Source organism: Halobacillus sp. ABA4_118, assembly GCF_056160205.1.
Genome location: NZ_JBSWWS010000001.1, coordinates 975,542 through 1,033,212 on the forward strand (window position 1 = coordinate 975,542; position 57,671 = coordinate 1,033,212).

The 57,671-nt window shown below is 48.3% G+C and carries 60 protein-coding genes (1 of these 60 cut by a window edge); 2 read left to right on the top strand and 58 right to left on the bottom strand.

All coding sequences use genetic code 11. The features are described from left to right. Positions 1–278, bottom strand: partial view of an efflux RND transporter periplasmic adaptor subunit gene (locus tag ACXAGL_RS04805; RefSeq protein ID WP_474990175.1) — the 5' portion only. It extends 1,069 nt beyond the left edge of the window; only the first 278 of its 1,347 coding nucleotides appear in the window; it begins with the start codon at positions 276–278; its stop codon lies beyond the left edge, outside the window. Positions 279–754: 476 nt separating this feature from the next. Continuing rightward, positions 755–1,375 carry a hypothetical protein gene (locus tag ACXAGL_RS04810; RefSeq protein ID WP_474969738.1) on the bottom strand — a complete coding sequence of 207 codons (621 nt, stop codon included), beginning with the start codon at positions 1,373–1,375 and terminating at the stop codon, positions 755–757. Between the two features lie 203 nt (positions 1,376–1,578). Between ACXAGL_RS04810 and ACXAGL_RS04815 the strand changes: the two genes are divergently transcribed. Continuing rightward, positions 1,579–1,758, top strand: coding sequence for a YjfB family protein (locus ACXAGL_RS04815; protein WP_474969739.1), 180 nt, complete (start codon positions 1,579–1,581; stop codon positions 1,756–1,758). A 35-nt stretch (positions 1,759–1,793) separates the two neighbouring features. Here the strand turns inward: ACXAGL_RS04815 and ACXAGL_RS04820 are convergent, their stop codons facing one another. The 48 genes from ACXAGL_RS04820 to rpoE all read right to left on the bottom strand — a co-directional run bounded on the left by ACXAGL_RS04820 (position 1,794) and on the right by rpoE (position 45,328). Continuing rightward, positions 1,794–2,045, bottom strand: a complete 252-nt coding sequence (locus tag ACXAGL_RS04820) for a hypothetical protein (RefSeq protein WP_474969740.1) — start codon at positions 2,043–2,045, stop codon at positions 1,794–1,796. 368 nt (positions 2,046–2,413) lie between these two features. After that, the gene (fabZ, locus tag ACXAGL_RS04825) at positions 2,414–2,836 is read right to left on the bottom strand and encodes a 3-hydroxyacyl-ACP dehydratase FabZ (protein WP_027954748.1); all 423 of its coding nucleotides are present in this window, start codon (positions 2,834–2,836) and stop codon (positions 2,414–2,416) included. A 102-nt stretch (positions 2,837–2,938) separates the two neighbouring features. Then, positions 2,939–4,027 (bottom strand): class I SAM-dependent methyltransferase, encoded by a 1,089-nt coding sequence (locus ACXAGL_RS04830; protein WP_474969741.1) that lies wholly within the window; start codon positions 4,025–4,027, stop codon positions 2,939–2,941. A 2-nt stretch (positions 4,028–4,029) separates the two neighbouring features. Beyond that, on the bottom strand, positions 4,030–5,355 hold the full coding sequence (locus ACXAGL_RS04835) for an FAD-dependent oxidoreductase (protein ID WP_474970857.1): 1,326 nt from the start codon (positions 5,353–5,355) through the stop codon (positions 4,030–4,032). Positions 5,356–5,605: 250 nt separating this feature from the next. Next, complete coding sequence (locus ACXAGL_RS04840) at positions 5,606–5,908, bottom strand: DNA-directed RNA polymerase subunit beta (RefSeq protein ID WP_474969744.1); 303 nt, start codon at positions 5,906–5,908, stop codon at positions 5,606–5,608. A gap of 20 nt (positions 5,909–5,928) precedes the next feature. Continuing rightward, positions 5,929–6,756 carry a flagellar hook-basal body protein gene (locus ACXAGL_RS04845; RefSeq protein WP_474990176.1) on the bottom strand — a complete coding sequence of 276 codons (828 nt, stop codon included), beginning with the start codon at positions 6,754–6,756 and terminating at the stop codon, positions 5,929–5,931. A gap of 14 nt (positions 6,757–6,770) precedes the next feature. Beyond that, on the bottom strand, positions 6,771–7,595 hold the full coding sequence (locus tag ACXAGL_RS04850; protein WP_474990177.1) for a flagellar hook-basal body protein: 825 nt from the start codon (positions 7,593–7,595) through the stop codon (positions 6,771–6,773). A gap of 33 nt (positions 7,596–7,628) precedes the next feature. Further along, the gene (gene mreB, locus ACXAGL_RS04855) at positions 7,629–8,627 is read right to left on the bottom strand and encodes a rod shape-determining protein (RefSeq protein WP_027954743.1); all 999 of its coding nucleotides are present in this window, start codon (positions 8,625–8,627) and stop codon (positions 7,629–7,631) included. Positions 8,628–8,885: 258 nt separating this feature from the next. Then, a complete protein-coding gene (gene spoIIID, locus ACXAGL_RS04860; RefSeq protein WP_027954742.1) occupies positions 8,886–9,167 on the bottom strand; it encodes a sporulation transcriptional regulator SpoIIID in 282 nt (93 codons plus the stop codon). A 261-nt stretch (positions 9,168–9,428) separates the two neighbouring features. Beyond that, positions 9,429–10,316 (bottom strand): peptidoglycan DD-metalloendopeptidase family protein, encoded by an 888-nt coding sequence (locus ACXAGL_RS04865; protein ID WP_474969747.1) that lies wholly within the window; start codon positions 10,314–10,316, stop codon positions 9,429–9,431. 370 nt (positions 10,317–10,686) lie between these two features. Next, on the bottom strand, positions 10,687–11,697 hold the full coding sequence (gene spoIID / locus ACXAGL_RS04870) for a stage II sporulation protein D (protein WP_474969748.1): 1,011 nt from the start codon (positions 11,695–11,697) through the stop codon (positions 10,687–10,689). 129 nt (positions 11,698–11,826) lie between these two features. Beyond that, complete coding sequence (gene murA / locus ACXAGL_RS04875) at positions 11,827–13,137, bottom strand: UDP-N-acetylglucosamine 1-carboxyvinyltransferase (protein ID WP_027954739.1); 1,311 nt, start codon at positions 13,135–13,137, stop codon at positions 11,827–11,829. 34 nt (positions 13,138–13,171) lie between these two features. Next, complete coding sequence (locus ACXAGL_RS04880) at positions 13,172–13,882, bottom strand: YwmB family TATA-box binding protein (protein ID WP_474990179.1); 711 nt, start codon at positions 13,880–13,882, stop codon at positions 13,172–13,174. A gap of 87 nt (positions 13,883–13,969) precedes the next feature. Then, a complete protein-coding gene (locus ACXAGL_RS04885; RefSeq protein ID WP_474990181.1) occupies positions 13,970–14,203 on the bottom strand; it encodes a DUF1146 family protein in 234 nt (77 codons plus the stop codon). A gap of 189 nt (positions 14,204–14,392) precedes the next feature. Beyond that, a complete protein-coding gene (locus tag ACXAGL_RS04890) occupies positions 14,393–14,797 on the bottom strand; it encodes a F0F1 ATP synthase subunit epsilon (protein WP_027954736.1) in 405 nt (134 codons plus the stop codon). 74 nt (positions 14,798–14,871) lie between these two features. Beyond that, positions 14,872–16,284 carry a F0F1 ATP synthase subunit beta gene (gene atpD, locus ACXAGL_RS04895; protein WP_474969750.1) on the bottom strand — a complete coding sequence of 471 codons (1,413 nt, stop codon included), beginning with the start codon at positions 16,282–16,284 and terminating at the stop codon, positions 14,872–14,874. A gap of 40 nt (positions 16,285–16,324) precedes the next feature. Next, positions 16,325–17,188, bottom strand: a complete 864-nt coding sequence (locus ACXAGL_RS04900; RefSeq protein WP_027954734.1) for a F0F1 ATP synthase subunit gamma — start codon at positions 17,186–17,188, stop codon at positions 16,325–16,327. A gap of 33 nt (positions 17,189–17,221) precedes the next feature. Next, positions 17,222–18,730 (bottom strand): F0F1 ATP synthase subunit alpha, encoded by a 1,509-nt coding sequence (atpA, locus tag ACXAGL_RS04905; protein WP_474969751.1) that lies wholly within the window; start codon positions 18,728–18,730, stop codon positions 17,222–17,224. Between the two features lie 15 nt (positions 18,731–18,745). After that, complete coding sequence (locus tag ACXAGL_RS04910) at positions 18,746–19,294, bottom strand: F0F1 ATP synthase subunit delta (RefSeq protein ID WP_027954732.1); 549 nt, start codon at positions 19,292–19,294, stop codon at positions 18,746–18,748. Further along, the gene (gene atpF / locus ACXAGL_RS04915; RefSeq protein WP_474969752.1) at positions 19,291–19,815 is read right to left on the bottom strand and encodes a F0F1 ATP synthase subunit B; all 525 of its coding nucleotides are present in this window, start codon (positions 19,813–19,815) and stop codon (positions 19,291–19,293) included. Before atpF ends, ACXAGL_RS04910 begins: the two co-directional genes overlap by 4 nt. A gap of 220 nt (positions 19,816–20,035) precedes the next feature. After that, positions 20,036–20,248 carry a F0F1 ATP synthase subunit C gene (gene atpE, locus ACXAGL_RS04920; RefSeq protein WP_014644824.1) on the bottom strand — a complete coding sequence of 71 codons (213 nt, stop codon included), beginning with the start codon at positions 20,246–20,248 and terminating at the stop codon, positions 20,036–20,038. Between the two features lie 51 nt (positions 20,249–20,299). Then, positions 20,300–21,022, bottom strand: coding sequence for a F0F1 ATP synthase subunit A (atpB, locus tag ACXAGL_RS04925; RefSeq protein ID WP_474970443.1), 723 nt, complete (start codon positions 21,020–21,022; stop codon positions 20,300–20,302). Positions 21,023–21,046: 24 nt separating this feature from the next. Next, entirely contained in the window at positions 21,047–21,415 is a 369-nt protein-coding gene (locus tag ACXAGL_RS04930; protein ID WP_027954729.1) for an ATP synthase subunit I, read from the bottom strand. A gap of 1 nt (position 21,416) precedes the next feature. Continuing rightward, positions 21,417–21,635, bottom strand: coding sequence for an AtpZ/AtpI family protein (locus ACXAGL_RS04935; protein ID WP_027954728.1), 219 nt, complete (start codon positions 21,633–21,635; stop codon positions 21,417–21,419). A gap of 247 nt (positions 21,636–21,882) precedes the next feature. Then, on the bottom strand, positions 21,883–24,039 hold the full coding sequence (locus ACXAGL_RS04940; RefSeq protein WP_474990183.1) for a S8 family serine peptidase: 2,157 nt from the start codon (positions 24,037–24,039) through the stop codon (positions 21,883–21,885). 479 nt (positions 24,040–24,518) lie between these two features. Next, complete coding sequence (wecB, locus tag ACXAGL_RS04945; RefSeq protein WP_474990185.1) at positions 24,519–25,670, bottom strand: non-hydrolyzing UDP-N-acetylglucosamine 2-epimerase; 1,152 nt, start codon at positions 25,668–25,670, stop codon at positions 24,519–24,521. Positions 25,671–25,709: 39 nt separating this feature from the next. Beyond that, the gene (upp, locus tag ACXAGL_RS04950; protein WP_027954725.1) at positions 25,710–26,342 is read right to left on the bottom strand and encodes a uracil phosphoribosyltransferase; all 633 of its coding nucleotides are present in this window, start codon (positions 26,340–26,342) and stop codon (positions 25,710–25,712) included. Between the two features lie 360 nt (positions 26,343–26,702). Beyond that, positions 26,703–27,959: a serine hydroxymethyltransferase gene (gene glyA / locus ACXAGL_RS04955; RefSeq protein ID WP_474969755.1), complete on the bottom strand. Its 1,257-nt coding sequence runs from the start codon at positions 27,957–27,959 to the stop codon at positions 26,703–26,705. A gap of 26 nt (positions 27,960–27,985) precedes the next feature. After that, entirely contained in the window at positions 27,986–28,555 is a 570-nt protein-coding gene (locus ACXAGL_RS04960) for a TIGR01440 family protein (protein ID WP_474990187.1), read from the bottom strand. 137 nt (positions 28,556–28,692) lie between these two features. Further along, on the bottom strand, positions 28,693–29,133 hold the full coding sequence (gene rpiB / locus ACXAGL_RS04965) for a ribose 5-phosphate isomerase B (RefSeq protein ID WP_474969757.1): 441 nt from the start codon (positions 29,131–29,133) through the stop codon (positions 28,693–28,695). Between the two features lie 118 nt (positions 29,134–29,251). Next, positions 29,252–29,860 carry a low molecular weight protein arginine phosphatase gene (locus ACXAGL_RS04970; protein WP_474969758.1) on the bottom strand — a complete coding sequence of 203 codons (609 nt, stop codon included), beginning with the start codon at positions 29,858–29,860 and terminating at the stop codon, positions 29,252–29,254. A 72-nt stretch (positions 29,861–29,932) separates the two neighbouring features. Beyond that, positions 29,933–30,469, bottom strand: coding sequence for a manganese efflux pump MntP (locus ACXAGL_RS04975; RefSeq protein WP_474969759.1), 537 nt, complete (start codon positions 30,467–30,469; stop codon positions 29,933–29,935). A 59-nt stretch (positions 30,470–30,528) separates the two neighbouring features. Further along, positions 30,529–31,563: an L-threonylcarbamoyladenylate synthase gene (locus ACXAGL_RS04980; protein WP_474970444.1), complete on the bottom strand. Its 1,035-nt coding sequence runs from the start codon at positions 31,561–31,563 to the stop codon at positions 30,529–30,531. A 223-nt stretch (positions 31,564–31,786) separates the two neighbouring features. Beyond that, positions 31,787–32,101, bottom strand: coding sequence for a hypothetical protein (locus tag ACXAGL_RS04985; RefSeq protein ID WP_474969760.1), 315 nt, complete (start codon positions 32,099–32,101; stop codon positions 31,787–31,789). Between the two features lie 52 nt (positions 32,102–32,153). Continuing rightward, positions 32,154–32,762 (bottom strand): stage II sporulation protein R, encoded by a 609-nt coding sequence (gene spoIIR / locus ACXAGL_RS04990; protein WP_474969761.1) that lies wholly within the window; start codon positions 32,760–32,762, stop codon positions 32,154–32,156. 97 nt (positions 32,763–32,859) lie between these two features. Continuing rightward, positions 32,860–33,729 carry a peptide chain release factor N(5)-glutamine methyltransferase gene (gene prmC / locus ACXAGL_RS04995; RefSeq protein WP_474969762.1) on the bottom strand — a complete coding sequence of 290 codons (870 nt, stop codon included), beginning with the start codon at positions 33,727–33,729 and terminating at the stop codon, positions 32,860–32,862. Position 33,730: 1 nt separating this feature from the next. After that, complete coding sequence (gene prfA / locus ACXAGL_RS05000) at positions 33,731–34,801, bottom strand: peptide chain release factor 1 (protein WP_474990190.1); 1,071 nt, start codon at positions 34,799–34,801, stop codon at positions 33,731–33,733. 117 nt (positions 34,802–34,918) lie between these two features. Further along, positions 34,919–35,323 carry a hypothetical protein gene (locus tag ACXAGL_RS05005; RefSeq protein WP_474990192.1) on the bottom strand — a complete coding sequence of 135 codons (405 nt, stop codon included), beginning with the start codon at positions 35,321–35,323 and terminating at the stop codon, positions 34,919–34,921. Between the two features lie 114 nt (positions 35,324–35,437). After that, positions 35,438–35,719, bottom strand: coding sequence for a four-helix bundle copper-binding protein (locus ACXAGL_RS05010; RefSeq protein WP_474969764.1), 282 nt, complete (start codon positions 35,717–35,719; stop codon positions 35,438–35,440). A 438-nt stretch (positions 35,720–36,157) separates the two neighbouring features. Further along, a complete protein-coding gene (locus ACXAGL_RS05015; protein WP_474970445.1) occupies positions 36,158–36,772 on the bottom strand; it encodes a thymidine kinase in 615 nt (204 codons plus the stop codon). Between the two features lie 286 nt (positions 36,773–37,058). Next, positions 37,059–37,304, bottom strand: coding sequence for a type B 50S ribosomal protein L31 (locus tag ACXAGL_RS05020; RefSeq protein WP_008632303.1), 246 nt, complete (start codon positions 37,302–37,304; stop codon positions 37,059–37,061). Positions 37,305–37,507: 203 nt separating this feature from the next. Beyond that, entirely contained in the window at positions 37,508–38,794 is a 1,287-nt protein-coding gene (gene rho, locus ACXAGL_RS05025; RefSeq protein WP_474969765.1) for a transcription termination factor Rho, read from the bottom strand. Positions 38,795–39,267: 473 nt separating this feature from the next. After that, on the bottom strand, positions 39,268–40,554 hold the full coding sequence (locus tag ACXAGL_RS05030) for a UDP-N-acetylglucosamine 1-carboxyvinyltransferase (RefSeq protein ID WP_027954709.1): 1,287 nt from the start codon (positions 40,552–40,554) through the stop codon (positions 39,268–39,270). Between the two features lie 66 nt (positions 40,555–40,620). Next, the gene (gene fsa / locus ACXAGL_RS05035) at positions 40,621–41,262 is read right to left on the bottom strand and encodes a fructose-6-phosphate aldolase (RefSeq protein ID WP_027954708.1); all 642 of its coding nucleotides are present in this window, start codon (positions 41,260–41,262) and stop codon (positions 40,621–40,623) included. Between the two features lie 124 nt (positions 41,263–41,386). Next, complete coding sequence (gene fba / locus ACXAGL_RS05040) at positions 41,387–42,250, bottom strand: class II fructose-1,6-bisphosphate aldolase (RefSeq protein ID WP_474969766.1); 864 nt, start codon at positions 42,248–42,250, stop codon at positions 41,387–41,389. 158 nt (positions 42,251–42,408) lie between these two features. Then, entirely contained in the window at positions 42,409–42,780 is a 372-nt protein-coding gene (locus tag ACXAGL_RS05045) for a response regulator (RefSeq protein WP_474969767.1), read from the bottom strand. A 230-nt stretch (positions 42,781–43,010) separates the two neighbouring features. Then, complete coding sequence (locus tag ACXAGL_RS05050; protein WP_474969768.1) at positions 43,011–44,615, bottom strand: CTP synthase; 1,605 nt, start codon at positions 44,613–44,615, stop codon at positions 43,011–43,013. 179 nt (positions 44,616–44,794) lie between these two features. Then, positions 44,795–45,328 carry a DNA-directed RNA polymerase subunit delta gene (gene rpoE / locus ACXAGL_RS05055; RefSeq protein ID WP_474969769.1) on the bottom strand — a complete coding sequence of 178 codons (534 nt, stop codon included), beginning with the start codon at positions 45,326–45,328 and terminating at the stop codon, positions 44,795–44,797. A 257-nt stretch (positions 45,329–45,585) separates the two neighbouring features. Between rpoE and ACXAGL_RS05060 the strand changes: the two genes are divergently transcribed. After that, positions 45,586–45,900 (top strand): hypothetical protein, encoded by a 315-nt coding sequence (locus tag ACXAGL_RS05060; protein WP_474969770.1) that lies wholly within the window; start codon positions 45,586–45,588, stop codon positions 45,898–45,900. An 82-nt stretch (positions 45,901–45,982) separates the two neighbouring features. On the opposite strand, the gene icmF is transcribed toward ACXAGL_RS05060, so the two are convergent. From icmF to ACXAGL_RS05100, 8 genes are all read right to left on the bottom strand, one after another. Beyond that, complete coding sequence (gene icmF / locus ACXAGL_RS05065; RefSeq protein ID WP_474990194.1) at positions 45,983–49,231, bottom strand: fused isobutyryl-CoA mutase/GTPase IcmF; 3,249 nt, start codon at positions 49,229–49,231, stop codon at positions 45,983–45,985. A 49-nt stretch (positions 49,232–49,280) separates the two neighbouring features. Further along, a complete protein-coding gene (locus tag ACXAGL_RS05070; RefSeq protein ID WP_474969772.1) occupies positions 49,281–49,916 on the bottom strand; it encodes a TetR/AcrR family transcriptional regulator in 636 nt (211 codons plus the stop codon). 1 nt (position 49,917) lies between these two features. Beyond that, on the bottom strand, positions 49,918–50,856 hold the full coding sequence (meaB, locus tag ACXAGL_RS05075) for a methylmalonyl Co-A mutase-associated GTPase MeaB (RefSeq protein ID WP_474972289.1): 939 nt from the start codon (positions 50,854–50,856) through the stop codon (positions 49,918–49,920). A 14-nt stretch (positions 50,857–50,870) separates the two neighbouring features. Beyond that, the gene (locus ACXAGL_RS05080; protein ID WP_027954700.1) at positions 50,871–52,010 is read right to left on the bottom strand and encodes an acyl-CoA dehydrogenase; all 1,140 of its coding nucleotides are present in this window, start codon (positions 52,008–52,010) and stop codon (positions 50,871–50,873) included. Between the two features lie 12 nt (positions 52,011–52,022). Further along, complete coding sequence (locus tag ACXAGL_RS05085; protein WP_474990196.1) at positions 52,023–53,168, bottom strand: acyl-CoA dehydrogenase; 1,146 nt, start codon at positions 53,166–53,168, stop codon at positions 52,023–52,025. Between the two features lie 22 nt (positions 53,169–53,190). Then, entirely contained in the window at positions 53,191–54,042 is an 852-nt protein-coding gene (locus ACXAGL_RS05090; RefSeq protein ID WP_474990198.1) for a 3-hydroxybutyryl-CoA dehydrogenase, read from the bottom strand. A 13-nt stretch (positions 54,043–54,055) separates the two neighbouring features. Then, positions 54,056–55,243 carry an acetyl-CoA C-acetyltransferase gene (locus ACXAGL_RS05095; RefSeq protein ID WP_474969775.1) on the bottom strand — a complete coding sequence of 396 codons (1,188 nt, stop codon included), beginning with the start codon at positions 55,241–55,243 and terminating at the stop codon, positions 54,056–54,058. A gap of 155 nt (positions 55,244–55,398) precedes the next feature. Then, positions 55,399–57,531 (bottom strand): heterodisulfide reductase-related iron-sulfur binding cluster, encoded by a 2,133-nt coding sequence (locus ACXAGL_RS05100; protein ID WP_474969776.1) that lies wholly within the window; start codon positions 57,529–57,531, stop codon positions 55,399–55,401. Positions 57,532–57,671 lie beyond the last annotated feature (140 nt).

The window sequence follows — 57,671 nt, forward strand, 5'->3', positions numbered from 1 at the left end:
CCACCGGGGCGGACGACGGCTATCGTCTCCCCTTTTTCTACACGGTCCCCTTTAGCGATATTCAAGGTGGCCACTTCCCCTGGCGTCTCGGGCATCACCGGGGAGGAATCAGGCGAGGCCGCGCGTCCTGTAATTTTTCGTTCAATAACGAAATCCTCGTTTTGAACACCATCCACCTTCACCGGAGTCACCCGTTCTTCTGTCTCTTTCGAGCTTTCCTCCTGCATACAAGCGGTTACAAAGAAAAGTAGTATAAGTAGTAGCAACAACCGTTTCATTAAAGACTTCCCTTCCGTAGTAAGACTCCGAGGTCCCATCATTTTCCTATCTATATTTTCCCTAATACCTTCCGCAAACATACGACAAAATCCCACTGTTTTTGTGGGAGTGACCAAATAGTCACAATTATGAATTATGTTACTAAAGTGTGAAATGTATTGCAACTTGTAGTGTTTTAGCGAAAATGACAATATTGTGAAAGGTCCAAGCACTATTAGAGGGGACTTTGTGATACACCGGGGTCATCCATAAGTGCTGGGAATGGCAGCGTTCCGCTTACCGGTGGATGCCTGCCTCAGGCGTCACCATCGGAAACTCCTCGTGACATCCCCGGGGTGACTTCAAAAAAAGGGGTTCTTTTTTCCAACTGACACCGGTCGGAACTGCTCCATCCTCTCCCTTAGAGAAATCAAAAAAAGGCTGCCGAGATTGTTCTCGACAGCCGGAAACCTTCCTTTTCAGGAGGTTCTTTTTTTCATTGAAGCAGGTTGCCGAGCTGGGCAACCATAAGATCCAATTTTTTAATCTTAGGCAGGTCGTATTCAGGGAACCGTTCATCGAAATGATTGAACATCGGTTCAAGGGCTTCATCCTGGATCAGCTCTTCATACGTTTTGAATGTATGCTGATACTGTCCGATATACCGTTTCATTTTCTTCTCAAATCCGGACAGGTGATAAGTAGAGGAGAAATCAAAGGCTTTCACAATATCACTGTCATAGGAAGGAAAGCCCGGATTGATGGTATGAAGCATGGAAGCCGCCAGAGGAAACTGCATCGTAGGGTTTCCCTTATGATTCTTCACTTCATATAAATCCCTGGTGATCTGGACGATATTCGGCCGTTCATATCCCCTTTGTTCTTCCATCAGTTTAAAATAGAAAATCTCGAATTCCTTCGTTAAGCTTGGATTATCGAGCCGGAAGAAATGGCGGAAGATGAATTGGTACAAGGTGTCGTCCGGCACATAAGTATCATGGAAGACGGTTTGAAGGTAAACATAAACATCCAGTTTTTCGAGCGGGATGTTGTTCACTACTTTTTCATAGTCTTCCAACAGCAGGTCTTTTAAGTCGTTCGCCGTTCTATACTTCATCATTAATCACCTCAATTCGCTTATTCCACACAACCCAAACGTGGAAACACGTATTTGTAAAGTCTGTATGAACGTTTATACTTCCATTTTACATAACACGCATGCTTTTTCCAAAGGTTTTCAACGATTGATAGACGGCTTCCTCCTGTTTTCTCTTCATTTTGCTCCGGAGGCGCCGATGGTAATACGAAAGGAGGGATATTATGGATACTGCCGCTTTATCGATGGTCCTTGGTCAGACGCAGCTCAAACAGCAGACCAACCTTGCATTAATGGACAAAGTGAAAGATGAGTCCGAGGCAAAAGGGAGTCAGATGGTGGAAATGCTGAACCAGTCGGTTTCCCACCCTGATCTTGGTAATCGTGTAGATTTAAGAGGATAAAGTTCAAGCAGGGAGAGAACTCTCCCTGCTTTCGGTTATTCGTTATTTTCTTCATCTTCAGGAGCATTTTCGTCTGTCATGTCTTCCTGTTCCTTCTCTTCCTCTTTCATTTCTTCATCCATATTTTCTTCTTCGTCCATATTCTCTTCTTCTTCCATGTTTTCTTCTTCCTGCATGTTTTCTTCTGTGTCGTTTTCCTCTTCTGCGGGCTCCTCTTCAGAAGCGCAAGCGCCGAGTAATGTGATGGCAAATAGAGCTGTCATAAGCTTAAGTAATAAGGATTTCATTTCATTTCCTCCTTTTCTCATCTTGAGTGTTAGTATGTCCAGCGGGTGGAGATCCATCCATCCTCCCTGCTTTTTTTCCATGGCCCTGTTATTGCTTGGTGTTGTTGTTTAACATGTGAGCTCAGATCACTCCTTTCTGTCATGGGATTTGCAGGAGGCGGCCTTGGGAATGACTCCCTTTCCGTGGGGTACCGTGAGCCGCGGAAAGCGGACGGTTTTCCCTGCCATCCCATGCTCTGAGTAAACAACGGACCGGGCCCCTAATTCCAGACGGAGACGATTTAGTAATCGTTTAAAATATCAACAACAGGCTTTAACAGAGCTTTTTCCATAAAAAAAGACCCGCATTCAGACGGGTCTTTCATCAGTTATTTCAAAGCGAACATAATTTCCGCTTCGCAGGCAAGCTCACCATCGACGGTGGCTTTCGCTTTCCCTTTACCTACAGGGCCTTTCAGGCGGACAATTTCCACTTCAAGCTTCAAACGGTCCCCTGGTTTGACCTGGCGTTTGAAACGGCATTTGTCAATACCTGTGAAAAAGGCCAGTTTTCCCTGGTTTTCTTCTTTCTTCAACATCGCCACTGCCCCCATCTGGGCCAGGGCTTCAGTGATCAGAACACCCGGCATCACCGGGTAATCCGGAAAGTGCCCTTGAAAGAAGGGTTCGTTCATCGTTACGTTTTTATAGCCTACCGCGCGCTCCCCCTCCACAAGCTCTTCTACTTGATCGATAAGAAGAAAGGGATAGCGGTGGGGAATGATTTCTTTAATTTGGTTAATGTCCAACATGTTAAAAGCTCCTTTCCTGCGTTCTTTTCTAATTATAAGGGCAGGAGCTCTCTGGAACAAAATTTTTTCGGAAATTGTACGATTCTGTCATTGAAAAGGTGGTTATGAACTTCTGGTCAATTCGGCGCTGCGGGCGTTTGATTTCAGGGATCGTGACGATTCGCCTGAATATCCGGTCTGGTGGATTTCCTCTACCGGGCTCGCCGGGCTCAGCCAGAACGTATACCACGAGCCTTCTTTAACGATTGGACTCAGGTCGAATAGATCAAATTTACATGTCTGCGATACTTCCTGCAGTTCTTTTTTCGTCGGAAGGGCGAAAAGGTTGGAGTGAGCCACAAAGAAACTGTTGAATGCGGAGGAAAAGGCTTCTCCATGCTCTGTTTCATTGATCGGCGTAATGACCGATATCAGCCCCTCGGCGCGCACGTACGAGTAAAGGTGGTCCAACAGCGGCGGCCGGTCATCCGGATGAATGTAATGAAAAATATTGTGAAGGAGAATCACATCCACGTGTTCATCCTCCGGAGTCCAGCTATTGATGTCTCCGACTTGAAAGGTGACATTCGAATAATCCCCGGACATTTCCCGGGCTTTATCAATGACCTTCTGGTTAATATCGACACCAATCATCTGCACATCCGGAAATTCAGCAGCCAGCTTCCTCAAATATCCTCCATGGCCGCAGCCTAAGTCGACAATGGAATGGACCTGTTTTTCACGGATCATCTTCTTGATTTTCTTAATCGCAAAATGTTCAAGAAGGGCTGAAGTCTCAGCCACTACTCCTCCGTGACGTTCATGATCGAATTCCGCCCGCTCCTGAGATTTGATGATATCGGGATACCTCAGCATCGTCGGGATATGCAGCTCCATCATTTCTTTCAGCAGGGCTTTGACACCTGGAGAAGCATCATCTCCCATAAGAGCACCACACTTCCGTTTGGAAGTCCTGAATCGGTTGTTCGGCCGTTTTTTTAAATGTTTGACGGCGACACCGACTTTCACCCAGGATGAGAGCAGGTCATAAGGATAGCCGGTTTTCTCGCTGATCGCTTCCACCGTCCTTGCCGTCCTGAACTCATCGAACAACCCGAGCTCCGCTCCAACATACGCATGCCAGCCCGGTAAAAAGGATTCATTATTCTTCATCCATTTTCTTGCCTGCATAGCTGTGACCCACTCATTCATTGTCATCTCCCTTTCTTTGGTCTTTTCCAAGGATAATCCTCAGCTTCAGAAAACAAGAAGCGCTGCTGTTCCTGATCCGATACTTTCTTCTTTCTCACGGGCAGGACATTTCCCTGGATGCCCCGGTCAATGAAAGTGAAATCCCATTTCCCCAATCCTGATATATTCAGCATTTGCTTGACATGAAGAGGGTCATCATCGAAAATCCGCTGGACGGCCTTCATGCGGAAACGCCTCCACCACTCATATCTAAATGAATAAACGAGGGCGGACATATGGCTGAGGTTCAACAGGAATTCGACTCTCGGCTTTCGAACCTCTTCGTAATAATGCAGATGATCCGCGTAGGATTTCCCTTCCTCCCAGCACCACGCCAAAAGTTCACCAAGCACATCGGCGTCCTGAACAGCCAGGTTCATTCCTTCTCCTGCCATCGGATGAACCGTGTGAGCGGCATCACCTAAGATCGCCAGGTTGCCTGAGTAGTATTTGTCCACGTGATACGTAAAAGGGATCATCAATTGGACCGTCTTCCAGTCTTTAATGGCCCTGACACCTTCAGCAAGTTCAGGCTCCAGTTCACTGTAAGCTTTGTACAGATGTTCAAGCCCCAGCTCTTTTATTTTTTTGTAGTCTCCCGCCTTAATCAGGAACACTGTTCTGACTTCGCGGTCAGGAAGTGGGAATAAGCCGAGGAAACAGCTGGAGGTCGTGATGATTTTCCCTTTTGTGAAGCTTTCCGGCCGGGGGATGGTAACTGTGAGAAAGTGATGGTTATAGTCTTTCCGGTTCACTTCCACGTTCATCGCATCCCGTGTAGGAGAGCTCCTGCCTTCAGCTCCTATGTACACACCGGCTTGGATGTAGAGGATTTCCTTCTTCTGTTTGACTTTAGCCATCCCATTCTCAAACCCTAAGAAGCGTGCGCCCGGAAGATAATGAAAATACTCTTCATATTCCATTCCCTTATTGCGGAGAATCTCCTTCGTCTTTTCGTGAGGGACCATCAAGGAATGGTCATAGGTCGTTGCCACACGACTGTAACTCAGCTCAGTCAGATTGATTTCTTCCGGAGGCTGCCCTTCCCGGCGATGGACTTCCTGGAATCGAAGTTCATCCAAAGCATGGCCGTTCGCCTCTATTTCATCGAGCACCCCGAGGCGTTCCAGTATCGCCAGCGTCTTTGGCTGCAGAAGTTCTCCTTTATAAGCAGGAGATTCTTTTTTTAATTGTTCTGCGATAACGACGTGTACACCTCTTGAAGCGAGCTTGGCAGCAAGAGCCAGTCCGCCGACACCGCCACCTGCGATAAACACTTCTGCTTTCACCTGTCACCCTCCCCGTTGTGATTCATGTCCGTATGGTTTTCTTTCCCTAATTCGGAACTTGAAAACCTTTCAAACGACAACGATATTCCAGAACATGGTATCCAAATCCGGGCAGTGCGTCCGTCCCATAACCGGTGGAGAAATCTTTCATCGGCCGGAAAGCTGGAAGGAATATAAAAAAAAGAACGAGCTGCTGCGCCCGTTCTTTTTTACTGAAAGAAAGCATAAAGATTAGAGTACAAGCTTTCTTTTATTCAGTTTTCATTACAATATCCAGGATGTGCTTCCATGTATCCAGCTTAAGAGCATCCATAGGATTTCCATCTCCGAGAACGCCGTAACCGACCATCAACCCAATGATCAAAGCGGCCGCACTGAACAGCACAACAAGAATAATACGCAGCCAGATCGGCAGAATACGCCGGCGCCCCTGGAGATTTTTTTCTTTCTTATCTGCTTGAGCTCCTGCTTTTTCACCCGTTTCTGTGCGTTTGGGTTCTTTCTCTTGTTTTTTATTCAGTTTTTTACCTTTTGATTTTGGATCTGTCGCCATGGTCGTTCTACTCCTTACGTTTATGATCTCAGCTGGTTTACCAGTCCCATCATCTGGTCTCCTGTTGAAATAGACTGAGCATTCAATTGATAGGCTCTTTGAGCTGTCATCATTTCCGTCATTTGAGCACCGATATCCACGTTGGATTGTTCCAATGCTCCTCCTTGCAGCTTGATGTTTCCTGCTTCAAGCGCCTCGATGAGTCCTGCCTCCCCGCTTCCCTCAGGGATCCGGAACCGGCTTCCACCTGCGGACTCCAGTAAGTGAGGGCGGGACGCTTCCACAACCTGGATTTGTCCTTCCACTTCCTGGGTGCCGTTTCGCTGGACAAGCAGCGATCCATCATCAGCGATGGATATTCCGTCAAAGGTATCTTCGATCATGATTGGATTACCATCTTCACCGATGACCGCATGCCCATCAGCGTTTGTAACCATCACTTGATTGTTCCCCAAAGGGTTCAGATAAAAGTGACCAGCTCTTGTATACTGGGTTTCTGAGCCGCCATTCTGATCAGAGACATCGAGGACAAACAACTGATTTTCTTCCAGCAGGGCAGCATCCAGAGCTCTGTCTGTCTCCTTCAGGCTCCCCCGGCTGCTATCCACGCGCGTACTTCCGAGTACAGCACCTGTCCCGACCCGGATGCCTTCAGGAGTCAAACGCCCTGTTTCGGCTTGTCCATTGGATTGGTTGTTCAACTGCTGAACGAGGAGGGAGGCAAAATCCGCTCCGGTACTTTTGTATCCTGTCGTCTGGCTGTTGGCCATATTGTTCCCGATGATATCCAGTTTCTGCTGCAGCTGCCCCATCGTTGCAGCTGACTGAATCATGGACCGATTAATCATATAGATCCTCTCCCTCAGCGGATGCGGCCGATTTCAGATACGGCCTGCTGCATACTTTGATCATAAGCTTTCAGGACACGCTGGTTCATTTCAAACGAACGATAGGTGTTCATCATTTCTGTCATCGTCTGGTTCATATCTACATTCGACCGTTCAATGTAGTTCTGGTGCACGGAAAAATTCACACCTTCGTTTTCCAGAGCGTTCCCTAAAGGCTGGGCATTTTCTCCGGGGACGTAAAGGTCGCTGCCTTCCGGGACAAGCCCGTTGGCATCTGGTGTATAGGAAACGGCCAGCTGAGTGCTGCCATTGTCTGTCGTGAGCATACCGGTTTTGGACACAAGAAACGCTTGTCCTGCGGTATTGATTGGATTGCCGCTTTCATCAAGAAGTCTGTACCCTGTATTCGTGGTCAGAAATCCTTCCCCATCCACCGTAAAGCTCCCATTCCTCGTGTAACGGGCTTCACCATCGGTGTTCTCCACTTGAAAAAGAACAGCACCGTCTTCATCAGGCAGCTCATCTGCGACAAGTGCCATATCTGTAGAGACTCCGGTTTCTTTAAGAGCCCCCTGGGAAAAGTCAGGCGTGGTCTCCTGAAGATATACACCTGTGTGAAGAGATCCGACCTCACCTTGATCCGGAACGACAGGAGCCGTTGACGTCGGCTGTGTTTTCGATCCCATCTGCTGCAAAAGCAGCTCGGGAAAAGCCCGTAAACTTCCCTGGGTCTGTTTATACCCCGGCGTTTCTACGTTCGATATGTTGTTCGATAACATTTCCTGCATCCGCTGGTTGGCCATCATCCCTGATGCAGCGGTATAAAAACCTCTTAACAACGTCCGTTCACTCCTCCCGGATATCTCAGCCTTTTATAACTTTGTAGAGATACGCTTGTCTATGTTTTCAAGCATAATTCCCGTTCCTGTAGCCACACAGTCCATCGGGGACTCGGCTACAAGAACAGGAACCTTCAATTCTTCTGCAAGGAGCTGATCAATACCATGAAGGAGGGCTCCGCCGCCGGTCATGATGATCCCTCGGTCAATAATGTCTGCGGATAATTCAGGTGGTGTGCGTTCAAGCACCTGCTTTGCAGCCTGAACAATCATCTGGACAGATTCACGAAGAGATTTTTCGATTTCTTCGGAATTGACCGTAATGGTTCTAGGAAGCCCGGAAACCATATCGCGTCCGCGGATTTCGATTTCCTCACTTCTGGAACCCGGGAACACCGTGGCTACACTGATTTTAATATCTTCAGCTGTCCGTTCACCAATCAACAGTTTGTATTCCTTCTTAATATACTGAAGGATTTCGTGGTCGAATTTATCACCGGCCATCTTGATGGAGGAAGCTGTTACAATATCCCCCATGGAGAGCACCGCAACGTCCGTTGTACCGCCACCGATATCAACGACCATATTACCGCTCGGCTGGAAGATATCCATGCCGGCACCAATCGCCGCTACTTTAGGCTCTTCCTCAAGATATACTTTCTTCCCACCGGATTTTTCCGCTGCTTCCTTGATGGCTTTCTGCTCCACTTTCGTAATATTCGTCGGGCAGCAGATCAACATCCTCGGCTTCGAAAGGAAACCTTTCACATTCGTTTTTTGTATAAAATGCTTCAGCATCGCTTCTGTCACATCGAAATCAGCAATCACGCCGTCTTTAAGAGGACGGATCGCTTCAATGTTCCCCGGTGTCCGTCCGACCATCCGCCGTGCTTCTTCTCCAACTTCCAATACTTTGCCTGTATTCCGGTCCATCGCAACGACCGATGGCTCATTCAAAACGATACCTTTACCTTTTACGTGGATAAGTACATTGGCTGTACCCAGGTCTATACCTATATCTCTCGCAAACATGTCCTGTAGATCCTCCCTATTGTAAAAACATCATTACCTCACCACAAAACACATAACGGATGGCCGTTATCCGTTATGCTGTCAGGCAATGCCATACAAATACTCGATAACTTATGTTTTCCCTATTTGAGTCAGTCTATTTTGTTGAAATGATCACACATCTAATTCTATATTCTATCACAAAATTACGACATTCGTCTCATGGGAGTTGAAAAAAGTTACCAAGTCTTGAGGGATTTTGACAATGGGAGGGACTGTTCACAATTGAGGCTGAACCGGCTGCTCTTCAATGATCTGCGTTTTATACTTACGCCTTGTTGCTTCCCCACCACGGAGGTGTCGGATTTCCTTATGATGATCCAGGATTTTTTTGACTTCCTTCGCCAGCTCCGGATTGACCTCAGGGAGCCGCTCCGTTAAATCCTTGTGAACCGTACTTTTTGAAACGCCAAACTCTTTGGCGATCACTCTCACCGTTTTTTTCGTTTCAATAATGTGCTCTCCGATCTTGATGGTCCTCTCTTTGATGTAATCATGCACTCCACTCGCCTCCTGTGATTGACTATCCAAGGAGATAGGGCGTTTAGGAAAGCGTCCGTTATAACATGAGGGGGTACTTGCTTCTGGATGTCTATTCATGGTGTTTCACCCTGGATGTTACCGAGTGCTCGGTTATCTCATTGTATTAATAAAACCGCCCCGATATGCCTTCGCATGCGCATGATGTTCGGATTTCTTAATTTTATGCCCGAAAAAATAAAAAAATAAGGCTGACAAGAATGTTCTTGTCAGCCTTATCTGTTATGCCTGTGTTGTAGAGATGGAAGATGCGCTTTCTTCATCAGGCGCCTGTTCTCCGCCTTCTGTTTCTGCCGGGTCTTCCTCATTATTCAGTTGTTCATCCGATGGTTCCCCGTTTTCTTCTTCAGGGCTGTCGGAAGGAGTTCCTTCTTCAGTCTGCTCAGCTTCAGCGGGCTCTTTTTCTGCACTTTCCACAATCTGGCTGACCGGCTGACCGAAGAATGCTTCCGGGTTCACCGGCTGACCGTCATTACGGACTTCGAAATGCACATGGACACCGCTTGCCTGTCCGAAGGAATTACGTCCTGCTGATCCAATGACATCTCCTTGAGCGATATCCGATCCAGCCAGTACATCGACACTTTCTAAACTAGCATACACGGTAGAGAGATTCTCGTCGTGCTGAACTTCAATAACATTGCCGTACAGCGGATCTTCTTTCACTTCAGTCACTGTTCCTGATAGAGCAGCCGTTACTTCAAAGGCTTCTCCATCTTCTCTTGTAATATCTACGCCTTCACTTTGGTAGTATTTATTGTTGTATAGGACCAGTGCACTTTCTTGATCTTGCTCAGAAGCTTCGTAGTCGTAGAATTTTGTTACGATGGAAGCTGTCTTTTCGTCAGCCACAGGCATCTGCAGATTTTCCTGGTGGTCCATAACGGGTACAGACTCTCCATCTTCATTGACAAGGAATTCATCCTGACTCTGCGATTTCTGCTGGTCAGCAATCTGGTTTTCTACATCATTGGCACTCTGCTGATACCAGAATACGCCGACAAGGACTAAAGCAGCTACGGACAAATACAAAGCTGGATACAACCACTTCTTGCGCATCAAGCGTTTGAACTTTAATTTAGTCACGCTTTTTTTACCTTCATCTTTCATGTTTATCACCTCAAAAACCATTCTGAACAGATCTTGTCCAATCTATACATCGGTGATGAAAAATTTTACAGATGAAGGCAAAACCACCATGGTGATGATTTACTGTATAGGACGGTCCATGAATATCTGATTTCGAGAATTGGATGTATATGAGGGGCGTTTGGGGAGGAGTCGCTTTCCGTGGGGCTCATCATTCCCCACGGAAAGCGGACGGTTTTCCCTGCCATCCCATGCTCTGAGTAAACAACGGGCCGGACCCCTAAATTCAGACGGAGACGATATAGTAATCGTTTGAAATATCAGCAACAGACTTTAACAGAGCTTAGTTTAAAAAGAAAAAAAGCCGGGGATCCGGCTTTTTGCTTCATCCTTATTCGGCTGCTGAGCTGAGGAGGGCGGTCTGGGTGCTTAAGGGGCTGATTTCAGTATCCTGGTAATAATGGTGGATGATGTCTTTATAATTCTTCCCTGTTTTCGCCATACCGTTGGCTCCGTATTGACTCATCCCCACTCCGTGACCGTATCCTTTGGTTGTGAAAATGACATGATCGCCTTTTTGTTCGATTGTGAAATCACTTGAAGACAAGCCGAATTTCTCGCGGATTTCCCTTCCTGAGAAAGTCTGGCTGCCGAAATGAACTTCATCCACCCGATTGCCTTCTGTTTTGGTCATCGTGGACGTCTGAATCGATCCATCCATGGCTATGCCGAGCGTCTGCTCCAGTTCCGCTGTGGAAACAATTTTCTGATCAGCGAATTTCGGAGAATCTTCATCCCACGGACTTTCTACGCTCTGCAGGTAAGGGATGTCGTGCTCCCAGTAATCGCCTGCATTTTCGGTGTAGCCATTACTCGTGGAAAAAAAAGAAGCCGTAATCGGTTTGTGATCATAGGTGATGATTTCCCCCTGAGTGGCTTTTACCGCCTGTTCAATCTTTTCCATGTTGCTGTTAAACGCATCCTGCCACTGGCCTCTGAGCTCATCCTCATTCTTATATACCTGGTGGGTGACCGTGTCTGTAACATCGGCTGCTTCTGACACCTGAGCTCCTTCAATCATATGACGGGTGATGTACGTCCTTGCTGCCAGCGCTTGAGCCTTCAAGGCTTCCAATTCAAAGTTGACCGGCATTTCTGAAGCCACCACCCTCGCTACATACGTCTCCAATGGGACTTCTTCCACCTGGTCTGTCTGGGAACGCAGAACCTTCACAAGGAATGGAGACTCCTCCTCTCCCTGTTTCTCCTTCGGTTCTGCTTCTTCCACCTCTGATGTATCCGCAGGACTCGTGAAGGGGATAACGATTAAAGTCGGTAGGACAAGTATGGTGATCATTAAGCCGAGAACAACCATCAGACCTGTTCGATTGTTTTTTTTCATCCGCACCCTCCTGGCTGTACACATAGTAAAATCCTCTACTAAAAATGTATCCAGAAATGAAAGATGATAGAACAAAAAATGCCTGCCTATTTCAAATATATTGAAACAGGCAGGCTGTAAAAATGTATATTATAAGGTCGATACAGATTCACTTGGTTCGTGCTCTTCGCTGTAGGCATCTTCTTCTTTCACGCGTTCGATGTCAGCGCCGAGTTGAGCTAATTTTTCTGCGAAGTCTACATATCCACGGTCCAGGTGCTTAAGCTCTGTCACTCTTGTGTATCCTTCAGAAACAAGACCCGCAAGAATCAGGGCTGCACCTGCACGCAGGTCTGTCGCAGCTACTTCTGCGCCCTGCAGTGAGGATGGTCCTTCAATAATTACACTGCGCCCTTCGATTTTGATACTTGCGTTCATGCGGCGGAATTCCTCCACGTGCATAAAACGGTTCTCAAAAACAGTTTCTGTAATGACACTCGTTCCAGTAGCATTCAGCATTAAAGCCATCATTTGAGACTGCATATCTGTCGGGAATCCAGGGTGCGGCATCGTCTTGATATCCGTCGCCTTCAAAATATCAGGGCCGATCACACGCAGACCTTCATCCTCTTCTTCGATGATAACACCCATTTCCTCCATCTTGGCGACAAGGGATCTCAGGTGTTCATGCATAGCACCTTGTACTAGAACGTTTCCGCCGGTAATCGCTGCAGCTACCATGAAGGTTCCTGCTTCGATACGGTCCGGAATAATGGTGTGTTCGGCTCCGTAAAGCTTTTCCACACCTTCGATACGGATGGTTTCCGTACCTGCGCCTACAATGTGGGCGCCCATTTTGTTCAAGTAGTTGGCAAGGTCAACGATTTCAGGTTCTTTGGCACAGTTTTCCAAAGTAGTCGTTCCTTCTGCAAGAGCTGCCGCCATCATGACGTTTTCTGTCGCCCCTACACTTGGAACATCAAAATAGATTTTTGCACCTTTGAGACGGCCTTTTACTTCCGCTTCGACATACCCGTTTCCTACAGTAACATCAGCTCCCATGGCTTCAAAGCCTTTGAGGTGCTGGTCGATAGGACGTGATCCGATAGCACAGCCGCCAGGCATGGCTACCTTAGCATGGCCATAGCGGGCCAAAAGTGGTCCCAGTACAAGAACAGAAGCACGCATTTTCCTTACATACTCGATCGGAGCTTCTGTCAGCAGCTCACCTGAGGCGTCTACAGTGACAGTGTTCCCCACCATATTGACATCTGCGTTCATATGTCGAATCACTTCGTTGATCGTATATACATCAGCTAGAGTAGGTACTTCGTGTAGTACGCTTTTTCCTTCACTTGCGATAATACTTGCTGCGATGACAGGCAGTACGGCATTCTTAGCACCTTCAGCTTTAACGGTACCATTCAGCTGCCTCCCACCACGGACGATGATTTTTTCCAAGGTTCATTCTCCTCCGCGTCCATATTCACTATTATTAATATTCAGCAGTAATAATGGGTGTGCCAATAGTGATGTTTGTCTCCCCGCCCAAAGTTCTTGTGGCGAATTGAACATTCATTGATTGTTTACCTGAGGGTATTGACTGAGCCCATTTCTCTGTCCAGCCGGATCTGCTCGTCCAGCCATTCTCGTCGATTTCATCTATTGTTGCTACGTCGAAAGTTTCTTTGAATTTTTCATACACTAAAACATCGTCTATAATACCATTGCTTACGGCCTTAAGACAAGAGAAAATTGTAGCAGATTTAGAGAAATATCGACTTTTTACATCTTCCACACTAAGGAACAAGTCCTGTGTCAGAGAAGATGTTCCCTCTCCCTGAATAGAATAAACCAATTCTACCTTGTTCTTCATATTTCTGGGAGAAATCATACTATATGTTTCGACGATCTTTTTATTTTTGTGACGGTTTGTGACAATCCATTTTTCCGCCTGTGCCGTTTCCTCATGGGAAACATCCTGATGCTGCCCCTGCTCTAAAATCCTTTCCATGATTTCTCCGGATCGTTCTGCGGAAACCTTCCGTTTCATCATCATGGTCCATTCTTCTACGTTGAGCTGCTTATCCTCAGCAAATGACGCAAACATCATCAGTGGTTCCTGCTCCTGTGTCATTTCCTGTGGATAAGCACCTGTTCCTACAATGGCAGCTGCCAGCACACCGGCCAAAATATTCTTCCACATGTTTATGCCTCCCCAAGCATCGTCTTACTTTCAGTTTGACCAGGGACAGGCACAATCATACGATACAATTCCTAACAGCATTAGACATTAAAACAAGTACACAAGACTGTTTGACCACGATAGAAAGTCGAGGAAAAAATTACTGACAGTCGTCCCAAGGGCAATCGTGATTATAATAAGGAGAGCTCTTGCTTCAAAGACGCGTTTTTTTCGGAAGAACGCATCAAAGTTAACCGACTGCAGAGCACGCCATGTAATAATGATGAAAATCAAATGGGAGGTCATGCTCATCAGTGCTTCTTCGGCAAAATATTGTTCCATGTCTGTTCACCCTCCTTCATCTACCAGTCCTTTAATCATACGGGCATAACGACAAAAAAGCCGCAGCCTTTGTATTTCCCGGGGAATATCGAGAATATCCCCTATATTCCATCATAGTTACAGGGGAATGACAATTCATCTGACTGCCTCAAGCTTTTCACAAAAAAACTGCTCTCATAATGAAAGCAGTTAGAAATTGTTTTCAATAACGTCTAAACGATTAATGGCTCGCTTAAGGGCCATTTCAGCCCGTTGGAAATCAATATCGGCCTGCTTATCCTGAAGGCGTCGTTCTGCACGTTCTTTAGCCATACGGGCACGATCGGCATCTATATCCGTTGGTTTTTCAGCAGACTGCGCAAGGATGGTCACTTTATCCGGGCGCACTTCTAAAAAACCGCCGCTGACAGCAATTCGTTCAGATCTTCCTTCGCCTTTTAGACGGACAGCACTGATGGTCAAAGGCGCCACCATTGGAATATGTCCCGGAAGGACTCCAAGTTCGCCGCTCTCTGCCTTACAGCTTACCATTTCAAATGCATCTTCCAACACCGGGCCGTCAGGAGTGACTACACTCACCGTTAGTGTGCTCATACGTATTCCTCCTTGGCGATCTCATGAAGGGGTGTAAGATGCTCCATGGGGAGCATCTTAACCTTCAGAGTTGTTTATTGCATTTGTTTTGATTTCTCAACGACTTCTTCGATGCGTCCAACTAGTCGGAAGGCATCCTCAGGAATATCATCATACTTACCGTCGAGGATTTCCTGGAAGCCTTTCACCGTTTCAGCAACAGGGACATAAGACCCCTGCTGTCCGGTGAACTGCTCGGCTACGTGGAAGTTCTGAGAAAGGAAGAACTGGACACGACGTGCACGGGACACGGTCTGTTTATCTTCATCAGAAAGCTCATCCATACCGAGGATCGCAATGATATCCTGAAGCTCTTTGTAACGCTGAAGCGTACGCTGAACTTCACGGGCTACATTGTAGTGCTCTTCTCCCACAATATCCGCATCAAGGGCGCGGGAAGTAGAAGCAAGCGGATCCACCGCCGGGTAGATTCCCTGCTCGGAAAGCTTACGCTCAAGGTTCGTCGTCGCATCAAGGTGGGCGAATGTTGTCGCAGGGGCCGGGTCTGTATAGTCATCGGCAGGAACATAAATCGCCTGGATGGACGTTACAGAACCTTTATCCGTTGATGTGATACGCTCCTGAAGCTGTCCCATTTCCGTTGCCAGCGTCGGCTGGTAACCTACGGCTGAAGGCATACGACCAAGAAGGGCAGACACTTCAAGACCACCTTGTGTGAAGCGGAAGATATTATCAATGAAGAACAAGACGTCCTGTCCCTGCTCATCACGGAAATACTCGGCCATTGTCAGTCCGGAAAGGGCTACACGCATACGTGCACCAGGCGGCTCGTTCATCTGTCCGAATACCATGGCTGTTTTCTTAATAACTCCGGAATCTGTCATTTCCCAGTAAAGGTCGTTTCCTTCACGGGTACGCTCTCCAACACCAGCGAAAACGGAGATACCGCCGTGCTCTTGAGCGATGTTGTTGATCAGTTCCTGAATCAATACGGTTTTCCCTACACCAGCTCCACCAAACAAGCCGATCTTACCACCTTTTACGTAAGGGGCAAGAAGGTCAACGACTTTAATTCCTGTTTCCAGAATCTCAGTCTCAGTGGCAAGGTTTTCAAACTTAGGAGCTTCACGGTGGATTGGATCACGGCGTACATCAGCTGGAAGCGGCTCATCTAAATCGATAGTTCCGCCCTCTACGTTAAATACACGACCGAGAGTTACTTCTCCGACAGGTACAGAAATCGGCTTACCGGCATCTGTTACTGACGTTCCACGCATGACACCATCTGTTGATGACATAGCAACGGTACGAACCGTATTGTCACCTAGGTGCAAGGCAACCTCTAAAGTAAGGTCGACGCTTTTTTCGTTTTCATTTTTCGCTTCGTAGCGAACGTGAAGCGCGTTATTAATATCTGGGAGATGTCCATCATCGAACGTTACGTCAACAACGGGTCCCATAATCTGGGTTACGCGTCCATTACTCATCGTTTTCCCTCCTAACTTACTTTTAAAAATCCGAGAGTTCCTACTCGAGGGCTGCGGCTCCGCCGACAATCTCGGTAATTTCCTGGGTTATCGCAGCCTGACGGGCACGGTTATAGGAGAGCGTCAGATCCCCGATGAGCTCATCGGCATTGTCTGTCGCACTCTTCATGGCTGTCATACGGGCTGCGTGCTCACTTGCTTTACTATCAAGAAGAGCCCCGTAAATTAAACTCTCAGCATACTGAGGAAGCAGTACTTCAAGAATTTCTTCCTGATTCGGCTCATATTCATAAGAGCTGCGGCCTGCTTTTCCTTCTGTATTCAAATCCGTCAATGGAAGAATTTTCTTCTCTGTCACTTCCTGAGTGATCGCACTGACGTAGTGATTATAGAAGATGTAGAGCTGATCAATCCGTTCGTCGGTATACAATTGAACGGTATTGGATGCAATGTCCTTAATGTCGGCAAAGTCCGGCTGATCGGACACGCCTGTAATATCCATATCGACAGGCATATTACGCTTACGGAAGAAATCACGTCCAATACGTCCGATTGTAATCAACGTATATTCATCAGCGGATGTATGCTTACTGCGGATCTGCTGGTAGACACGGCGCAGAATGCTGCTGTTAAAAGCACCTGCGAGTCCCCGGTCCGATGTGATGACAAGGTAACCGGTCTTCTTCACATCACGCGCTTCAAGCATTGGATGACTTGCGTCTCCACCACCCTGGGCGATGCTTGATACAACTTCCTCAATTTTTTCGCTGTACGGAACATAATTTCTAGCATTCTGTTCCGCACGGTTCATTTTAGAGGCAGAGACCATTTCCATCGCCTTTGTGATTTGTTTCGTCTTTTTGGTAGACGTAATCCGGCCTTTAATATCTCTAAGGGACGCCACGCTGTTTCACCACCCTTTCCTGCTATGATTCATTTATTCAGAAACGACGAATGTTTTCTTGAATTCATTCACAGCACCGCTCATATCATCGTCTTCCGCAAGCTTACCTGTTTCACGGATCTGATTCAGCAGTTCTTTGCGGTTGTTATCCAGCCAGTTGTGGAATTCCGCTTCAAAACGTGTGATGTCTTCGGTTGGAATTTCATCCAAGAAACCTTTTGTCAGGGCATAAATGATCATAACCTGCTTTTCAACTGCCAGTGGCTGGTGAAGACCCTGTTTGAGAACTTCTACCGTACGGGCACCGCGGTTCAGCTTCGCCTGTGTGGATTTATCCAGATCAGATCCGAACTGGGCGAAGGCCTCAAGTTCACGGAAGGAAGCAAGGTCAAGCCTTAAGGTACCGGCTACTTTCTTCATCGCTTTGATCTGCGCTGAACCACCTACACGGGATACGGACAAACCAGCGTTGATGGCTGGACGTACACCTGAGAAGAACAAGTCCGACTGAAGGAAAATCTGGCCATCCGTGATGGAGATAACGTTCGTCGGGATATACGCCGAAATATCACCGGCTTGAGTTTCAACGAAAGGAAGGGCTGTCAAAGAGCCGCCGCCTTTGGCATCACTAAGCTTAGCTGCACGCTCAAGCAGACGGGAGTGCAGATAGAAAACGTCTCCCGGGAATGCTTCACGACCCGGCGGGCGGCGAAGAAGCAGGGAAAGTTCACGATAAGCGGCTGCCTGCTTGGACAGGTCATCATAAACAACAAGAACGTGCTTGCCGTTGTACATGAAGTCCTCACCCATCGATACACCAGCATAAGGAGCAAGGTACAAGAGTGGTGCAGGCTGGGAAGCACTTGCTGTAACGACAATCGTGTAATCAAGAGCACCATGGCGGCGCAGTGTTTCTACTGTTCCGCGGACAGTGGATTCTTTTTGTCCGATGGCTACATAAATACAAACCATATCCTGGTCGTGCTGGTTAATGATCGCGTCGATCGCTACAGATGTTTTACCTGTCTGACGGTCTCCGATGATCAACTCACGCTGGCCACGTCCAATAGGTACAAGGGCGTCAATCGCCTTGATTCCTGTTTGAAGCGGCTCATCTACGGATTTACGATCCATAACTCCTGGTGCAGGAGATTCGATTGGACGGGTTTTGCCAGTTTCAATCGGACCCAGACCATCGACCGGCTGGCCAAGCGGGTTGACGACACGGCCAAGCAGTTCCTCACCTACTGGAACCTGCATGATACGACCGGTACGGCGTACTTCATCGCCCTCTTTAATATCTGTATATGGTCCAAGAATGACAAGACCAACGTTACTTTCTTCCAAGTTCTGTGCCAGTCCCATGACACCGTTTGAGAATTCAACGAGCTCACCAGCCATGACATTATCAAGGCCATGTGCACGGGCAATACCGTCACCCACTTCGATAACAGTCCCCACATCATTGACTTCTATATCTGATTCATAGTTTTCAATCTGCTGTTTAATCAGCGCACTGATTTCTTCAGCTTTGATGCTCATGCGATTTCACCCCTATCATCTATTGTTCGTGGAAAGAAGCTTCCGTTCTATACGGCGCAGTTTTCCACTGACAGAACCATCAAAAATGCGATTCCCTACACGCAGGCGTATGCCGCCGATAATGGAAGGGTCTACGATATTTGTCAGGTTCAAGGATTGCTTCCCGACTTTCGGTGCAAAAGATTCAGATATACGCTGCTTTTCAGCTTCGGAAAGCTGACGAACAGAATAGACATCCGCATCTGCAATTCCTTTGGCATCATTCATCATCCGAATGTAATCCTGGATCATATCCAGAATAATATCCTCACGGTGTCTCTCTACCAAAAGTTTCAATAAGTTCACGATCTCTTCAGAGAAGGACTGAAAAGACTCGGCAATCATTGTTTTCTTTTGATCGATGGAGAAACGAGGGTGCTTAAGAAAAGAGATGATCTCTTCACTGCTTCGGAATACTTCTTTCAGCGTCTGCAGTTCCGTTTCAAACTTCTCCAGCTTGGATCTTTCCTGTCCCAGCTGAAAAAGAGCATCGGCATAACGGTGGGCAATGATCGACTGACTCATCGCTTCTCGCCTGCCTCATCGATATACTGGTTGATCAAAGCTTCCTGATCTTTTTCAGAAAGTTCTTTTTCAATCACTTTGGAGGCGATCATGACAGACATGCCTGCCACCTGATCTTTAAGAGCCTGTACGGCTTTTTCTTTCTCCTGCTCGATTTCCTGACGCGCTGATTCTTTCAAACGCTCAGCTTCCGAACGTGCAGAATCGAGAATATCACGTTCCTGCTCTCCCGCCGTTTTGCGGGCATCTTCGATAATCTTCTGTGCATCCTGACGAGTGGCCTTCAGTTCATCTGAAGCTTCACGCTGCATACGGTGAGCTTCTTCACGGCTTTTTTCAGCCGTATTTATTTCATTGGCTACATAATCTTCACGATCTTTCATCATTTTCATCAATGGTCCCCACGCAAACTTCCCTAATAGGGCAAGAAGACCAAGGAAGAAAACAAGCTGAACGATCATATCACCGATTAACAGTCCTCCCTCAGCACCGAGGACCAGATTGGCTGCGAATCCTTGCACAGTTTTCACTCCTCTCCACACCAAATCATCACGAACGCTGCCTGTCCCCATCCAGTCCGGCTGAGGCTAGACAAGCGAAAAACCCGGCTTCCGCTGGCTGTACAGCTTCCGTCGAAGTTTTCCTCCTGTGACTTGCGGGTATAAAGTTTTCATAAAGTATAAAGGAAAGGCGAAGATCGATTGAGTTGAACTTCGCCATAAGCGTATATACTCGTCCTGATTATTGTCCCATTACGATGAATGCAATAACTACGCCGATGATAGGAATCGCCTCGACTAGTGCAACACCGATGAACATCGTTGTTTGAAGAGCACTGCGGAGTTCCGGCTGACGCGCGATACCTTCGACTGTACGACTTACGATTAGACCGTTACCAATACCAGCACCCAGTGCTGCTAAACCTACTGCAATTGCAGCTGCTAAAAGACCCATAATGAAAATCCTCCTCAATATTTTAAAAAAATTTGTTTATGATGCTTTATATCAATGATCTTCGCTCACTTTGTGAGACAAGTAGACCATCGTTAACATAACGAAAATAAACGCCTGGATGAAACCAATAAACGTACTAAAGCCCATCCACGCAACCATTGGTACCGTGGCACCAAGGAAACCGCCGACGCCTGTTGTTGCCAATCCAACCAATAAGCTCAACAGAATTTCACCAGCATAGATGTTCCCGTAAAGACGCAGACCAAGTGTCAGCGTGTTGGAGAACTCCTCAATAATCTTAAATGGCAATAAGAATGGCAGCGGACGGACAAAGCCTTTGGCATATTCCTTCCCGCCTCTCAATTTCACGCCATAATAGTGGGACAATACGACGACGAGCGTAGCCAGGGTTAATGTGATACCCGGATCGGCTGTCGGAGATTTCCACCAGAGAGTGTGTCCTACTACACCATTCGTGACGACCCCAAGCATGTTGGCCACAAATATGTAGGCAAATAATGTCAACCCAAGCGGCAGGAATAACCTACCTGTCCTCCAGTCCATGTTGGACCCTATGATCCCTTTAATGAAATCGATGAGCCATTCCATGAAGTTTTGGTAACCTTTAGGATAACGCTTCATGTTACGTGTTGCCGCTACGCCGAGGATAAAAACAATCAATGATGCGACAAACATCATCAGAACGTTTGATAAGTTAAAATCCAGCCAACCAATACCAAACGCATCCTCATAAATCGGTGCTTCATGATTCAAACTGTTCACCTGCCTTCCATCATGCTATACTGTTGATTTATTGAACAGATAATCTATCAAAATGACAATGTAGGCTGTCATTAAGCCCAGAACTACAGAAATTAAATGGAAATATTCTTCATATTGAAGGGCGATGACTGCAGCTAAAGCGCCGGAAGCCAGTCGCGTAAATGTGCCAATCCCTCTTACGGAGCGGTTGTCTGAGGAAGCTTCTCCTAATTTGCGGATCTTTCTCTGCATGAGCCAGAGGTTGTAGTAGCTCAATGCACTTCCAAGCAGAAGTCCAAGGAAAATTGGCTGCCAAGGGGTAATCCCCCAACCAAGTACAAATAATGCCAGAAGGTAGAACATCCATTTTCGCTGACGGGTAATCATCTGATGATATCCTTGCATGTTAATCGTCTCCCGTATACGTCCGTACTAAATGAATGGTTCCATATGTACCTGCACCTAACCCAAGGAATAATCCAATGATTAAGAATGTGGGTTCAGTGGAATAGTGACTGTCCACCCATTTCCCTAAAAAAACACCTGCGAGCGGACCGCCTGCAAGCTGGGAAAGGATACTGCTGGTCAGCGCCATCGCTTTAAAAGGAGGGTCGTATTTTTTCAATCATTTCCTTCCCTTCCACTTTCAGGATGGCATCTGCAAGTCACCTATGAAAACCTTATCATTCCACACTATGTAAGAATACAATAGGGGTGGTTTCATGTCAATGTGTTTGTGATTAAAAATACAAAGGATTGACACCGTTCGATCACATTTCCGTCACAATTGTGACACAATCTTCCTGCATAAAAACAACCATGATTCCAAGGCCACGGATAAGCACCACAGAACCTCGTTCTGCGGTGCTTTTTTATCGGTTCCCTTCTATATATACAGGAAAGGCATAGCTGGCCTTCTCCTTTTCATGCACAATTTCCACCACTGCTGTATACATCCCTGCCAGTTCCTGATTACGGACAGAGACTTCACCTTCCACCATGCCGGCTTCCTGTTCCTCCAGCTCCGCAAGGGTGGCTGTCCACATCATCGTCCCCGCACGATACAGGTCGATAACAATACCATCCACAGGATCCGAAAGGTGAAAACGGTAGTCGGCCTTTTCCCCAGCCGGCCACCTTTGGGTGAACTCAAATCCGGAAACCCATTCATAGGTCGATTTCTGATTCACGTACATATAAGGAACATTGTAAGACACACCGCCTGCTTGAAAGGACACGTACCCTTCCTGCACACCCTCCTCCAGGAAGGATCCATTCAACCCAAGTCCCATGCTTACTTCCTTTGTTTCGTTTCCTTCAAGGCGGAACGGTAGTGGCAGTTCCCATGTCTCCCCCTGTTTTCTTTCCGGTTGTTGAAACCGGACCTCTACGGATTCCTCAGTTCGGTTTTCCAAGGTTAATGCAAGGTTTTTCCGCTCCAGCCGTCCCTCAACTTTTCCAATAACCATGTCCTCCTGATGAAAAAGAAGGGGTGGTTGAAGAGCTTCTGTCATATTGAATACCCCGGCTCCCTGTTCCGTCGGGAGAAATGTCTCTCCTTTTCCCTCCATCACATCCGCTGTACTAACCAACGCACTTTTGATCTCTTTCGGCGTCCAGTCCGGATGTGCTTCTTTCAACAAGGCCGCCGCACCGGCAATGTGCGGGGCAGCCATACTCGTGCCCTGCAGGGGTGTGTAGCCGCCCGGGACTGTACTCCACACGGCTACACCGGGTGCCAGGAGATCAGGTTTGACCTCCCAGTTTGTTGTGACAGGTCCCCGTGAACTGAATGGCGCCACCTGCTCATCCTCCGCAAGCATGACGGTTTCGACCCATTGATTCTGCTCGACGGCCTTTTCCTTCAGCCACAGCCCTTCCTTCTTCGTCAACGAGGCTGCCGGAATCGGAATCCTGCTTCCATTCAGCCCGCCACTGAATGAACCCTCTTCATGATTGTAGATGAGCACAGCCTCCGCTCCCGCTTGATACGCCTTTAAGGCTTTTTCGAAAAAAGGCAGCCCTCCACGCTCAAACAAGACGATATGCCCGCGGGCATCAGAAACCTCTGTCTCCCCTGTCCCTGCAAAAACGACCGGGTACTTTTTTTCCAACGACCAGGGAACAGAGCCTGAAAGTGTCTGGATGTGTATGCGCTCCTTTTCACCAGGGATCTCCAGGGCTGGGGCTTTCGTTTTCATAGAGGAAGCCCCGACGGTTATGGCAAGGCTGGAAGTGGCCGGTGAACCGACTGTCCACGCATCCGGACCTGAATTCCCTGCGGCAGCTACTACGACAGCTCCCATTTCCACGGCTTTGTTGACAGCATGCGTCGTTGGCCAATCCGGCCCGTTCACATCATTCCCCAGTGAAAGGTTGATGACGTCCATGCCATCTTCCACAGCTTCTTCCAGTGCGGCGATGACCTGGACCGATGTCCCCATTCCCCCTGGACCGAGTGCTCGATACGCATACAAATCAGCATCAGGGGCCATCCCCTTCATCTCCCCATCCGCAGCAATGACTCCGGCAACATGCGTGCCGTGGATCGTCGCACCCTCTCCTTCTGTTTCCATTGGATCATCATCAAAGTCCACGGTGTCGCAGCCTCCCTGATAATTTTTCGTTAAATCAGGGTGGGTGTAGTCCACACCGGTATCAATCACCCCCACTTTCACGCCCTTCCCTGTATAGGAAGTCTGCATCTCGTTACGGAGCGTGTGGGTGGAGTAGGGGATTTCATCTGTGGCGAGGGCCTGATACTGGGTGACAGCGTGCTGATTCCTGACCGTTTCCATCCTCGCTGCTTGTTCAAGTTCTTTCACACGGCCCTTCACGGCTGCGGCATTCAACAGCGTGTCATATCGGGCGACCACTTCAAGCCTCGGAAACCTCCGCTCCAGCTCATCAACAAACTCTGCCACAGGCTGTTCCACTTCTATGATGATGGTGACCTCTTCATCCGGCTCGGGAGCACGAAAGCCTGAAACCATCAGAAAGACAGATATTATGGGAACCAAAAGTTTCATAACGGTGCGCTCCTTTTTAGGATAGCTTCTGCCAGTAGAAAACGATTATACTTCCATAAAAAAAGCTGAGCTCGAATGAGCTCAGCTTTTAGAGAAACCTTTTTTCTAGTGACTCCAAAGGATCGATCATCAATACTTGGTTATGGATAGGACCTTTCCCACGCAAGCAGCTGTACTGTTCTTTTGCAATAGCGAAGGAGCTACGCTCAACGTTCTCTTTTATCATAGGATAAAGCTGTCTCCCCACAGGCATCGGCACGAGGAGCGTTCGGTGGTGACGCCTGCGGGAAAAGCGCGAGCCGAAGATCCACTTGGTCCCATGCTTTTCTTGACCAAGTCAGCTGAGGCCGTGCCCGCGGCAAGCATCCACCGATAAGCGGAACGTGCCCTCTCAACATGACATACGGACAACTCTAACTGGTTATGATGAACTTTTTCTACAGACTGAAAGCTGAGCTCGAATGAGCTCAGCTTCCTTTTTATTCGTCAATTTCAAAAGCTGCCGGCTTTTCCTGCCTGCGGCCGAAATAATATTGGATGGCTTCTGCAATGCGCGCAGATGCTTGTCCATCTCCATAAGGGTTGGACGCCTTCGCCATCTGTTCATGCTTCTCATCCTCAGATAGAAGCTCATGAGCAAGGTGGAAAATGTGGTCTTCATCTGTCCCGGCGAGTTTTAACGTACCTGCTTCAATCCCCTCTGGACGTTCGGTCGTATCACGCAGAACAAGGACAGGTACACCGAGAGACGGTGCCTCTTCCTGCACGCCGCCGGAATCAGTCAGAATCAAATGCGCACGGGAAGCAAAGTTATGAAAGTCGATGACGTCGAGAGGATCGATCAATTTAATCCGGTCATCATTACCAAGAATGCTGTCCGCCGTTTCTTTAACCACTGGATTCAGGTGAACTGGATAGACAACTTCAATATCGTCGTGTTCCTGAACGAGGCGCTTAATCGCTCTGAACATCTGTTCCATATTGTTACCGAGGTTTTCCCTGCGGTGCGCCGTCATTAACACAAGACGCTTGGAACCCACTTCATCCAGTACAGCCGATTGATAATCATCCCGGACAGTCGTCTGCAGGGCATCGATGGCCGTATTTCCGGTTACGAAAATATGGTCCTCTGATTTATTCTCAGCGATCAGGTTATCCCTGGACTTGTTCGTCGGAGCAAAATGAAGATCTGCCATGACCCCTGTCAGCTGCCTGTTCATTTCTTCCGGGAACGGAGAGTACTTATTCCACGTGCGGAGTCCAGCCTCCACGTGCCCGACAGGAATCTGGTTGTAATAGGCCGCAAGGGAAGCAGCGAATGTCGTGGTCGTATCTCCGTGCACCAAAACAACATCCGGCTTCGTCTCCTTCATGACGTTGTCCAGACCTTCCAGCGCCCTCGTCGTTACCTGGGCCAGTGTCTGTCGATCTTTCATAATATCCAGATCAAAATCAGGAGTGATATCAAAAATCGTGAGCACCTGATCCAGCATTTCACGGTGCTGAGCGGTGACTGTTACAATCGGCTCAAACTCGTCACTGCGTTTTTTCAATTCCAATACAAGCGGAGCCATTTTGATGGCTTCCGGCCTCGTACCAAAAATGGTCATTACTTTAATTCGCTCTGCCATGGTGCTGCCTCCTTCTGTTGAGGAATAGTAGCCGTACGTTTACTTAGTGCCATATAGGCGGTCACCGGCATCTCCGAGACCAGGGACAATATAGCCTTTTTCATTCAGTTTTTCATCAAGGGCTGCCAGGTAGATATCAACATCCGGGTGCTCTGCCTGAACAGCTTCTACACCTTCAGGCGCCGCTACAAGGCACATCAGGCGGATTTGGCGTGCTCCACGTTTCTTCAAGGAGTGGATTGCTTCATTGGCAGATCCGCCTGTGGCCAGCATCGGATCGATGACAATCAGTTCACGTTCTTCGATATCACTTGGAAGTTTGACATAATACTCCACCGGCTTCAGCGTCTCAGGATCACGATAAAGTCCAACGTGACCGATTTTCGCAGCTGGAATCAGTTGTATAATTCCATCCACCATACCCAAGCCTGCACGTAAAATAGGAACAAGGCCGATTTTCTTCCCTGTCAGCACTTTCGCTCTGGCCTGTTCCACGACAGGCGTATCGATTTCCACTTCTTCCAATGGAAGATCACGCGTGATTTCAAAAGCCATAAGAGCAGCTACTTCATCCACGAGCTCACGAAAGTCTTTCGTCCCCGTCTCTTTTTTACGTATGTAGGTCAACTTATGTTGAATCAAAGGGTGATCCAGTACATAAACGTTTGCCATTGCCATTCACTCCTTCTCAAAATTTACATCCTTTAAATTGTACTGAAAAAGCCTCTCTCCTGCAACCCGGATTTCATTTCGATTTCCTTACAAAATGTTAATTTCCTTCATGAACAGCAGAAAAGAATCATTCACAGATGGATGGAAAAGGAAAAGAATCCATAAAGAAAGAGCTCCCTGTCTACAGGCAGCTCTTTCTTTATAACCTTTTTTCTTTCTTGCCGCCAGGAGCGAAAGCCCCTTCCCTTCCGCAGACGAGGAGCTTATCGGTGGCGATGCCCGCGGCATTCATCCATCGATAAGCGGAAAGTGGCCCTTCACACGACTAATGGACAACTCTATATTGGAAGGCTTTTTGTGTCAGATGGATGAATAATTTAACGTCTGGTATAGAGGGAAGCGGGAAGTAAGAGCACGAACGCGCTTCTCTGCTTCTTTCATTTTCTCTTCGTCTTCATGGTGGTCAAGCGTGAAGGCAATCAGATCTGCGATTTCTTCCATTTCCGCTTCCTGGAAGCCGCGGCTTGTAACGGCAGCTGTCCCGATCCGGATGCCGCTCGTAACGAAAGGACTCTCAGGGTCAAACGGAATGGCATTTTTGTTCGTTGTCAGTCCGATGGCGTCCAAGGATTTCTCAACGACTTTCCCGGTTAACTCCTTGCTTCTTAAGTCCAGTAACAGCAGATGATTGTCCGTTCCGCCGGAAACAATATCCACTCCTTTATTTACAAGAGCCTCTCCAAGATGCTTCGCATTAGCGATCACCTGGCGGGAATACTGTTTGAATTCAGGCTGCAGCGCTTCTTTAAAGGAGACCGCCTTCGCTGCGATGATGTGCATAAGCGGGCCGCCCTGCATACCAGGGAAGACGTTCTTATCAATTTTCTTCGCAAACTCTTTTTCACAGAGGATCATTCCACCACGAGGACCACGGAGTGTCTTGTGGGTCGTTGTTGTTACAAACTGGGCATGAGGGACAGGGTTTGGATGAAGGCCGGATGCTACAAGTCCTGCAATGTGAGCCATATCCACCATCAGGTAGGCACCCACTTCATCAGCAATCTCCCGGAATTTTGCAAAATCGATTTCTCTCGGATAGGCACTGGCACCCGCAACAATCAGCTTCGGCTGCACTTCTTTGGCTTTCGCGAGCACAGCGTCATAATCAATTTTCTGATCGTTTTCATCAACGCCGTACTCCTCAAAGTTGTACAGCTTCCCACTGAAGTTCACTGGACTGCCGTGTGTTAAGTGACCGCCATGGCTGAGGTTCATGCCGAGTACAGTATCGCCGTGGTCCAATACTGTAAAGTAAACAGCCATATTTGCCTGGGCTCCGGAGTGAGGCTGTACGTTTACGTGCTCCGCTCCAAACAATTCCTTGGCACGATCGCGCGCAAGATTTTCCACGACGTCTACGTGCTCACAGCCGCCGTAGTACCGGCGCCCTGGGTACCCTTCTGCATATTTGTTGGTGAGTACAGAACCCATGGCTTCCATTACGGCTTCAGAAACAAAGTTTTCAGAGGCAATCAGCTCAATATTATCCTGTTGGCGTTGTCTTTCATTCTCCATCGCGGCAAAGATTTCTGCATCTGCTGTTTTTACATGATTCATCGTATTTCGTTCCCCTTTCATGGCTCTTAGTCACAAAACGATCCTTCTGTATCCCTTTCATACACCGCCCGTGCTCCCCCGATGAGCGGAGGACGGGTTTTAGCTGCTGTCATATGGGCATGCCCCACTGTTTTCTGCTTCAATCGGACAGGAACAGCCACCCGCTTCAAATGCATGCCGATCAGGGTGTCTCCGATATCGAGACCTCCCGCTGCCTGTACAGCTTCAACAAGGACTGGATCCTTCAAATGCTTAAAGGCATAGGAAGCCATCGATCCTCCCGCCTTCGGAACAGGAACAGCCGCTACTTCCTGCAGCCGTTCACGCTCAAGCACGGAGCGTTCCACCACCAGAGCCCTGTTCAAATGTTCACAACATTGAAAAGCCAGGTCGACACCGTCGACAGACTGAATGTCCAGCAAAGCATGAAAAACAGATTCAGCGATCGCCTCGCTGCCGGATGTGCCGATACGTTCCCCGGCAATTTCACTGGTCGAACAACCGACTACAAACAATCCCTTCTGCAGAATATCGGATTCAAGCAGTTCATCTATCAGCTGCTTCATATCATTCTCCACATGATTCCATTGCGCCATTTCCCCGCACCTCCTTTGTTAAGTACCCGGAACACCGGTAACACAGGCTTTATGATAAAAAAGGAGAAGCTGATTCTGCTCCTCCTTTTTATCGCAGCGAAAGCTGTAAGACCTCCGCATTTCTATATCCCATTGTATTACTTATTTTCATATTCGGCAATCTTACTTACACGTCTTTCGTGACGACCAGCCTCGAAATCTGTAGATACCCACGTTCTGGCAATTTCCCTCGCCAGGCCGGGTCCGATGACGCGCTCTCCCATGCACAGGACATTAGAGTCATTATGTTCACGTGTGACCTTTGCCGTAAATAAATCATGTACCAGGGCAGCTCGGATACCTTTCACTTTGTTTGCGGAAATGGACATCCCGATACCCGTCCCGCAGATTAAAATGGCTTTATCAAATTCACCGGCTGCTACGCGCTCCGCTGCCGGTATCGCATAATCCGGATAATCCACCGATCCTTCACAATCACATCCGGCATCCTCAAACGCCACGTCCAGTTCTGTCAGGACCTCTGCTACTTCTCTACGCAAATTCACACCGCCGTGATCGGAGGCAAGAATGACTTTCATTTACGCACACTCCCCTCTTCTACATTCCACTATATCGTGCCAGTTTCCTATAGGACTGTCAATGAATAGAAAGAAGGGAAATCCTTATGTACACACGCCCCCCGAAGGGGTCCGTTTTTTATGACTGCTCATCCTTCAGCTTGTCCACGAGAACATCGATGTGTCGGCTGAGTTCATCCCTGGTCCTCCGATAGACATTCAGGCTTCCTCCGAACGGATCCGTAATATTCACATCCGGGAGCTGTTTTTCCAACCGTTCAATCCGGCTGATTTCATCGTCCAGCTCTTCACGGAGTCTGGATTCGAGTTCTTCATCATTGAGGTGATGGTATTTGGCGAGCAGGCTTGTCCGCTTTTCTTCAAAATGGCTGTACAGTTCCTTCAATTCCCCCCACTGATTTTCATCAATGAGCACGTACTCCTTCAGGGTGAAGAACTTCTCCTGATGGTCAGGATACTGAATCGCAAGCGTCTGCTTATGGCGGTCTGTCATTGTCAGAACAAGGTCTGCCCATTCAAGGGTTTCAGCTGAAACGGGGCTTGTCTGGTGGTTCAGTGACAGGTCGATTTCACGTAGAACGAGGCTGGAGTTTTCCGCGAGCGGTTCTCCTTTTCCGGCAAAAATACCGGCAGAACGCACCTTGTCCTGATCGTATTTTGATTTGAGAAGCGCTTCTGCCATCGGACTTCGGCATGTATTACCTGTACATACAAATAAGATATTCATTTCCAATTTCTCCTCATATAGAATCCGTTTTATTCCATCATATCACAGAGGATTCTCTTCCTGAAAGAATGCTCAAAATATAGCATAGAGGCCGAGGGCACACAGGATACTGCCTCCCAGGAGCTCGCTGTAAATCCCCAGGAAAGCTCCAGCCCTTCTTCCTATAAGAAAGCCCGTCCACGTCAACAGCATACTGAACAGGCCGAAAGAGGCAATCGTCATCACCACATCCGCCTCCCGCAGCCCCAGACTGAAGCCCACAGGAAAGCTGTCGATACTGACACTTAATGCAAACAGCCAGAAACCGACCCCGCTGAGACGATAGGAGACCGCGTGTTTTTCCGTAAACGAGGCAAACACAGTGTAGGCACCAAGACCGAACAACATAAAACCTCCAGCCATTTCAGCCCACTCGCTCGCGCCGGCAGACAACCACTGTCCGAGAAGCATTCCCAGTCCAGGCATGAAAATATGAAAAAGCCCGATGGCGATCCCTGTCAGCAGGACATATCTCATACGCACCGCCTGCATCCCTATTCCTAACGACACAGAGAAAGCATCCAGCCCCAAAGCGATGGAAAGCAGCAGCAGTGAAGATAATTGTTCCAACGAAAAACCCCCTCCCCGGACATGCTGTATCATCGTATGCACGGGGAGGGGGAGCTATGTCATTGGTCTTTGACCTTTTTCTCAGCAGCTTTATTCAAACGGTTCATCACAGCAGCACCCACCCCGGTTTCAGGGAAGGATTCGCACAAAATAACATCAACATCTGCTTCCTTGAATTCACGAAGAGCACCATACAAACCTTCCGCCACTTCTGAAAGGCGGCGGCGGGATCCACAGCGGATGATGCGGTCGTGATCCAGGGAATCCGCCAGTTCCCGGCTTGCAATAATCCCGATCCGTTCTCCACGGGATTTACACGCAGCCAGCGTTTCAGCAAAAAAGGAATCGTCCCCTTCCACAAGCCAGAGTGGCGCTTCCGGTGCATAATGCTTATATTTCATACCGGGAGACTTAGGAGCTTCGGCGCTGCCGGCCAAAGCCGGGTCCACGGCAACGCGTGGAAGCACGGTCTCTAAATCTTCCTTCGTCACTCCCCCGGGGCGTAAAATGACCGGAATCCCGGCAGTAATATCCAGCACCGTTGATTCCAGACCGACTCCTGTCGGTCCGCCATCAAGGATACCGGCAATCCGCTCATTCAGATCCTGATAGACGTGGGCAGCGGTCGTAGGGCTCGGACGGCCGGAGCGATTGGCACTCGGAGCGGCCAGCGGTGTATCGGCCGCCTCCAAAAGAGCCAGGGCCAATGGATGATCCGGCATACGGACAGCGACCGTCGACAATCCAGCCGTCACATTTTCCGCTGCGGATCCATTGCTTTGAACAATCAAGGTGAGCGGTCCCGGCCAGAAAGCATCCATAAGTTCAGCTGCTACCGGAGGAATTTCCACGGCCAGACTTTCCACCTGGGCGCGGTCCGATACATGGACAATCAAAGGATTATCTGAAGGACGTCCTTTGGCTTCAAAAATTTTCTGGACGGCTTTTTTGTTGGTTGCATCAGCACCCAGTCCATATACCGTTTCCGTCGGAAAAGCTACCACCTGCTGATTCAGAAGCAGCTCCGCCGCTTCCTTGACAGCTTCATCGTTTTTTTGTGGATGATTCAATCTTTTCCACATCTTCGTTTGCATACACATGGTCCGTACTCCTTTGTTCTAGGTAAATATCTACATATATTATGATGAATTCTACAATATATCGCAAATTTAGACATTATTCACAAGATGTCCTCAAGTTATCCACAAAAATACCCACATATCCAAAGAATCCGTTAGTAACTTGGAAGATAAATCCACCACTGTGCACAGGTTATCAACAACAAAAAGGCCAATTGTGAATAAGTTCCTTAGTTATTCACAATTTCGCATGTGACCCTTCATATATCCACAATCTTTTTTCGACATCCTCCAGACGGAAACCCTGATGCTGTAAAAGAAGGTCCAGCGTTTGGGAATGACTCTCCACGTGAAGCGGTCCCAGGTTCTTATCTTGCACATAAACCTGGATCAGCTCAAAAATCTGCAGGATTGTCCCAGGCGTCACCGCAGCCTGCACATGCAGTTTCTCCATTTTCCGACCGGCGGACACAGGCGTCAGACAAAAAGAGCCTACAACCTTATTCTCCTTAACCAACTGGAAGTTTTGATCGTCTATTTGTTTAATAAACATGATAGAATCCACCCCTTTGATTCACTCTATGAAAAAAGGGGTGGATTCTATGCTAGGAAAATAGACTTTCCCATATCTCTACAACGAAAAACTTCACTTCTTTTTCTTCCTTCTCTTCCTTCACATCTTCCTCATTGTCCGAAGGTGTTTCTTCAGCTTCAGCTACACTTGTGCCGTTTGAAAAATCAAGGAAGCATAAAGGAGGAAACAACACACACCACCAGTTGTCGCCAGTCCCTCTTCCAAGCGTAATCAACACCGCTTCATACTCTCCGGCTGGATAAATATAAGACCCGTAAAGCTTTGTTGGAAACTGGACGTTTTCCCCGTAATCCACCGTATAGGAGGAACGTTCCCCCTCGGCTTTCAACGTCTCTTCAACGATGACTTCCAATTCAGGCAGCCGGGCTTCAATTAACTGCCTGGCGGATTCTACAGATGTGAGGTCCTTCACCCATTCAGTAATTTCAGCATTCACTTGGTCGCGCACCTTCCGTTTGATACGCTGATCCTCCCCGTCATTGCTGTCTGCAAGAATCCGGAGACGAATCGCTTCATCCGGGATGACTTGATAATCTATGCCGGCTTCTGAGCGCTGCCCCCACGGCAGAACGGTCATAAGAATAATTAAACTGAATAATAGCAGTACACTGTTTTTCATCGTCCTCTTCCTCCCTGTCCCTTACTAGTTGCTAGTATGGGCAGGGAGGAAATATCTTAAACCATTGACCTATGAATCTATTAAAAAAACCAGATTTTTATTCTGTTTTCCTCCGGCTTGCAAAAACCATCCGGTCCCGTCCGTTGATATCTGTTCTGACCTCGGCCTGGAAGCCGGGCAGCAGTTGTTCAATCATAGACAAGACTTGTTCTCCCTGAAGCCATCCAATTTCAAAGGCGAGGAGAAGAGGCTTCTGTTCCGCATGCGCGACCTGAGTGAGAATACGCTTGTAGGCGGCCAGGCCTTCTTCTTCTGCAAATAACGCCAGAGAAGGATCAAAATCAAGAACGGTATCATCCATCAACGCTTTTTCTTCTTCAGAAATATAAGGAGGGTTTGAAATGAGAATATCAAATGGTTCATGCTGTACAGGGGATAGGAAATCACCCTGGTAAAACTGGATATCCACCTCGTGGCGACGCGCATTGGCCGCTGCCACTCTCAGGGCTGCCTCGGAAATATCCACAGCAGTCACATCACTTCCCGGTATTTCCAATGAAGCTGTAATGGCAATGATCCCGCTTCCTGTTCCAAGATCCACAATCTTTGGCGATGCTATTTTTTCGGCACGTGCCCATTCCATGACACCAAGGACAAGTTCTTCCGTTTCCGGGCGTGGGATGAGAACATCCGGCGTCACGTGGAACTCCCGGCCAAAAAAGGAAGCAGAACCAAGCAGATGCTGAACGGGCTCTCCGGTCTCCGCATGCGCCCGGACAGCATTGATGAAGTTCTTTTTCACTTCCTCATTCAGTGGTTCATCTTCATAGGCAAGCATTTTCGAAAAGCTCCATCCCAGATATCCTTCGAGTAAAAGCTGCGCGGCCTGGGTCTCTCTGTCATGCTCCTGCAAAAAAAGAGAAGCCCAGCGGCGGGCTTCCCGAATCGTCGTAAAAGTAGGCTGCATACTATTCACCAAGCTGTTCCATTTTTTTCGTCTGCTCTTCGATCAACAGGGCATCAATGATTTCATCCATGTTTCCCTGAAGAATCTGGTCAAGCTTCTGTAACGTCAAACCGATGCGGTGATCCGTCACACGTGTCTGCGGGAAGTTATACGTACGGATACGCTCGGAGCGGTCTCCTGTACCTACAGCAGATTTACGGTTTTCATCGTATTCTGCTTGTGCTTCCTGTTGGAATTTATCATAAACACGAGCACGAAGAACTTTCATCGCCTTCTCTTTGTTCTTGATTTGTGATTTTTCATCCTGACAAGATACAACAGTTCCTGTTGGTTCGTGAGTCAGACGTACGGCGGACATGGTCGTGTTGACACTTTGCCCTCCTGGACCACTTGAAGCAAACGTATCGACTCGGATATCTTTATCGTGCAACTCTACTTCGACTTCTTCCGCTTCAGGCATAACTACGACAGTCGCGGTAGAAGTATGAATACGTCCGCCTGATTCCGTTTCAGGTACACGCTGCACGCGGTGAGCGCCGTTCTCGAACTTCAGCTTGGAAAAAGCCATGTTTCCGGACACCATAAAGATAATTTCTTTATAACCGCCGACATCACTTGCATTTGCTTCAATGACTTCTGTCTTCCACCCCTGAGCCTCTGCATAGCGTGCGTACATGCGGTAAAGGTCACCAGCAAATAGAGCCGCTTCATCCCCACCGGCTGCGCCGCGCACTTCCATGATAACGTTCTTGTCATCGTTCGGGTCTTTCGGAAGCATAAGGACTTTCAAGCGCTCTTCAAGATCTTGTTTGCGTGTGGAAAGTTCATGAATTTCTTCTTTGACCATTTCCACCATATCCGCATCCATTTTGTCGTCAAGCATCGCTTTTGCATCATCCAGCTGCTCGGTCACTTCATTATATTCACGATAGGCAGTCACGGTATCCTGCAATCCGGACTGTTCTTTGGAATACTCGCGCAGTTTATTCGTATCAGAAATTATTTCAGGATCACTAAGTAATTCATTCAATTTTTCATAACGATCTTCTAATGTTTGTAAACGTTCGATCAATGGTATGCACCTCTTTCTCCATAACAGTCTAATTATATTATAGAGCGCCTGGAGATACAACAACCCCGGAAAACCACCAAACAAAACCGGCACCAATACGGGGCCGGTCCACAGACGTCACTTTATTTTGACATGGATATCATAACGGGGGACTGCTTTGTAAACCGCTTCACCAACCTGGTCTTTCCACTCTTCCCGTTCTTCCTCTGACATGTCCTCTTCACCAGCTATATCAACGGTCACCCAAACCTGGTCCGCCTCCATGATGACACGTTTAACCGCCACCCCTTCCAGCTGCTGGGCGGCTGTCTTGATCAACTCGCGATCCTGTTTCAGTCCCCATGTGTGACCGACTTTATTTACGGATCGCGGGTTCTCATCTTCCATGGTCACTTCATTGTTCATTCCCATATTCTCTACATCGTCACGGCTCGTCTGCCCCTGATATTTTTCCACTTGTGTCCCACAGCCGGCAGCAAGCAGGCACAGCACAACGGCTGGTATCAATACGTGCTGTTTCAAGGTATCACCTCTTATCCTTTTAGGCCTAGTATGACCAGAAGAGGTGAGGGTATGTAATAAGGTTCCGTGCAACTTTCAACATGCTGAAACAAGCAGGACCTCGATGGCCTGCTGTTACACAAGTTTCCTTAACCGGCGGGGGTCCTCCTGAATGTGATATTCCAGCTCTTCACACAATTCCGCATAATCAAGGCACATCTTATATGTCCTGCCGGATCGGCTGTCCCCGAGTTTCAGACACTCGTCGGCACAGGAACGGCACACTTCCGCACACGATTGAGCTAAATCGCGGCTCAAAGGACTGTTTTTTCGAACCACTTCCACCGCATATTTATAGGCGTTCATGGATTCTTCCAACAAATTGGATTTCTCCATAAGATATGCGCTTGTTTTCATTTTTTCCACTCCTTTTCCGAGGGATAAAGAAGATAGGAATCCTCTGCTTTTCCATAGAATACCACATCCACGCCGATGAAAAACCTTCGTCAGCACATCGAAGCACACCCAGTCCGTTTTAAGCATAAAGCTCTGTTAAAATCTGTTGTTGATATTTTAAACGATTACTAAATCGTTTCCGTCTGGAATCAGGGGTCCGGTCCGCTATTTACTCAGAGCATGGGTTGGCAGGGAAAACCGTCCGCTTTCCGCGGGGAACGAAGTTTGAGGAAGCTCACGATACCCCGTGGAAAGGGAGTCATTCCCAAGGCCGCCTCCTACAAATCCCATAACAGAAAGGGGTGATCTGAGCTCACATGTTACATAACAACACCAAGCAATAACAGAGCCAAGCATAAAAAAACAGCCGGCACCAAGACCGGCTGTTTTTAAAACAGGTTACTCCGCATAAGCGGCTTTTATTTCCTTCTGCCTGGGTTTGTTCGGCACTTCATGATGATGACGGCAGCGCGGCTCGTAGGATTCTGACGCTCCCACCAGAATAACCGGATCGTCATAAGAGGCCGGTTCCCCATCAATCAAACGCTGCGTACGGCTTGCGGGCGATCCGCAGACCGGGCAGATCGCGTTCAATTTTGTCACACTTTCACTCAGAGCCATCAGCTCAGGCATCTTACCGAAAGGTTCTCCCCTGAAGTCCGTATCCAAACCAGCGACGATGACGCGTATGCCTTTGTCTGCGAGGCATTCGACTACTTCTACGATATGTTCGTCAAAAAACTGTACTTCGTCAATCCCTACAACATCCATCTCATCCGTGACCTGCTGCAGAATATCCAAAGAGTTTTTTACCGGCCGCGCCGTCACTGAAGTCCCATTATGGGAAACTACAGCATCTTCCTTATAACGGTCATCGATCGCAGGTTTGTACACGCGCACATTCAAGTTTCCAAAGGTTGCCCGTCTTACCCTGCGGATCAGCTCTTCTGATTTTCCACTGAACATGCTTCCGCAGATCAGTTCAACCCATCCGCTCTGTTTCATCACATACACGTCCACTGTCGCTCCCTTCTCCATCAATCAAGCTCAATCCAGCAAAATTGTTTCGTTTATCCTGTATCTCATCAAAAAAGAGCTTCCTCGGGAGCCCCGGATCCCACCGCGGCTCAAACACCAAGGACAGCTCCCTAATATTCATACTTCCCCGGGAATCAGCTGTTCAGTCTTTTGAACCTCTTTTCCCGCATTTTTTTGACAAAAAAACAGGCAAACCTTTGAGACAATTTGCCTGTTTTTGTTCAAAATGATGATGTCCCCTTCCGTGGAAGGCGGATCATAATTATGAAAGGTTATATTTCTTCTTGAAGCGATCCACACGGCCGCCAGCTTTGTCAGCTTTCTGCTTACCTGTGTAGAACGGGTGAGACGCAGAACTAATCTCTACACGGATCAATGGGTAAGTGTTTCCATCTTCCCACTCGATCGTTTCTTCAGAAGTCTTAGTAGATCCTGTTAGAAACTTGAAATTAGAACTTGTGTCTAGGAATACGACTTTACGGTATTCTGGATGAATTCCTGCTTTCATGTTCTTCCACTCCTTTTTGCCCTGAATCCTTGAGAGACAGAGTTATTGTAAGAGCCGTCGAAGGTTCAACATACACCTTGTACTGAAACTCACATAGAAAGATTATAACAGGGGGGAGACCCCAATGCAACAACCAGTTTTTATGAATGGTCAGAGAAGGTGTTGTTTCCACCCACAGCCCCGCCAAAAGCCCGGCGGAGGGATCAGCGGCGCGCCGGTGAAGCTTTGCCTTTCATATCCTTGTCCATCAGATCGAAAAATTCGTCGTTGTTTTTCGACGCACGGAGTCGACGGAGGAACCGGTCAGCAAAATCATGGGAATCGGACATCGTTTTCCGGATGGCCCAGACTTTATCCAGCTGGGTCTGCGGAAGAAGAAGCTCTTCTTTCCTCGTACCGGACCTTACAATATCAATGGCAGGGAAAATCCGGCGTTCTGCCAGGCTGCGGTCGAGATGCAGCTCCATGTTCCCTGTGCCCTTGAACTCTTCATAAATGACATCATCCATCCGGGAGCCTGTATCAACAAGCGCCGTGGCTAGAATCGTCAGACTTCCACCTTCTTCAATATTCCGTGCAGCGCCGAAGAAACGCTTCGGACGATGGAAGGCAGCCGGGTCAATACCACCGGATAATGTCCGGCCACTTGGCGGGATGACCAGGTTGTACGCCCGGGCAAGACGGGTGATGCTGTCCATCAGCACAATCACATCACGCTTGTGTTCCACAAGGCGCATCGCCCTTTCCAGTACCAGCTCCGACACTTTGATATGGTTTTCCGGGACTTCATCAAAGGTCGAACTGACGACATCCACATCCGGGGCAACGGACCGTTCGATATCCGTCACCTCTTCCGGACGCTCATCGACTAACAGAATAATCAGCTTTGCATCGGGGTGATTGGTGGAAATACTGTTTGCCATCTGCTTCAGCAGCATCGTTTTCCCTGCTTTAGGAGGAGCAACAATTAAGCCACGCTGTCCATAACCCACGGGAGCCATCAAATCCATAATTCTTGTGGAAAGCTTTTTCGTTTCCGTCTCCAGTTTCATATGTCTGTCAGGATAAAGCGGTGTCAATGCCGGGAAGTGGACACGCTCCTTGGCGGAATCCGGGTCCTCCCCGTTGACCGCATCTACGTGAAGCAGCCCATAATATCTTTCGTTTTCTTTCGGCGGACGGACTTTTCCGGACACCTTATCCCCGTTACGCAGGTCAAAACGACGGATCTGGGAGGCAGAAATATAAATGTCCTCTGCACTTGGAGAATAATTAATCGGACGCAGGAAACCGAAGCCTTCAGAAGGAATGATTTCCAGAATGCCATCCATAAACAAAAAGCCGTCTTTTTCTGCCTGAGCTTTCAGAATGGCAAAAATCAATTCACGCTTCGTCAGCTTTGCATAATAAGAAACTTTATACTGCCTGGCTTTTGTATAAAGGTCCTTTAAGGTCAATGTTTCTAAATTGGAGATTGTTAAATCTGCCACGTAATCACCACTCTTTTCATTTCTTATCGCTTGGATACACGTACCTGTCCCACTAAAGGACCGGGCGTTCATGGGTCACCATCTGCATCAATAGGCCCTTTCCGACCCTGAACCCAATCAAGGTATGGATGGACCCAATTTATAGGTTCTTGGAATTAAATGTGAACGGAGTCAACGACTTCTCAAAGTGAATACTTGCAAAGAAGAAAAAGGAGAAGTTAAGTGAAGTAAAAAAAAGAAGCCTAAAGAAGCAAGTGACATGATCCTTCTAACTCATAAACAACATTCATTGTACTCCTGTCACTCAAGAGTTTCAATGTTATTTTTTCAGAAGATGCTGTGAGGATAGGAAAAGGAAAAGGAAGCCGCCATTTCCGGCTCCCTCTTCCTCTCCTTCCCACCCACAGCGCGTACGACACACGGGAGGCGGTTCTCCTGCAGTCCCTCTGGAGAATAACGCCCCAGGTGAAAACTTAAGAGTTTTGGAACTGTTCGATTTCCTCTTCCGACATTTCCTCATACCAGACGTCGGCGCCCAGATCAATCAGCTTATTGGTTATATTTTCATACCCTCGTTCGATATGATCTACTCCGGTGATTTCTGTAATTCCATCTGCCATTAAACCGGCAATCACTAGAGCGGCACCAGCTCTTAGATCGGTGGCTTTCACCTTCGCGCCCTGAAGCTTGGAAGGACCGGTCACAATCGCTGATCCCCCCTCCACTTTTATGGAGGCATTCATTCGTCTGAGCTCATCCACGTGCTTGAAGCGGGCCTGATAGATCGTATCGGTGACAACACCCGTCCCTTGTGTCTGTGTAAGCAGGGAAGTGAACGGCTGTTGAAGGTCTGTCGCAAACCCTGGGTAAACGAGTGTCTTGATATCCACACTTCTTAGTTGTTTCCCGGGACGTACGTACAGCTGCTCATCATTTTCTTCAATGGTCACGCCCATTTCCCTGAGCTTGGCAAGCAGGGACTCGAGATGCTGGGGAATGACGTTATCAATGACCATCCCGTCTCCCTGGGCTGCTGCCATAATGGTGTAGGTACCGGCCTCAATCCGGTCGGGGATAATCGTATGCAGACATCCCTGCAGTTCCTGCACCCCTTCGATGCGGATGACATCTGTACCCGCACCTTTGATTTTGGCGCCCATGCTCGTCAACAGGGTGGCCACATCAATGATTTCCGGCTCTTTTGCGGCATTTTCAATGACGGTTTTCCCTTTTGCCCTGACGGCAGCAAGCATAATATTGATAGTCGCTCCAACACTGACTACATCGAGATAAATACGTGCGCCGCGAAGTTCTTTCGCTCTTAGATAAATGGCGCCCTGTTCGTTCGTCACTTCCGCCCCAAGAGCCTCGAAACCCTTGATGTGCTGGTCGATCGGACGCGGGCCCAGGTGACAGCCGCCGGGAAGCCCGATGACCGCTTTATTGAAACGGCCGAGCATAGCTCCCATGAAATAATAGGAAGCCCGAAGTTTTTTCACCTTCCCGTTCGGGAGCGGCATGTCCACCATATTGGACGGATCGATATGTACGGTTCTGCCTTCCTTTGCCACCGTGCCACCGATCTCTTCCAGAAGATCAGCCAAAATACCAACATCCGATATATCCGGCAGGCCTTCAATCGTTACAGGGGATTCAGCTAAAATCGCAGCTGGAAGAAGAGCAACCGCACTGTTTTTGGCGCCGCTCACCCTTACCTGTCCCCGCAGCGGGGCCCCGCCTTTTACTAATAGTTTACGCATGGAAAACTCCTCGCTTTAAAGGTCAAGATTTTCACTTATTATGTGCAATTTTTACCAAATCACACATTATTTTTGGTTGTTCCAGTCATTCAGGAATTTTTCGATTCCCTGATCCGTCAAAGGATGCTTCACGATTTGATTCAGCACCTTAAAAGGAACCGTTGCAATGTGCGCACCATGCAGGGCCGCTTCCGTGATATGAACCGGATGGCGGACCGAAGCAGCGATGATTTCTGTATCAATCGCATGACGATCGAAGATTTCTGAGATTTGAGCGACTAATTCCATGCCGTTCTGGCCAATATCATCAAGACGGCCGAGGAATGGTGAAACGTAGGAAGCGCCTGCTCTGGCTGCCATCAGCGCCTGATTGGCTGAAAACACAAGCGTGACGTTTGTCTTGATATTCAAGTCACTGAATGCTTTTACAGCTTTTAACCCTTCCATTGTCATGGGAACCTTTACGGTAATATTCGGCGCAATGGCTGCAAGTTCCTTCCCTTCCCCAATCATTCCTTCTGCGTCTTCAGAAATGACCTCCGCGCTGACAGATCCGGCCACTTCTGCAGTAATCTCTCTCAAACGGTCGTGAAAAGAAACGCCTTCCTTGGCGACGAGGCTCGGGTTTGTCGTCACACCTGCAAGAATGCCGAGAGCATTGGCTTCGCGGATATCCTCAATATTGGCTGTATCGATGAAAAATTTCATAATCTCCACTCCTCTTCCCTTTGTGTTGGATGCTCAACCATGAAAAATGCCGAATGATTGCGTTTTCATTCATGCTTAAAAGGAAACCGCTACAGGGGTAGCGGCTTCCTTGATACAGAGGTTCTTACGCTTTGTTGGAAGAACCGAATTCGCGCATCTTGCCGATAACCGTTTCTTTGATTGCGTCACGGCCTGGTCCAAGATATTTACGAGGGTCGTACTGTTCAGGCTGGTCAGCAAGAACTTGACGTACGGCTTTCCCTTGTGCGATCTGGTTTTCAGTGTTCACGTTAATTTTAGCTGTACCGAAAGAAATAGCTTTCTTAATGTCAGCCGTCGGGATTCCTGTACCACCGTGAAGAACAAGCGGCTTGTCTACAAGTCCCATGATTTCTTCCATGCGGTCAAAGCCAAGGTTCGGTTCACCTTTGTAAGGGCCGTGGACAGAACCAAGTGCCGGCGCAAATACGTCAACATTTGTTTCGTCTACCAATTGCTTACACTCAGAAGGGATCGCGTAGGCAGCTTCAGCATCGTCTACGATCAAGTCATCTTCCTGACCACCTACACGGCCAAGTTCTGCTTCAACAGATACGCCGTGGATGTGAGCAAGCTCAACAACTTTTTGCGTTACAGCGATGTTCTCTTCCAATGGATCGTGAGAAGCATCGATCATGACAGAAGTAAATCCGGCGTGGATCGCTTCTGCACATTTTTCGAAGCTGGAACCGTGGTCAAGGTGAATCGCAACCGGTACAGTTGTACCGTAGGCTTTCATAAGGGCCTTCACCATGTCAACGACTACGTTGAAGCCGCCCATGTAACGTCCGGCACCTTCAGAAACACCAAGGATGACCGGAGACTGCTCTTCTTCTGCAGCCTGCAGGATGGCCTGGGCATATTCTAGGTTATTAAGGTTGAACTGACCTACACCGTAGCGTTCTTCCTTCGCTTTTTCCAGCATTTCTTTCATTGATACTAGTGGCATGAAAGATATCCTCCTTTGAATAACGTGCTTTCCCTATTTACAAGTCTGTTTCCATACGAAAACACACCATGCAAGTTTGGTTACAGTAATAGAATACCAATACCCTTCTTATGGTGCAACAATAGGAGGATTATATAACGCTTACATTAAGAAAAAAGTCATGAACGGCTGTGAACAAGCGTCCCATTTACCATTTCCTTCAAGTTATGGATATCAAAAGGTTTTGTTATGATATGCGTGACAAAATGGAAATCGATGTCCTTTCTTACTGATTCCTCCGAATCCCCTGTGATAATCATAACTGGAGAAGAATCGTTCATTTCCTCAAGAAATTGGAGAACGTCTCTTCCATGCATGACAGGAAGATTATAATCCATGATGATAAGGTCAAGGTTCTCTTCCTTCACCACCTGGCACGCTTCTTTACCTGTTTTAGCCGAAATGGTCTCATGGCCTTCTGCTTTCAGAATTTCTTCAAGCAGTAACCGGATCCCCGGCTGATCATCGACAATCAGGATTTTATTCGTCATTCTTTCTCCCTCCCTTTCCATGATCGTGTACTTTTTCTCTCATTCCTTTAGTTTCGAGGCGCCCCCTGTCATTTCCTGCCTACAAATGGATGCGTTGTCATATTTTCTGGAATCAAACTGGAATTCGACATCATTCTTCTCCCTGACATGAAAAAGCCTCTTCTGTCAGAAGTTTTTTGAACAAGAAAGGCTGGCGCGGTCCCCCGCTCCAGCCTTTCTTTCCAGCTCTTTTATTGGTAAGTTTTCATAGCTGCTCCGATAAAGCCGTAGAACAACTCCTGCGGACGAGTCGGGCGTGATTTGAATTCCGGGTGGAACTGGCTCGCCACGAACCAAGGATGATCTTCCACTTCGATAATCTCAACAAGACGGCCGTCAGGGCTTGTTCCTGAGAACTTGAAGCCGGCTGCTTCCATCTGTTCACGGTAATGGTTGTTAAACTCAAAACGATGGCGGTGACGCTCATAGACGACTTCTTCCCCGTAGGCTTCCAATGCTTTAGACCCTTCTTTGAGGCGGGACGGGTAAATGCCCAGTCTCAGCGTCCCTCCAAGATCAGATACCTCTTTCTGCTCAGGAAGAAGATCAATGATCGGATGCGCGGTAGATGGATCGATTTCTGCCGAATGCGCTCCTTCAAGACCGAGAACGTTACGGGCAAATTCAACCGTTGCCAGCTGCATCCCCAGACAAATGCCGAGGAATGGGATGCGGTTTTCGCGTGCATACCGGATGGCATCAATTTTCCCTTCGATGCCACGGTCCCCGAATCCGCCTGGAACAAGGATGCCGTCTACACCGTTCAGTTCAGCTTCCACGTTGGCCGCATTCAGCCCTTCTGAATTGACCCATTTCACTTCGACATCGGAATCGTAGCTGTATCCTGCGTGTTTCAGGGCCTCTACAACGGAAATATACGCATCCGGAAGTTCTACATACTTACCGACAAGCGCAATTGTCGTCTTGTGCTGCAGGTTTTTCACACGATCAATGAGCTTATTCCATTCGGTCATATCGGCCGGTGCACAGTCCAGACCGAAGTGGTCGCATGTCAGCTGGTCAAGTTTCTGCTCCTGAAGGTTGATCGGAACATTGTAAAGCGTATCAGCATCCGCCATTTCAATGACCGCTTCCTTGTTGATGTCACAGAACAGGGCAATTTTCTCCTTCATGTCTTCGGAAATTTCCATCTCTGTACGAAGGACAATCGCATCCGGCTGAATGCCGAGAGAGCGCAGCTCTTTCACACTGTGCTGGGTCGGTTTTGTCTTCATTTCACCGGCCGCTTTCAAGTAGGGTACCAATGTACAATGCAGGTACATGACGTGCTCGCGTCCGATATCGCTCTTGATCTGGCGGATCGCCTCAAGGAATGGCAGGGATTCGATATCCCCGACGGTTCCGCCGATTTCTGTGATGACGACATCTGCATTCGTCTCATGACCGGCACGGAATACACGGTCTTTGATTTCATTCGTAATGTGCGGAATAACCTGAACGGTTCCGCCGAGGTAGTCGCCGCGGCGTTCTTTTTTAATAACGGTGGAGTAGACTTTCCCTGTTGTCACGTTACTGAATTTGTTCAAATTGATATCGATGAAGCGCTCGTAGTGACCAAGGTCCAAATCGGTTTCAGCGCCGTCATCTGTAACGAAAACTTCCCCGTGCTGGTACGGGCTCATCGTACCCGGGTCTACGTTGATGTATGGATCAAATTTCTGGATGGTTACTTTCAAGCCTCTGTTTTTCAATAATCGTCCTAATGAAGCAGCTGTAATCCCTTTTCCTAGAGATGACACCACTCCGCCTGTTACAAAAATGTATTTTGTTGCCACGTCAAATCCCTCTTTCTCTATTTGTATTAATTAGTTATTTACTAAAGCTTCAATTTGATAAGGGGATGTAAAAACAAAAAACGCTCCCCGTCATTGCCGGGGAGCGTTTGGATTCCGTTCAAGGAAATTAAAGAGCCCAAATAAGATTTTACTGATATGACTTTTGAAAGTCAACCTCCTTATTTATCTTCATCGTCATCTCCAACGAAGCTGAGGTCATCTTCCACAATTTCTTCCTCTTCTTCATCCAGGTCATCCTCTTCATAATCACCATCGTAATCATCGTCATCATCAAGGTCAAGGTCTTCATCAGTAAGCTCAAGATCATCCTCGAGATTCTCATCTTCATCGTTGTATCCATCCTGCCCAAGCTCATCTTCAAGCACCTTGGAAGGTTTTTTCTTTTTCTTCTTCTTTTTGCGTTTCTGAGGCAGGTTGGCGATTTCTTCTTCCATCTGCTCTACAGGGTACCACTTTTTCAAGCCCCAACGGTTCGTCCCGATCGTCATGAAACGGCCGTCAATGTTCATATCTGTGTAGAACTGGGAAATGTACTCTTCATTCTGGGCTTTTGTGAAACCTTTCATTTTTGAAATCCGGTTAAAGATTTCATTGAAATCAATGGCTTCGCGCTCCTCTTCCAATATCATGGTCGCCAGTTCGATCATGGAAATTTCTTCAATCTTCTGTGGGCTGAGTTCTTTTACGCTCACGATTCAGCACTCCTTTATCTAGACAAAATAGAATTAATGACTTCATGGGCATACGAATCACATTTAATCATACCATCCATTATATGAGGTGCCTGTACAAAAATCAAATAGAGTCTGCCTCTTCTTTACTTTTCTAGCCAAAGCTGCATGAAAGTAAACCTTGTGCTGAAAAATAGAAAACAAACATAAGCCTTTGTGTTCCTGGAGATATCCTTTAAAATAAAAAGGAGAATGCTCTATGTAAGGAGAGACGATCAATGGAAAACCGCCCTTTTAACTGGACAGCCATCATTCTGACTGCTGCCGCTGTTGGAGTCTGGCTCTACTCAAGCTTCGGAATCATCCACTCCGAACACCTCGAGGAAGCAGAAGTGACGAAGAAAGTCCATAATGATGAAGGCTATTATGTCACGATTGATGAGAAGAAAGTATCTGTCAAGGATACGAGCACTTGGATGCTCCTTGAAGAAGGAGGAACCTACAACATTACGTATGAATGGTACGGCATGAAAAAACCGTATGTGACAGAAGTGAACCAGGCCCACGATGACGATCAGGTGGGCGGCCACTAAAACGATGCGTCTAAACTTATGTAAAACCCGTCCTGTGAGGAGATTTCCAAATCACAGGACGGGTTTTATCTTTCAGAACAGCCTACATGTTCCTTCTATACTGCCCCCCTACTTCATAGAGGGCGTTCGTAATCTGGCCGAGGCTGGCCACTTTGACGGTTTCCATCAGCTCAGCAAAAATGTTTCCACCGCCGGCGGCCGTCTGCTTCAGCCGATGCAGAGCCTCAGCAGCCGTCCGTTCATTCGACTGCTGGAAACGGCGCAGTTCTGTAATCTGATGATTCTTCTCTTCTTTCGAAGCACGGGCGAGCTCCATCGAATCGATTTCTTCTTCAGAAGGAGGATTTGGATTCAAGTACGTGTTCACTCCGATGATCGGCAGTTCACCTGAATGCTTCTTCCCTTCATAATACAACGACTCTTCCTGAATTTTCCCCCGTTGATACTGGCGCTCCATCGCACCCAGCACACCACCACGGTCGTTGATCCGTTCGAACTCCTGGAGAACTGCTTCTTCCACAAGGTCAGTCAATTCCCTTATAATGTACGCCCCCTGCAGGGAGTTTTCATTTTTCGTGAGGCCGAACTCCTTGCTGATGATCATTTGAATCGCCATGGCCCTTCTCACCGACTCTTCGGTCGGTGTTGTAATGGCTTCATCATAGGAGTTGGTGTGCAGGGAATTACAATTATCCTGAATTGCAATCAATGCCTGCAGCGTCGTCCGGATGTCATTAAAGTCTATTTCCTGGGCATGGAGCGAGCGTCCGGATGTCTGAATGTGATACTTCAGCTTCTGACTCCGCTCATCAGCACCGTATTTATCCCGCATCACCACTGCCCAGATCCGTCTCGCTACGCGTCCGAGTACGGTGTACTCCGGATCCAGTCCGTTGGAGAAGAAAAAGGATAAATTGGGTGCGAACTTGTTGATGTCCATCCCCCGGCTCAAATAATATTCCACATAAGTAAAGCCGTTCGCAAGAGTGAAGGCCAGCTGTGTAATCGGATTGGCCCCTGCTTCGGCAATATGATAGCCGGATATGGAAACGGAATAATAGTTGCGGACTTGATGGTCAATGAAATACTGCTGAATATCCCCCATCATCCGCAAGGCAAATTCTGTAGAGAAAATGCATGTATTCTGTCCCTGGTCCTCTTTCAGAATATCTGCCTGCACGGTGCCGCGGACGACATGGATCGTTTCCTCTTTTATCTTTTGTGCTTCTTCAACTGTCGGCTCCCGTTCTTCTTCCTTCTTAAACTTGGCAAGCTGCTGGTCAACGGCTGTGTTGAAAAACATCGCCAGAATAATCGGAGCCGGTCCGTTAATCGTCATCGATACCGACGTCGTTGGATCGACAAGGTCAAACCCGTCATACAGCTTTTTCATATCTTGAAGCGTGCAGATATTCACTCCGCTCTCGCCGACTTTCCCGTATATATCCGGCCGTTCATCGGGGTCCTCCCCGTAAAGGGTGACAGAATCAAAGGCCGTACTCAGCCGTTTCGCATCATCACCTTCGGATAAATAATGAAAGCGGCGGTTCGTCCGCTCCGGCGTTCCTTCTCCGGCAAACTGGCGCTTCGGATCCTCTCCCTTCCGCTTGAACGGGAAAACGCCGGCTGTAAATGGGAAAGCTCCTGGAACATTTTCCTGAAGAAGCCACGTTAACCGGTCTCCCCAGTCTTTGTAGTGCGGCAGGGCGACTTTCGGGATTTTCGTTCCGCTCAGACTTTCGGTTGTGAGGTCCATTGTAATGTCTTTGTTTCTCACTTTAAATGTATAGGTATCCCCGCTGTAACGTTCATGAAGACCACCCCAATCTTCCAGTTTGCCGAGGTCATGACGGTCGATGGTCCGTTTATAATCTTCCATTAAGCGGCGGAGGTTCTCTCTCACACCCTCATCCTCCACCATATCGAGGGTTCCCTGAAGCTGATAAAGCTTACTCGCCGCTTCCGCCTGTGTATCGGTGCGCTTATGATAATGGCGGACTGCCATGGAAATATCCCGCAGATACTGCTTTCTTTCATTCGGTATAATCACATTCTGCTTTTCCGCTTTTTGGTTCAGTGAAGAATAAGAAGTCTCATCCTCCCAGGCATAGGTTTCGTTCAACGTCTCAAGGAGAGCGGCGAACAATGTATTGGTGCCCGGGTCATTGAACTGGCTGGCAATGGTCCCAAAGACAGGAAAGCGGCTGTCATCTTCATGAAACAGCATATGGCTGCGCTGATACTGCTTTTTCACCTGACTAAAAGCATCTTCCGAACCCTTCTGCTCGAACTTATTAATGACGATGAAGTCAGCAAAATCAATCATGTCGATTTTTTCGAGCTGGGAAGGTGCCCCGAACTCCGCGGTCATTACATACATGGACAAGTCCGTAATATCTGTTACAGCGGCATCCCCCTGTCCGATCCCGCTCGTTTCGACAATAATGAAGTCTACACCAGCGGCTTTAACGACCTGGATGGCTTCTTCCACTGCCGTAGACAATTCTGAGCGGGCATCCCTTGTCGCCATGGACCTCATATAGACACGGGGATGGAAGATCGCATTCATCCGGATCCGGTCCCCAAGCAGAGCGCCGCCTGTTTTCTTCTTCGTCGGGTCGACCGACAGAACAGCGATTTTCTTCTCCGGGACTTCATGAATAAAGCGGCGGATCAGTTCATCGGTTAACGAACTTTTTCCTGCTCCCCCTGTACCGGTGATTCCAAGAACCGGGATCGTTTTATCCTGCGTTTTCTCAACTGCTGTTTCAAAGGCAGCTACGGCCTCGCGTTCTTCCTTGGATGTGTTTTCTACGTAGGTAATGAAGCGGGCGATCGCCTGGTGGCTCCCTTCAGATAAATCGGCCACCCCTTTTTCCACATCCAGTGGCGGGAGAAAATCACATTCCTCCATCATCTTATTGATCATCCCCTGCAGGCCGAGTGAACGGCCGTCTTCTGGAGAAAATACCCGGGCCACACCATACTCGTGAAGCTCCTTGATCTCTCTCGGAATAATCACACCGCCTCCTCCGCCATAGACACGGATGTGTCCCGCCCCTTTTTCATTCAAAAGGTCGACCATATATTTGAAATATTCTACATGTCCGCCTTGATAGGATGAGATGGCAATGCCCTGGGCGTCTTCCTGGATGGCGGCGTTGACTACATCTTCGACAGAACGGTTATGACCGAGATGGATCACTTCCGCACCGGTCGATTGAAGAATTCTCCTCATGATATTTATGGAAGCATCATGACCATCAAAAAGACTGGAAGCCGTTACGAATCGAACAGGATTTTTCGGCTTATAGATTATCGGTTGTTCCATTTCCGCTCTTCCTTTCTTTTTCAGCTGCTGCTACGCATGCCCCGCGCTGTCAGCCGGCTGTAATTCCTTCTGTCTCTTTCCCCAGTCCTCTTAAAAGCAGATGGATCTGGGTATCGGTATACGTTTCAATCGTAAAATTACGCTGCAGAATCCAACGCCTGAATCCCCACATCTGTCCCTGCACAAAAATATTGTTGGCCATTAAGCGTACTTCCGCTTCCGCGTACTCGCCCGGGAGACTGTTGATGATGACCTGCTCCAGCATGGCGACCATGTCACGCTCTTTCTGCAGGACATATTCCTGAGCTTCCCGTGACAGCGATTTCACTTCCTGATACATCACCAGAACCTCATCCTGCATATCGTCCATCAATTGAAAATACGATCGGACCGCCTGAATCAGACTTTTGACGGTTGTCTGTTCCGGGTCGATCGAAGCTTCCATTCTTTCCTTTACACGCTGATAAATAGAATCACAGACAAGAAACAATACATCCTCCTTCTTGCGGATGTACTCGTATAAGGTTCCAATACTGAAACCGGAAGCTTTGGCGATCTCCCGTGTCGTCGTTTTATGAAATCCCTTTTCCATAAACAGCGTGACGGCACCCTTGATCATCTGATTCCGCCGCTTCACAATCAATGCTTCGTCTTTGATGGTGGATGGTACCTGCTGATCTGTCACATCATTCATCCTTCCCAGCCCATTCCTGAAACCATGATCGGGCCAGCTGATAGGGGTCGGCGTCGGGATTTTGGAAGGCCTGTGTTTTCTCCGGGTCCTTCTCTACCGAAGATTTTACGTTCCGCCATATTTCTTCACGGATCAGATCATAGACTTCCAGCTGCAGCTGGTCTTTTCTCCGCTTCATCCCTGCCTCGGTTTCGTATAAATACGTACGATGATCCTGCACCTTTTCCCAGACGTCTGCCATTCCTTTGGATTCCGTGGCCACCGTCTCAACAATAGGCGGCTGCCACCCTTCCGGCTGAATGATCATCAAATATTCCTCGAGGGTCGATTTCAGCTTCCGCACGCCGGGGAGGTCGGCTTTATTAATAAGAAAGAGATCGGCAATTTCCATGATCCCGGCTTTAAAAATCTGAAGGACATCGCCACTGTTCGGTGTCAGGACAAGACCTGTGGTATCCACCACTTTCATCACATCCAGCTCCGACTGACCCACACCCACCGTTTCCACAAGTACGACATCAAATCCGTAAGCATCACAGACCCGGATGCTGTCCTTCGTCGCTCTTGCCAAACCTCCCAGACTGCCTCTCGTCGCCATACTGCGGATGAAGATTCCAGGATCAAGAAAGTGCTGGTTCATTCTTGTGCGGTCCCCAAGGAGAGCCCCTCCACTGAATGGACTTGTAGGATCGACAGCAATAACAGCGACCGTAAGCTCCTGCTTTCTTAAAAACGTCAGCAGGTGATTGATCAAGGAGCTCTTCCCTGCTCCCGGGGAGCCTGTGATGCCGATATAGTGTGCCTTTTTCTGTATCGAAAAGATATCACTCATCAGTGGAAGCTTTTCCGGATCTTCATTTTCAACGAGCGTGATGGCACGGGCAAGCGCCCTCATATCCTGATTTTGTATTCGTTCCGCCAGCGGGTGCATCATCCATCACCTTCCTACTTCGTTACCATCCGGCCGATAACGAGACGTTGAATCTCCTGGGTCCCTTCATAGATCTGAGTGATCTTCGCATCCCGCATGTACCGTTCCACCGGGTAATCCTTCGTATATCCATATCCGCCGTGAACTTGAACCGCTTCTGTGGTTACCTTCATCGCTGTATCACCGGCAAACAACTTCGCCATGGCCGACGCCTTGGAATACGGAAGACCTTCAGATTCCAAATAGGCTGCTTGATACGTAAGCAGACGGGAAGCTTCGATTTCAGCTGCCATATCCGCGAGTTTGAAAGATATCCCCTGTAAAGCAGCGATCGGCTTGCCGAACTGCTCCCGCTCCTTGGCGTAGGCGACAGACTCATCAAGCGCCCCCTGCGCAATTCCTACAGCCTGGGCAGCGATGCCGTTTCTCCCACCGTCCAGCGTCATCATCGCGATTTTAAAGCCCTGGCCTTCTCCACCAAGCAGGTTTTCCTTAGGAATCCGGCAGTCTTCAAAGATTAACTCTGTCGTCGGAGAAGAGCGGATACCGAGTTTCTTCTCTTTTTTCCCTGTGGAGAATCCCGGTGTGTCTTTTTCTACGATGAAGGCGCTGATGCCGCGGTTCCCTTCATCCGGATTCGTCTTAGCAAAGACGACATACGTATCAGCGACACCACCATTGGTGATCCACACTTTGTTTCCATTCAGTACATAACTGTCACCGTCAAGCTTTGCCTGTGTGCGCATGGAAGACACATCACTCCCTGCCCCCGGTTCGGATAAAGCGTAGGCGCCAAGCTTTTCACCCGCAGCCAGTGGAGCCAGAAACTTCTTCTTCTGCTCTTCCGTTCCAAATGTATAAATCGGCCAGCTGGCCAGAGAAATATGCGCAGAAAGGGTGACGCCTGTGGAAGCACACACTCTGGAAAGCTCCTCCACAGCAATCACGTAACTGATGAAATCCGAACCGATGCCGCCATATTCTTCCGGCCATGGTATTCCCGTCAGCCCGAGTTCAGCCATTTTGTCGAAAATTTCACGATCAAAACGCTCCTCTTCATCCCGCTCTGCCGCTGTTGGTTCCACCTCATTCTTGGAAAAGTCCCGAACCATTTTTCTAAGCATTTCCTGCTCTTCTGTTAATGTGAAATTCATTTCTCCATCCTCCTAATCTCTCACCAGATGATTGCCGATGACGACACGCTGGACTTCGCTTGTTCCTTCGTAGATTTCACACACTTTTGCATCTCTGAAAAACCGTTCCACCGCATAGTCTTCTGTGTATCCGTAGCCTCCATGGACCTGAACCGCTTCAATGGCTGCTTTAACTGCTGTACGGGAAGCGATCAGCTTAGCGATCGATGCCTCTTTACTACACGGTTTTCCTAATGCCTGCATCGATGCTGCATTGTAGACCAGCAGTTTGGAAGCTTCGACTTCCGTGGCCATGTCTGCCAATTTGAAGGAAACCCCCTGCAGATGGGCAATCGGGCGCCCGAACTGCTCCCGCTCTTTTGCATAGGCGGCGCTATGCTCCAAAGCGGCTTCCGCAATACCAAGTGACTGGGCGGCGATGCCGATTCTTCCGATATTCAAATTGGAGAGGGCGATTTTATAACCTTCTCCTTCTTTACCAAGGAGCTGGGAAGCTGGTAGCTCACAGGCATCAAAGTTCAAAGAAACCGTACTCGACCCATGCATGCCCATTTTCCTTTCCGCTTTTCCAATCGAGAACCCAGGTGTGCCGCGCTCCACAATAAAAGCGCTCAAGCCTTTACTCGGAGACACTTCGGGATTCGTCCGCGCGAAAACGATGAAGGTATCTGCACTGCCTCCATTCGTAATGAACACCTTGGAGCCGTTAAGGATGTATCGATCTCCCTTTTTCTCAGCACGCGTCTTCAGGCTGCTGGCATCACTGCCCGCGCTCGGTTCCGTCAAAGCGAAGGCACCTAAATATTCACCCGATGCGAGTTTGGGGATGTATTTGGATTTCTGTTCTTCCGATCCGAAATATAAAATCGGGTGGGTCCCCACTGATGTGTGTACAGATAATATGACACCAAGGGTCGCACTTACTTTAGATAGTTCATGAATCGCAATGATATAGGAGGTATAATCCATCTCGGCTCCCCCGTATGCTTCAGGGATCGGGATCCCCATTAAACCGAGCTCCCCCATTTTAGGAATCAGTTCTTCCGGGAAGCGGTCTTCCTTCTCCATACGTTCAACGGCCGGTGCCACCTCATTCTGCGCGAAATCCTGTACCATCCGGCGCATCATTTTCTGTTCATCTGTCCATTGAAGCTCCACGGTCATCTCCCCTTTTCATCAGTTATTCATAGATGTAAAAACCGCGGCCGGATTTCTTCCCGAGCCATCCGGCTTTGACGTATTTACGGAGAAGCGGGCAAGGCCGGTATTTGCTGTCGCCGAATCCTTCATGAAGGACCTCCATGATAGAAAGGCATGTATCCAGTCCGATAAAATCAGCGAGTGTCAGTGGTCCCATCGGATGGTTCATCCCAAGTTTCATGACCGCATCGACATCTTCGGGTGAGGCGACGCCTTCATGGACGGTATAAATCGCTTCATTGATCATCGGCATCAAAATCCGATTGGAAACAAATCCCGGAAAATCCTCTACCTCTACCGGTGTCTTCTGCAGTTTTTCAGCCATTTCCTTCACAGACGCATACGTGTCATCGCTCGTCTGGATAGCTCTGATGATTTCCACCAGCGTCATGACCGGGACCGGATTCATAAAATGCATGCCGATTACTTGGTCCGGACGCTTCGTCGCTGCAGCGATTTCCGTTATCGGAAGAGAAGAGGTATTGGTCGCCAAAATTGCATGAGGGGGTGTGATTTCATCCAGCTGCTGGAATACATCGACCTTCACTTTCATACTTTCCACGACGGCTTCAATGACGAGATCGCAGTCAGAGGCCTCCTGCAGGTCGGTCGTAATTGTCAGACGCTCCAACATCTCCTCACGCTTGCCATCGGTCATACGACCCTTCTCAACAGCTCTTTCCAGGCGCTTTTCGATCCCGGCCTGCCCTTTATTCAATGCTTCCTGCTCTCGATCATTCAATTTCACACGAAGACCAGCCTGGGCAAAAACTTGAGCAATCCCTGCGCCCATCTGGCCTGCGCCGATGACCATGACTTTATTTATTGACATTCCTGTGTCCTCCTTATTGTTTTGGTACTTCGATGAGAACGGCATCCCCCTGGCCGCCGCCTGAGCAGATGGCTGCAATCCCTGTGCCGCCGCCCCGGCGTTTCAGTTCATAAGCCAATGTCAAAAGGATACGGGCTCCGCTGGCCCCGATCGGATGGCCAAGAGCAACGGCTCCACCGTTGACATTCACTTTTTCCGGATCCAGACCGGCGATTTTCCCACTGGCCAGGGATACAGCGGCAAATGCCTCGTTTACTTCAAACAGATCGATCTCATCGATGGTTTTTCCGGATTTTTTCAACAGCTTATTGATAACAAGTCCCGGTGTCTGCGGGAAATCCTGCGCCTCCACAGCAATCTCATCATGGGCGAGAATTGCTGCCAGCACAGATGCTCCGGTTTCTTCAGCCTTTTCCTCCGACATTAAAACCATGGCACAGGCCCCGTCATTGACACCCGGTGCATTTCCGGCCGTAATCGTTCCTGTCTGGTCGAACACCGGCCGCAGTTTAGACAACGCTTCGATTGTTGTGCTCTTTCGAGGAGCTTCATCCTGATCCACGATGACAGGGTCCCCTTTGCGCTGGGGAATTTCCACTGGCGTAATTTCTTCTCCCAGCTTTCCCTCTTCCGTGGCCTGGACGGCACGCTGATGACTGCGGTACGCCCACTCATCCTGAGCTTCACGTGTCAGTTCATACTGTTCGGCTGTCCGGTTGCCGTAATTGCCCATATGGACGTTCTCGAATGAACAAGTCAATCCGTCATGCACCATCATGTCTTTCACAGACGCATCCCCCATCCGGAGACCCCAGCGCGCTTTCGGCATGAAATATGGCGCATTGCTCATGCTTTCCATACCGCCGGCGACGATGATTTCTTCTTCTCCGAGGCGTATGAACTGATCTCCCATCGTGACACTGCGCATGCCGGAGGCACACACTTTATTGACGGTTTCTGTTTTCACATCCCAGGGGATTCCAGCTTCACGAGCTGCCTGTCTGGAAGGGAGCTGCCCTTGTCCTCCCTGAAGAACGCTTCCCATAATCACTTCGTTCACATCCTCCACATGGACCTTCGCCTTCTTCAACGCTGCTTTAATCGCCATACCACCAAGCTGTGCCGCCGTCAGTGGTGCTAAAGCCCCTCCGAATTTTCCAAATGGTGTGCGTGCTCCATCCACGATGACTGTTTTACGCATTGTCATTCCTCCTCTTTTTTGATAACGCTTACAAAATTGACGATTGAACGCTCGCTCAATATCGTCCCATAAGGAAAGTGTACATAAAATACTGTACACTTTCCACAATTTTTCAATCATTCTGTCATTTTTCCGTTTTTTAAACAAACGTTTAATTAAGCCGTTTTCTCCTCTGTGCTCTCAAAAATGGACTTCGCCAGAATTTCTGCAATATCCATCGTGCTGACCTCTTCTTCCACTTCCTTCGCTTTTGTTCCGTCTGACAGCATCGTCAGACAGAATGGACATCCGCTGGAAATCATTGTCGGCTCCACTTCCAGCGCCTGCTCGGTCCTGGCTACGTTCACACGATTCCCTGACTTTTCTTCCATCCACATCATGCCTCCGCCGGCTCCACAGCACATTCCGTTGGAACGGTTCCGCTTCATTTCCACGACCTCGACACCTGGAATCATCTCCAGAACTTCTCGCGGCGGCTGATAGACTTCGTTGTAGCGGCCAAGATAGCAGCTGTCGTGATAGGTGATTTTTTCTTTCACCACTCCCTGCGGTTTCAAGCGTCCTTCTTTCAACCATTCCGCCAGCAGCTCGGTATGGTGGTACACTTCGGCTTCCAATCCGAAATCCGGATACTCATTCTTAAAGATGTTATAGGCATGTGGATCAATGGTAATGATCTTCTTCACATCATTTTTCTCGAATTCCTTCATGTTCTTCTCCGCCAGCTCCTGGAAAAGGAATTCATTCCCCATCCGTCGGGCGGTGTCTCCGGAATTCTGTTCTTTGTTTCCCAGGATGGCAAACTTGATGCCTGCTTCATTCATCAGTTTCGCAAACGCCATGGCGATTTTCTGGCTCCGGTTATCGTAAGAGCCCATAGAGCTGACCCAGAATAAGTATTCGAACTCTTCCCCTGATTTCTTCAACTCTTTCACTGTAGGAATATGAACATCTTCATCCAGCTCTCTCCAGTCTTCTCTTTCCTTCTTGGAAAGACCCCATGGGTTCCCCTGGCGCTCAATGTTCATCATGGCACGCTGGCCGTCGGCATCCATTTTTCCTTCGGTCAGTACGAGGTAGCGGCGCAGGTCGATGATTTTATCAACATGCTCGTTCATAACCGGGCAGGCATCCTCACAGTTCCGGCAGGTCGTACAAGCCCACAGTTCTTCTTCTGTAATGACATCCCCGATCAGGCTTTTGTTCTGGACCGCTTCGAGCGTTGCTGCGGCCTCATCTGTCCCATGGCTCCGGGCCATTTGAGCGAGTGTATTCCCTTCTGTCCCGGAAAAAGCGTAGGCTGGGACCCACGGGGACTTTCCTGTAACAGCGGCTCCTTTTTCGGTAAGGTGGTCGCGGAGTTTCACAATCAGATCCATCGGCGACAGCATTTTTCCGGAACCGGACGCCGGACATACATTGGTACACCGTCCACATTCAACGCATGCGTAAAAATCAATCATTTGAAGCTGATTGAAGTCCTCGATCTTCCCTACCCCGAAGGATACGTCATCTTCATCGGCATCTTCATCCATTTCAAAATCAATGGACTTCAATTTCCCCGGCGGCTCCTCACGACTCAAAAAGACGTTCACAGGTGCAGCAAGAAGGTGGGCGTGCTTGGACTGCGGCACGTAGACAAGGAAGGTAAGCAGGATCAATAGGTGAATCCACCACATGACAAAGAACACCGTAACAGCTACAGGTTCCGGCACCCATCCGAAAGCGCTTGCAATAACGCTCGCAACAGGTTCTGTCCATGCTCCTTCATGGGCATGCCAGATCATACTCATGCCGTTTCCAACGAGGACGGTTACCATCAGTGTTCCAATGAAAATCAGGACAAGCCCGGCTTTAAATCCGCGCTTCAAACGAACAAGCTTTTCGATGTAGCGGCGGTGAAACGCCCAGATAACGGCGGTCAGAATGGTTAACGTCACCAGCTCCTGGAAAAACGTAAAGCCGGCGTAAAAAGGGCCGAGCGGAAGATGGGCATCCGGCACAAGTCCTTTATAAATAAAATCAATCGCTCCGAATTGCACGAGAATAAATCCATAAAACATCATAACGTGAATGATTCCGGATTTCTTATCCTTGAGCAGTTTCTTCTGCCCGAATACATAAATCCAGATTTTGCGTAACCGTGACTTTAGCTGTTTGTCATACTCGAATTTTTTCCCCAGTTTGATATAAGCGATACGAGTCTGAACCACACGGACAAATAAATAAAGTCCATAGATCAGGACACCAAGGAACAAAATCCAGTTTGCGACCAGCAGTGGATTCATAGGTTTTCCCCCTCTTTGTTGTCATCGCACGAAGCGATTTCCCTTTTCTCCGATCAGAAACTTTTAATTTTCTGAATCTTATAGCTTAACTATAAATTATGAATGAGCATTCAGTCAACATTTTTTCTGTATTTTTCCTT

Excerpts from the sequence above, each read along its gene's own strand:
- mreB (WP_027954743.1), bottom strand. The coding sequence starts at position 8,627 with ATGTTTGCGAGAGATATAGGTATAGACCTGGGTACAGCCAATGTACTT.
- ACXAGL_RS05030 (WP_027954709.1), bottom strand. The coding sequence starts at position 40,554 with ATGCGTAAACTATTAGTAAAAGGCGGGGCCCCGCTGCGGGGACAGGTA.
- ACXAGL_RS04815 (WP_474969739.1), top strand. The coding sequence starts at position 1,579 with ATGGATACTGCCGCTTTATCGATGGTCCTTGGTCAGACGCAGCTCAAA.
- fsa (WP_027954708.1), bottom strand. The coding sequence starts at position 41,262 with ATGAAATTTTTCATCGATACAGCCAATATTGAGGATATCCGCGAAGCC.
- wecB (WP_474990185.1), bottom strand. The coding sequence starts at position 25,670 with ATGGCAGAGCGAATTAAAGTAATGACCATTTTTGGTACGAGGCCGGAA.
- ACXAGL_RS04810 (WP_474969738.1), bottom strand. The coding sequence starts at position 1,375 with ATGAAGTATAGAACGGCGAACGACTTAAAAGACCTGCTGTTGGAAGAC.
- ACXAGL_RS04840 (WP_474969744.1), bottom strand. The coding sequence starts at position 5,908 with ATGGCGACAGATCCAAAATCAAAAGGTAAAAAACTGAATAAAAAACAA.
- ACXAGL_RS04940 (WP_474990183.1), bottom strand. The coding sequence starts at position 24,039 with ATGAAACTTTTGGTTCCCATAATATCTGTCTTTCTGATGGTTTCAGGC.
- upp (WP_027954725.1), bottom strand. The coding sequence starts at position 26,342 with ATGGCAAACGTTTATGTACTGGATCACCCTTTGATTCAACATAAGTTG.
- spoIID (WP_474969748.1), bottom strand. The coding sequence starts at position 11,697 with ATGAAAAAAAACAATCGAACAGGTCTGATGGTTGTTCTCGGCTTAATG.
- icmF (WP_474990194.1), bottom strand. The coding sequence starts at position 49,231 with ATGGAACAACCGATAATCTATAAGCCGAAAAATCCTGTTCGATTCGTA.
- ACXAGL_RS05020 (WP_008632303.1), bottom strand. The coding sequence starts at position 37,304 with ATGAAAGCAGGAATTCATCCAGAATACCGTAAAGTCGTATTCCTAGAC.
- ACXAGL_RS05080 (WP_027954700.1), bottom strand. The coding sequence starts at position 52,010 with ATGAATTTCACATTAACAGAAGAGCAGGAAATGCTTAGAAAAATGGTT.
- fabZ (WP_027954748.1), bottom strand. The coding sequence starts at position 2,836 with ATGTTGGACATTAACCAAATTAAAGAAATCATTCCCCACCGCTATCCC.
- ACXAGL_RS05100 (WP_474969776.1), bottom strand. The coding sequence starts at position 57,531 with ATGAATCCACTGCTGGTCGCAAACTGGATTTTGTTCCTTGGTGTCCTG.
- ACXAGL_RS04985 (WP_474969760.1), bottom strand. The coding sequence starts at position 32,101 with ATGTTTATTAAACAAATAGACGATCAAAACTTCCAGTTGGTTAAGGAG.
- ACXAGL_RS04845 (WP_474990176.1), bottom strand. The coding sequence starts at position 6,756 with ATGATTAATCGGTCCATGATTCAGTCAGCTGCAACGATGGGGCAGCTG.
- atpD (WP_474969750.1), bottom strand. The coding sequence starts at position 16,284 with ATGAGTAATGGACGCGTAACCCAGATTATGGGACCCGTTGTTGACGTA.
- atpE (WP_014644824.1), bottom strand. The coding sequence starts at position 20,248 with ATGGGTCTTTTAGCAGCTGCAATTGCAGTAGGTTTAGCAGCACTGGGT.
- ACXAGL_RS04910 (WP_027954732.1), bottom strand. The coding sequence starts at position 19,294 with ATGAGTCAGTCGATCATTGCCCACCGTTATGCCGATGCTCTTTTTCAG.
- atpA (WP_474969751.1), bottom strand. The coding sequence starts at position 18,730 with ATGAGCATCAAAGCTGAAGAAATCAGTGCGCTGATTAAACAGCAGATT.
- prmC (WP_474969762.1), bottom strand. The coding sequence starts at position 33,729 with ATGCAGCCTACTTTTACGACGATTCGGGAAGCCCGCCGCTGGGCTTCT.
- fba (WP_474969766.1), bottom strand. The coding sequence starts at position 42,250 with ATGCCACTAGTATCAATGAAAGAAATGCTGGAAAAAGCGAAGGAAGAA.
- ACXAGL_RS04930 (WP_027954729.1), bottom strand. The coding sequence starts at position 21,415 with ATGCAAGGATATCATCAGATGATTACCCGTCAGCGAAAATGGATGTTC.
- ACXAGL_RS04970 (WP_474969758.1), bottom strand. The coding sequence starts at position 29,860 with ATGAATATCTTATTTGTATGTACAGGTAATACATGCCGAAGTCCGATG.
- ACXAGL_RS05045 (WP_474969767.1), bottom strand. The coding sequence starts at position 42,780 with ATGACGAATAAAATCCTGATTGTCGATGATCAGCCGGGGATCCGGTTA.
- spoIIR (WP_474969761.1), bottom strand. The coding sequence starts at position 32,762 with ATGAAAAACAGTGTACTGCTATTATTCAGTTTAATTATTCTTATGACC.
- ACXAGL_RS05060 (WP_474969770.1), top strand. The coding sequence starts at position 45,586 with ATGGAAAACCGCCCTTTTAACTGGACAGCCATCATTCTGACTGCTGCC.
- ACXAGL_RS04890 (WP_027954736.1), bottom strand. The coding sequence starts at position 14,797 with ATGAGCACACTAACGGTGAGTGTAGTCACTCCTGACGGCCCGGTGTTG.
- ACXAGL_RS05010 (WP_474969764.1), bottom strand. The coding sequence starts at position 35,719 with ATGAAAACAAGCGCATATCTTATGGAGAAATCCAATTTGTTGGAAGAA.
- ACXAGL_RS04980 (WP_474970444.1), bottom strand. The coding sequence starts at position 31,563 with ATGCAAACGAAGATGTGGAAAAGATTGAATCATCCACAAAAAAACGAT.
- ACXAGL_RS04865 (WP_474969747.1), bottom strand. The coding sequence starts at position 10,316 with ATGAAAGATGAAGGTAAAAAAAGCGTGACTAAATTAAAGTTCAAACGC.
- glyA (WP_474969755.1), bottom strand. The coding sequence starts at position 27,959 with ATGAATCATGTAAAAACAGCAGATGCAGAAATCTTTGCCGCGATGGAG.
- meaB (WP_474972289.1), bottom strand. The coding sequence starts at position 50,856 with ATGCACCCGCTGGCGGAACGAATACAAAATCAGGATATGAGGGCGCTT.
- ACXAGL_RS04820 (WP_474969740.1), bottom strand. The coding sequence starts at position 2,045 with ATGAAATCCTTATTACTTAAGCTTATGACAGCTCTATTTGCCATCACA.
- ACXAGL_RS05095 (WP_474969775.1), bottom strand. The coding sequence starts at position 55,243 with ATGCGTAAAACAGTCATCGTGGATGGAGCACGCACACCATTTGGAAAA.
- ACXAGL_RS05090 (WP_474990198.1), bottom strand. The coding sequence starts at position 54,042 with ATGTCAATAAATAAAGTCATGGTCATCGGCGCAGGCCAGATGGGCGCA.
- ACXAGL_RS04830 (WP_474969741.1), bottom strand. The coding sequence starts at position 4,027 with ATGAATGAGTGGGTCACAGCTATGCAGGCAAGAAAATGGATGAAGAAT.
- rpiB (WP_474969757.1), bottom strand. The coding sequence starts at position 29,133 with ATGAAAGTCATTCTTGCCTCCGATCACGGCGGTGTGAATTTGCGTAGA.
- ACXAGL_RS04880 (WP_474990179.1), bottom strand. The coding sequence starts at position 13,882 with ATGTGGAAGAATATTTTGGCCGGTGTGCTGGCAGCTGCCATTGTAGGA.
- ACXAGL_RS04960 (WP_474990187.1), bottom strand. The coding sequence starts at position 28,555 with ATGGCGCAATGGAATCATGTGGAGAATGATATGAAGCAGCTGATAGAT.
- ACXAGL_RS04885 (WP_474990181.1), bottom strand. The coding sequence starts at position 14,203 with ATGGAACAATATTTTGCCGAAGAAGCACTGATGAGCATGACCTCCCAT.